Origin of the sequence: Mycolicibacterium neoaurum ATCC 25795, assembly GCF_000691525.1 — a bacterium.
In the GTDB taxonomy this organism is placed as follows: domain Bacteria; phylum Actinomycetota; class Actinomycetes; order Mycobacteriales; family Mycobacteriaceae; genus Mycobacterium; species Mycobacterium neoaurum.
In genome coordinates this window covers 56,267-113,937 of record NZ_JMDW01000017.1, presented here as the reverse complement: position 1 = coordinate 113,937, position 57,671 = coordinate 56,267, and the positions used below count along the sequence as shown (strand labels likewise).

The following is a 57,671-nucleotide window of genomic DNA, read 5'->3' as shown; positions in this document are numbered from 1 at the left end:
GGTCCGGCTAACGGCCGCTCCGAGTCGCCCGAACCCGATGCGCCGACCGGTCACCCATGTCGATGTTTCGACGCGGCAACCGTGGCCGGTGAGAACATCGCACGTCAAAGTCCTTTTTGACGCTGAGAGCGCACTCAGCGTGCGACTGGGTTGGCGCGGCTTTGCGCGAAATCCGCCACGGCTGGTTATGGTCGGCTGTGCCTGAATTCGATCGACGCAGTGCGATGTTGATGCTCGGACTCGGTGCGGCGGCCGCCGCACTCCCCGCCGCGACCGCTCACGGCGAGCCATTACCCGGTGATCTGGGTCCCGGCCCAGGGGCTCCGACGCCCGAAGCGGCGGCGCCGCCCATCCTGTGGCAGGACGAATTCAACGGTCCGGCCGGATCACCGCCGGACCCTGCGTCGTGGTTCATCGTGCCGCAGCGTGAGACCATCCGTAACCCGGTCGAGTGGGACAAGCCGTTCAACATGGGCCGCTATGTCACCGACCAGGAACACGTTTTCCAGGACGGCAACGGCAACCTGGTCATCCGCGCCACAGAGGGACCGGGTGCCAATATCCAGGAGAAGTTCGCCAGCGCCAAGATCATCGGAAACTGGCGCGGCGGAGTGGGGACGACCTGGGAAGCGCGCGTCAAACTGAACTGCCTGACCAACGGCGCGTGGCCGGCCTTCTGGCTGATCAACGACAATCCGGTGCGCGGCGGCGAGGTCGACCTGTTCGAGTGGTACGGCAACCAGGATTGGCCGTCGGGCACCACCGTCCACGCGCGTCTGGACGGCACCCAGTTCCAGACGTTCAAACACCCCATCGACAGCAACTGGCATACCTGGCGGATGACCTGGAAGCCCGAGGGGATGTACTTCTGGCGCGACTACGAACCGGGCATGGAACCGTTCTGGACGGTTCGTGCGGATTCGTTGGGTGAATGGCCGTTCAACGATCCTGGCTTCACGATGGCGCCGGTGTTCAACATCGCCATCGGTGGTTCAGGTGGCCGCGAGCCCGCAGGCGGCAACTATCCCGCCGAGATGCTGGTCGATTGGATCCGGGTGTTCTAGAACCGCGTCACGCGGGCGCGGCGGTCCGCGGGTCGGCGTTGTCTGCCGATTCCGCATTTCGTTCGTTGTTCACCGTCGGATTCGACGCCTCGTCTGGAGTTGCCGCGCGCTCGCTGCTCTCGACATCACTCACCGTCTCCTCGGGTGTTTCCTCCTCGGCCTCCGGGCCGATCCCGAACGAGCTGTCGGAACCGGTTTCGGGCTCGAACGTCTGAGGCGACGCCACATCGGGTTCGTCGGGTTCGACCGTCCCGAGGACGACGTTTTCGGATTCGGAGGTCGGCTCCTCGATGTCGAGCTGTTCAGACCTCGGTGCATCGCTGTGATCGGCGACAGGTTCGACCTGTTCGGCGATGGCGTCGACCGACACCATCCGGGCTTCGCTGCGCAGGGATGCTGCGGGGGTGGAACCAGCCTCGGGTGCCGGCGGCGCCGATTCTTCGATACCCAAACAGCTCTCGACCCGGTCTACGACCCAGGTGACAGCGTTGCCGATGGCCTCGGCAATACCGCGCACAACCCTGGAGGTCAGGTCGACCACTCCGCCGATGACGTCGACCGCCACCCGGGCAACGGTTTTCACCACCCAGACGGTGGCGTCGATGATGGCGTCTGCCACCGCCAGACCGATATCGACCAGGCCGCTGATCACCCGCCCCGTGGTGTCCACGATCCAATTGACCGCGTTCCTGATGGCCTCGATGATCGGGTAGTCGGGGTCCAGACTGTCCAGGAAGTCACGGATGACCTGCACAGCGGGCTTTTCGCTCCAGTCGGTGTACCAGATGCCGAAATTGTCCTGATCGCTGGGACTCCCGCTGTTCAGGTCACGCGTGGAGTAGATGAAGATCGGTCCGGTACCGTTCTCGCGCTGCCAGTTTCGGAGGAAGTCTTCGAGGAACTCCGCCTGCTTGTCGGGTGAGTTGTACAGCCAGGGGGCGGAGGGATTGAGCGGGGTCGTCGGCAGGCCATACTCACTGGCCCAGACCTTCAGTGCGCCGTCTCCGTATTGCTCCATGAGCGCGCGGATATCACGCAGTTGCAGAATGGGTGAATCCGATTGAGTTGCACCCTCGGAAAAGGGGATGTCGTAGTGGTACGGGTGGAATGAGAACGCATCGAAGAAGCCGTGCGCTCCGTTGTCGTACATTCCCTGGAGAAAGTCGATGGGATTCATGGTGAAGTCGTTGCCCAGCGTGCGCCCGGACCCCAAAACCCCTGCAACCACGGTGATGTCGTCATCGGGATCCAGCGGGTCATCATGCGCCTTGATGGCGGTGTAGGCAGCCTTGACCAGTTCGGTGTAACCCGCCGGGTCGACCGGATTCAGGAAGAAGCGGCCATTGGGTTCGTTCCACACCTCCAGCGCCGAGATCTTGCCGGCGTACCTCTCGGCGACCGCCCCGGCGAACGCGGCGAAGGCGCCGGCTCTCGGCATACCTGACAGGGGGAGTGCGTCGGGATCGGCCTTGGCCCAGTTCGGGGTTTCGTGAAGAACCCCGAGCACCCCCATTCCGCGGCGGTGAGCTTCGTTGACGACGTAGTCGGTATCGCCCCAGAAGAAGTTGCCATGCTCGGTCAGTTGGGTGCTGATCCAGGAGATCCCGATACGGACGTTCTGAACCCCGAGGGACTGCATCATGTCGAGTTGTTTGTCGATGAGGGCGTGGTCGCCGAGCCGCACAAGGTTGGAGTCGGCAAGGCCGATGGTGGTGGGCGACTGGTCGATGGCGGCAACGAGATCGACAGACGCACCCGCCACACGCGCCGCCGGGGCCCTGGGGTCAGCGCCGGCGCAGATGGTGGCCAGTACAGCAGCCGAGGCAATGGTGACCGTGGCGCGCTGGTGAAGGGTCCGCAGACCTGCCCTGTTCATGACGACTCCCCGCAAGCCGAAATCTGGTTGGCAGTTGCTCAGCCAGGTCCGACACTAACCCCATACGAGCGCGAGAAAATCGGCTTTGACACGGGAAGGGCAGGAATTTTGGTGGTGCCGGTGAGCCGACCGGGATGGCGAGTGCGCCACCCCGGCCGGCATCGCCGTGCTCACTCGGTCGAACCGGCGTCCGAGCCTGTGGACCCGCTGCCGCTGGATCCGGACGAATCCGCGGTGGAACCCTCTGTTGTCGAGCTTGAGTCGGTATCGGTCGAATCTGTTCCCGAACTCGATGAACGGTTGGCCGAGTCGTTCGTCACTGCATCTTGCCCGCTGGCGGTGTCAGCCGTGTCGGCGGTGTCGGCAGTGTCGGCCGTTTGCGGCTCAGCGGTCGTCGTCCGTGAGGTGGCAGTCCGAGAGATGGTGCTCTCGGGCTCGGCCTGAGTGGCCTCGATGACCGCCGCCCGTGACGAATCGGTGCTTTCCAGCGCGGGATCCGTTGCGCTGGTAGGCGTATTGACCTCGTCATCGATCGGCGCGGTCGCGGTACGCAACGTCGCGGTGGGTTCGGTGGTTTCTACGACGGGTTGCGTAGTGGTGGCTGTGGTGTTCGGTTGCTGGCCCCACGCCGCCGCCCAGTTGGCCGCCGCTTCGGCCAGCGCCGCCTGCCAATTCGCCACCGCCTCGGCCACCGGATCCGCCGGCGTCGGCTCCTCGACCACCGGAACGTCCTCGACCACCGGAAGGTCCTCGACCACCGGAACGTTCGGGTCTGTCGGGATGTCCGGCAACTCGTCCAGCGTCGGCAGTTCCTCCACCGGGATGCCACCTTCCGGTACGGGGCCATTTTCGGCGATCCAGGCCTGGACCACAGTGGCCGCCTGTTTGGGGGTGTAGTCGTCGCGGAACAGGCCCCAGGTGTCCTCGACCTCGGTCGAACCTGAGTCCCGGTCGACCAGGGAGTAGATGAATTGCGGCCCTACGCCGTCGAGGTTGGACCAGGTCGTCATGAAGTCATCGATGAATTCGGCCTGCTGGGCCTCGGAGACATAGGACGTGGGCAGACCGTACTCACTTGTCCACACGGTCTTGTCACCGTCACCGTATTGCGCCATGAGGTCCTGCATGGCCTGTAGCTGTCCGACCGCCGAGATCTCATTGCCGAAGCCGTCGCCGAACTTCCAGTCGTAGTTGTATGGATGATAGGACAGTGCGTCGAAGTATCCGGCTGCGCCGGATTCGTACATAGTCTCGACGAAGTCGACGGGATTGATGTTCACCCCGCCCCAGCTGAGTCCGGCGGTGACCACACCACCGACGACGGTGCCACTGGGGTCGACCTCCTTGACCGCTGTGTACCCGGCCTTCAACAGTTCGGTGTAGGCGGCCGGATCCGGCCGCGGACTCCAGAACACGAAACTCTGTGGCTCGTTCCAGATCTCGTACGCGGAGATGCGCGCGGTCTCCGGGTCACCCGCACCGGCGCCGTACCGTTCGGCCAGCGCGCCCATGAAGTTGCCGAAGTCCTGCGGGTCGCGCGGGGCGCCGTAGGCCGAGTCCTGGACATCCGATGCCCAGGTCGGTGTGCTCGTGACAGCGCCCATTACGGCGATACCGCGCTCGTATGCGGCATCGACAACCTTGTCCACCTCGCTCCAGTTGTAGACCCCGGGCGCGGGCTCCACCGCTCGCCACGGCACGAAGATGCGAATCTGCGTGACGCCAAGGGACTGCATGGTGTCCAGTGCGACCTCCACCTCTGCCGGCGTCATGAAGTACAGCTCGGATTCGGCGATGCCGACGGCGTTGGGCGAGGTGTCGATGGCAGCGGTGAGCGCCACCTGAGCTGACACCTGGCGCACGTCCTTTGTCGGTGGGGGCGGCGTGCCGGTGTGGACCGCCGCCCCCACCAGCGTTACCGCAAACAATGGCGCCGCTACTGAGCAAAGTGGCTTTGCTGCTCGCTGCCAGGGCCCCCACATGATGCCTTCTCCCAACTTCCGATTCTTCGGATTGTTGTGTTGTGACGCGGATCACTTCGCTACGACACTCGAGAAGTACCCGCGCTATTTTTCTCCTAATCCAAGAAAGCCAGAAAACTTTTCAATTGGGCGTTCGGATAGGCAAGTTGGCTCTAAACAGCAGTTCAAGACGGAGAGATATGAGTTTGAGATCTGCTATTGGGCTGACTTTCGCGAATGGCGTTTTGCGTGCGGTCCAGTTAGCCCGCCGGGACAAGTTGCGCAATAAAGTACCTATAGTGAAATTATCAAGATTGAAAATTGCGCTCGGTGAACAATTGTTACGTTTCACCGGACGCGCAGCCGACAATTTGCCAGGATCGCAGCCTTAGGCGGAAGTGCCCAGCTGAGTGGGCACGTGGCAGCCCCCGGTTCTTCGCGAACTGGCGGATTGGGACAGTAGGGGTATCGGGACTGGCTACAGGCCCAGTTGGGCGCGCACCGCGGGGATGCCCACGAGTTCGATGTCGTCGCGCCGTTGCGCAGTCCACTGCGCCCGGTCCATGGAGAAAGACAGCATGGTGTCGGGTTTGTCGCGGCGCAGCGCCAGTTCTGAGCCGGTATAGGTGTAGGGCAGCGAGCGGGTCACGCCGAGTGACGCACGGTTGTCGTGCCACGCTCGGGTCGTGGCGCGTTCGCCGCCGAGGCCGGCAAACAGCAAGTGCAGCGCAGCGTGTCGCATCTCCAGGCCGAGTCCGCGACCTTGGAATTCGGCACCCAGCCACGACCCCGTGGCGGCGGTCCGCAGGGTGGGGAAACGGGTGGCGGACAACGAGCACATCCCCACCAACTGACCCTCACGATCCGATGCGGCCAGCACCATATCCCAGTTGTCGGCACAGGTGTTCGCACGACAGCGCCAGTAGTACTGCATCGCGTTGCGCTGCAACAGATTCGTCGGCGCATCTGTCCACGGTTCGGAGAACGGCATGGTGGTCGGATCGTGAATGCCGCGAGCGGTCAACTCGGCAAGGCGAAATCCGAGATCGTCGGTGACGTAGGCCAGGGTCAGTCGCGGTGTGCGCACGCGAAGGTCGAACAGCGGCCAGATCGCACTCATGAGTCCATGTCATCTCGTGGTGGGGGTGCGGCGCAACCGCATATCCGAGCGGATTGCCACGCGTCGATGTTGATCCTTGCGACGAAATGGGTATCCGCCGGGCGAGGCGCTGAAGAAAGCGGCGTTTGACCTGGGACAGCAGCGGGCATCTCAGCCCGGCAGTGCTGACCCGTTGACCCGCGAGAGGCAAAGATGACTACCGCTTACCCGTTTGACGGCGACTCCCGACTGGTGACCATGGTGACCGACGGCGTATACGCGCCGCAGGAGGATTCACGGTTACTGGTGGAAACCATGGACAAGAGCGGACTAGCCCTGGGAAGCAAGGTGGCCGACCTGTGTACCGGCAGTGGCGTGGCGGCGATCAATGCCGCGGCGCAGGGCGCGTCCAGTGTCTCGGCATTCGATATCTGTCAACGAGCGGTGCGCTGCGCTCGTGCCAACGCCGAGATCGCCGGTGCGTCGGTGGACGTGCATCTGGGCTCCTGGGCGCGCGCAACAGAGTTCGGCCCGTACGACTTGGTGGTCTGCAATCCCCCCTATGTCCCCCACGACCCGTCGCTGGACGCGCTACCCGCATCGGTCGGCCCGGCGCGCGCGTGGGATGCCGGTGGTGATGGTCGGATGGTGCTGGATCCGCTGTGTGCTGCCGTCCCTGACCTCTTGGCTGACGGTGGCAGCGTCCTGATCGTGCAGTCGGAGTTCGCGGATCCGCGAAGGACATTGGAGGCGTTGTCGGCCGCGGGCCTCGACGCCGATGTGGTGGCATGGGAATGGATTCCGTTCGGGCCGGTCCTGACTGCTCGGGCACAGTGGCTGGAAGATACGGGCCGGCTTCAACCGGGGCGGCGCGAAGAGGAGCTGCTGGTGATCAGGGCTGACAAGCCGTGAGCGATCAGGACTTTCGCACCGTGAGGGCGGTGCGTGGTGGGCCGGTTCTGGTACAGGGGCCGGTGTCGGTTGAGCTCGCCGACGGCTCGACAATCGAGTCCGACCGGTTCATGGTCGCGATATGCGCCTGCGGGCGCAGTAAGGACTATCCGCTGTGTGATACCAGCCACCGTCGGCGCTGCCGGACATCGGGAGCGAAGAAGGCGGCGGTAGCGGACTCGTCGGCCGATAGGGCTAATGACTGAATCGGGCTGATCATCATGACGAAGCGGGCCGGATGGCAATCCGGCCCGCTTCGTCATATCGAGTCCCTGCTCAGTCGAGCGGACGCCGTAACGAACTCTGGTTCTGTTCCCAGGACCGCATCATGTGGTCGGCCAGCTTGTCCTCGACGAACGCATGAGCGCGGATTCCGAACACGACATCGCGATCGAGATGCGGTTCTCGGGAGAGCAGATCGCCCACGACATCGGTGCGGACCACCTGCTCGTGCACGGCATCTGCCTCGACATGCTCGGCGTAGAAGGCCACGCATTCCTGCGGTGCGCCCAGCCTCTGAAGTGCATCGACCAGGCGGCGGGAACCCGGAGGGGAGGTGATCTCGGTGGAGGCGAAGTGCCCCACCGCCGCTGCGCGATAGCGACGGTGCAACCCGAACAGTGACATGAGATTCACGGCAGCGAGCGCCTCGGCCGGAACGATGTCGATATAGCCCAGATAGTCGGAATCCAGCTTCGCGGCGTCCATCAGGTCGGCGAACAGGCGCTGATGCAGGCGGGTACCGTTGCCGGCTCCGAACTCGTCGAACTCGACGGCCACAAACGCTGCCTTGGCCTGCCCGATGAGCCGCGGGATCGCCCAGGCGTGCGGGTCACCCTCCTTCAAGTGGTAGAGCGAGCGGTGCACGAAGTACTCGCGCATCTGATCCCAGGTGCCCTTGTCGCGCAGATAGTACGAAAGCCCCTCCCCATCAACGGGTTCGACCGAGAGCGCATCCATTTCTGCCAGCGCCGACTCCTCGGGCCCGATCGGGCCGACCGCGCGCTGCACCTCGGCCAGAAACAAGCTCTCCAATCGACCGCGCAAATGCAGCAGGCCGGCATCCCACTCCCAGCCGGGATCGACGCCGTCGAATCCCCGGTAGTGCAACTCGTAGCACACGTACAGTGCCAGGTGCAGGTCCAGACCGTAGGGGTCGGCGTCTCCCAGCGATGCTTCGACTCGTGACAGGTGGTTGACCGGCGCACGCTCGTTGAGCAGCTCGATGACCGCCAGCGACAGCGGCCCCCGAGGCAGAGGAAGGAGAGGTTCGATGCGGGGAGTTGCGAGGGTCACGCGAGGTGAATACCCCCTGCGACGTCGCACTCAATCGTCCAGTTGGCGAATATCGCCGTCGACCAGGAAACTCTCCAGCACGCCGGCGGCGTCGCCGATGGCACCGTTACACATCACCTCATAACCATGGGTGCTGAGCGTCGGTAGACACAGCAGCGCCGCCCTCGGGCACATCCCGGAGGCCTTGCTGTGCGACGCATCAGACTCGAACGCCCCGAGAGCGGCGGGTTGCGGTGTAAGGCCCGATCGCGCAGCGGGATCCATCAAACGATCCGCGGTCGGTTTGTCGTACACCGTCAGGGCATCGCTGTAGGCGACGATGGGTCCGCCGCGCACCGACGTCCCATATTCCTGCTCGGTGGGACCCACCTCGACCGCGATCGTCACCCCTTCGGGCAGCATGCGAGCCGCGTACATCCCCCCGTTCGCGCCCACCTCTTCACCGGTGGTGAAGACCAGGTAGACATCGGCGGGTAGGCCGGCATCGCGGGCGCGCAGTCGCCGCGCCGTCTCCAACAGAACCGCGATGGCAGCACGATCATCCAAAAAGTAGCTGCCGACGTATCCGCCGAAATGCACGAGTTCGCGCTTGCTGCGGTGCACGCAGACACGGGTGCCGGCAGTGACTCCGGCGCTGGCGAGTTCGTCGGTGCTGCGGCCCGTGAACGCATACACGTGCAACCAGTCGAGCGCTTTGTCACCCTGATCGGGCTTGGTCTCCCAGATACGGTGACTTTCCTTGGTGGTGTGCTCGGAACCGAGCGTCAATACCGCTGTCAGGGTCTCGTGTCGGCCTAGCACGGCGACCGGCCCCAGTCCGAAGTTCCCGGGATACATGGTGCCCAGCGGAGACAGCCGTAGTGTTCCGTCCGGTTCCACCCGTTTGACGATCATCGACAACTCGTCCATGTGCGCCATCAATCGGATCGCCGAAGCATCGTGATCACCACTTCGGAGCAAGGCAATCACATTTCCCGCGCCATCCACCCACACATCATCGGCAAAAGGGGCCACCTCACGCCGGCAGATCTCGCGCACAGCATCTTCCTGGCCCACCGGACCGTAGGCTTCGACGAGTTCCTGTAACAGATCAGTCATGGCCCACACATCGGTGACGCATCGGGGACATCATCAGCCTCCCGGCCACTCGCCGGTCCACCGCTCGAACACCCGGGCACCTTGGCGATCGATGATCGTCTTGACCACGGAGAAGATCGCGCCCTGCAGCGCCGCCGCCGCGATGATCTCGCGAAGTGGGTAACTACGTTCCAGCGGTGCCGGCGGGTCGTCATGTGCGCCAGGCGAGGCGTGCTTCCAGACCTGTTTGAAGATGGCGCCGGCGACCAGGCCGCCGAGGAGTGAACTGGCCATTCCGACCGGGCGGTACATCATGCGCGCGGTCACGGACGGCTTGTTGTCCGGCATGGGAACTCCTTTGCTCAGCGGCGGCGACGCCAGATGACGACGCCCAACAGCACAATGGTCGTAGCGAAGATGGTGGCGGCGATCGGGATGACGGTCTTGACCGAGCCGTCGGGTTCGGTGACTGCATCGGTGACGCGTTCCTTGACATCGAGCTTCGCTCCCAGCGCCGCCACGGTGTCCGCAACCTGCTCTCTGGTCCGCTCGATGTCGTGTTCGATGGCCTCGATATCGGACTCCACACGCGGTTCCGGGCTGTGGTCGGGTCGGCTCATGTCAGCGCCCCCGTACCGCATCGACGTCAGCGCTGACGCTGCTGACCACCTCGTCAGCCGCCGCCGGTGCCTGGGCCAGTTGCTTCTTGCCGATCATCGCGGCGATCGCGGCAGCCACGAACAACACCGCGGCCACGATCATGGCTGCCGCCCATACCGGTAGCACCAGCGCCAACGCCGCGACAGCCCCGGCGATGAGGGCAAGCCAACCGCTGACGGCCAGTAGGCCGGCCGTACTGAACAGGCCAGCGCCGATACCGGCCTTGGTGGCACCGCGGCGGAATTCCCATTGCGCCAATCGAAGCTCGTCGCGCACCAGACGGGACAGCTGCTCGGACAACTGGTTGATCAATTCCGGAACGGATGCCTGTTGGCTCGGCGGGGTGTCGACGTTCGTCATCACAAGTCCGATCTCTGCAGGGAAAAGTGGATGCAGCAGGCATTACCTGGTCGGCGGGACGTTAAACAACGCGTCTGGTTTCACCGGGCGGCGGCCGGGTATCCGCAGCCGCCCTCCTCAAGAAATTCGGGACGGTGGCCGCAGTGGCCTGCCCGGTAACCGATGTGTAAGGAGTGTGATGATCAAAGTCGCGTCCGTGCCCGCGTCGCACGTGTACGTGCGCCATCTTTCTCAGCCAGGGGGCTTGGATACCGTTGCGCGCCTGACTGATCCGATACCCGATGATCGGCGCAAGATTCCAGGTGGGTGGTGGCCGCCGGTGATGCTGCAACCCGGTTGGATCGAAGCCAACCACGACCGGTTCGACCTGTTTCACGTGCACTTCGGCTTCGATACGATCCCCGCTCGCGAACTGGCCGACGTCGTCGAACAGCTGCGTAAACACCGCAAACCGCTGGTGTATACGGTGCACGATCTGCGCAACCCCCATCACAGCGGGCTGTCCCCGCATCGCGAGCAACAGGACGTTCTGGCGACGGCAGCAGATTGGCTGCTCACCCTGACTCCCGGTGCCGCCGACACGGTCGAGCGCAGATGGGGTCGACCCGCGCAGGTTCTCCCTCACCCACATGTGTTGTCCAGCAATCGTATCCAGCGACCGCGATCGCAGCACCCGGAATTCAGGGTCGGTATTCACGTGAAGAGCCTGCGCGCCAACATGGATCCCCTCGCGATTCTGGACACTCTGGTGGAGACGGTCGCCGAGCTACCCGGCGGGGTCGTTCAGATCAACGCGCACGACGAGATCTTCGATCCCGACAGCTACTGGTATGCACCCGAGGCCGGGCGGGCGCTGTTGGAGTACCGCCGATATGGCCACGTGCGGGTGGTGGTGCATCCCTATTACAGCGACGCCGAGTTGTGGGACTATCTGGAATCTCTCGACGTATCGGTGCTGCCTTACCGTTTCGGTACCCACTCGGGTTGGTTGGAAGCGTGTCACGACCTGGGAACACAGGTGGTGGCCCCCAGCTGTGGCTTCTACGGACAACAGCGTGCCTGCCAGGTCTTCGACTTCTCCGATGATCTGTTCGATGCCGACTCACTGCACCAGGCGATGACACGCTCCTATCGGGACTGGGTGAGCTATCCCGGTCGCCGTCGGGTCACGTGGGCCGAGCGCCGCCGTGAACGCGTCGACATCGCGGAGGCGCATGCGCGGGTGTATCAGGAGGTTCTGGCGTGACAGCACCGCGCCGTATCGCATTGATCGCGTCGAATCGCCACCCCATTCGGCAGCCGTTTGCCGGTGGACTGGAGACCCACGTGTGGCATCTGGCGCGTGCTCTGGTGCAGCGCGGCCATCACGTATCGCTTTTCGCAGGCATGGGTTCCGACACCGGCCTGGCCTGTGAATCGCTGCGGGTGCACGAAATAGCCCTCTCCACGGCCGCTCAGGCCGACGTGTCCATGCCGGCGGCGGCGTTCATGGCCGATCACCATGCCTACCTCGCACTCATGCTTGATCTCGCCCACGGCGATTCCGCGCACTACGACATCGTGCACAACCACAGCCTGCATCACCTTCCAGTGGCGATGGCACCGATGCTGTCCATCCCGATGTTGACCACCGTGCACACGCCACCCACCCCGTGGCTGGAATCTGCACTGGCCGCGGGCAGGGGCGACGGAACCCGCATCGCCGCGGTGAGTCGGCACACCGCAACCGCATGGCGACACGTCTCCGAGGACATCCGCGTCGTCCCGAACGGGGTGGACACCACAGCGTGGCGACTGGGATCCGGAGGGCACGAGCTTGTCTGGTTCGGCAGGATCACTCCTGAAAAGGGAACCCATCTCGCGATCGCGGCAGCGCGGAAGGCCGCGCTGCCATTGCTGATCGCCGGCCCGATCTCGGACCCGGCCTACTATGAACGTGTCGTCGAGCCCGAGCTCGACGGCCGGATCCGGTACGTCGGGCATCTGGCCCACGCCGAGCTCGTGGCACTGGTCGGGGCCGCTGCCGCGGTGCTCGTGACGCCGATGTGGGATGAACCCTACGGACTGGTGGTGGCCGAGTCGATGTCCTGTGGCACACCGGTCGTCGCGTTCGACCGCGGCGGTATCGGTGAAATGCTCGAGCCGCGAGCCGGCCGACTGGTGCCGCCCGGGGATGTCACCGCGATGGCATCGGCCATCCCGGAGGCGGTCGAACTGCCGCGTGAACAGGTGCGCTCACATGCCGTGCGGCGCTGCTCGGAAGATGCGATGGTGCGGACCTACCTGTCGCTGTACACATACATGCTCACCACGGCGGGAGATGCGGACGATGATCGGCTACTACGTGCACCATCACGGCTACGGACACCTGGCGCGGGCGATGAGCATCACCGAGCGGATGACGCGACCGGTCACGGTGCTCACCAGCCGAGAGGTGCCGCGGGACAACCCGTTCACGAATGTGATCGCGCTTCCGCGTGACGACGCGGCCGACACGGTGCACGAGCCCACCGCGCATGGTGCGTTGCATTGGTCGCCGCACTTCGACACCGGCTACACCGCCAGGATGAATGCCATCGCCGATTGGGTACGCGATGCCTGTCCGGAAGCCCTGGTGGTCGACGTCTCGGTGGAGGTGGCGACCTTCGCGCGTCTGCTGGGTATCCCGGTGGTGGTGATCGCGTTACCCGGTAACCGCACCGACGCCCCACATGTTCTGGTACACACCCTCGCTGACCGCATCATCGCCGCGTGGCCTCGGGAGCTCCGAATTCCCGACTGGCTTCGGCCCCACGACCACAAGACGGTCTATGTCGGCGGTATCAGCCGATTCGACGGTCGCCGGGCCCCAGGCCACACCGCTACCGGAAACGTCGTGGTGCTTTCGGGCGCCGGCGGCGCCGACTCAGCGCAGACCATGGGAGCCGAATCCGCCGACTGGACGTGGCTGGGCGGGCAGCACGGGGAGTGGATATCCGACCCGTGGCCGCACCTGGCCGGGGCGGATGTCATCATCACCCATGCCGGGCAGAACAGCATCGCCGATACGGCGGCGGCCGGGCGTCCGGCGATCGTGATCCCCCAACGGCGCCCCTTTGATGAACAGCACACGACCGCAACGGTATTGGATAGACACGGACTGGCGACCATAGCGTACGAGTGGCCGGAGCCCGACGGTTGGGTCGAGCTGATCCGGCGCGCGCAGACGACCGGCGGCGAGCAGTGGCACCGCTGGCGCGTGCGGGGGGCAGCCGATCGCGCGGCCGCTGCGATCGAGGAGACGGCGCGGGCATGCCGGGGCGCGGTGTCGCGATGAGAACCGCGGTCATCACCACCGTCCACGGGCGCGGCGCGCACCTGCAACGCCAACGAGCCGGGTTGGTGGCCGGTTCGGTACGGCCCGATCTGCAGGTCGTGGTCGCGATGGATGATCCCGACGTGCACTCCCGGCTCGTGGACGCGGCGCTCCCGACCGCCGTGGTCGAGTGTGCCGTCGGAATGGACGGACTTCCGCTGGCACAGGCCCGAAATGCGGGTGCAACAGTGGCTTTGGCCAATGGTGCACAACTGCTCATCTTCCTCGATGTCGACTGCATACCCGCCACCACGATGGTGCAGCGCTACCGTGACGTCGGCGGAACACCGTCACACCGCGACGCGCTGCTGTGCGGTCCGGTCGCCTATCTTCCACCCCCGGGGCCGGCCGGCTACCCGGCGACCGGTCTGGACCGATTGGCCGACCCGCATCCTGCGCGGCCCGCACCGCAACCGGACACCGTGCTACCAGGCAGCGATCACCGGTTGTTCTGGTCGCTGTCCTTTGCCGTCACCGCACCCACCTGGCACGCCACCGGCGGATTCTGCGAGGAATACTGCGGCTACGGCGGCGAAGACACCGATTTCGCCCAGACCGCTGCCGCGCTCGACGTGCCGTTACGGTGGGTCGGGGGCGCCGAGGCATTCCATCAGCACCATCACGTCAGCGACCCGCCGGTGGAACATGTGCGCGATATCGTCCGCAATGCCCGAATCTTCCGGCGGCGCTGGGGCTGGCTGCCGATGGGCGGTTGGTTGGACCAGTTCGAGGCGCGAGGTCTCATCACCATGGACGCTGCCGGCTACCCGCAGCTCACCGGCGACGAGTCATGTTTGGTGCGGTCGACGATGGGCACCCCGGCGAAATGAAGGCTTCAGAGCTGACGACCGCGCCGTTCCGCGCGGGTGCCGCGTTGCGAGACGCCCGGTTGTTTCATCCCAGCGGTGCGTTGGTCCAGGGACGGATCACCAGGACCGCCGAACCCGGGAAAGGTCTGCCCATCGGCGATGGTGAGGTGATCGGGCGGATGTCCAAAGGTATCGGGACACCGGCCGGATTCCCGGATTTCGCGGGTTTGGCCTTCCGGTCGCAGTCGGACGGGCAGCCATGGGATGTGCTGATGGTGTCATCGGTGGCCAGGGTGGTGCTGACGCCGGCGACATCGTGGTCGACGGCGGCCTTCTCGACGCTGATGCCCTTTGGATATCGGGACAAGATCTATTGGCTGCGTGCCGAACTGGTGTCGCCGACCGATTTTTCCGGCCTGGATGTCGCAGAGATCCGCCGCCGACTGCCTGAGCAACCGCTGGTGGTCAGCATCGAACAGGCCGAGGGCTCGGGGAAATTCGGTCCGCTGGCGGTACTGGAATTCGATCGCGACCTGGACGATGCCTGGCCCGAGGACATCGCTTTTGATCCCACTCTCAATCACGCGAACGGCGTGACACTGCTTCCCGAGTGGCTGACGGCGTTGCGTCGCCGCGCCTATCGTGGCAGTCGTCAGGGGCGCGACGCCGAATAGTGCCCCTGGTTGTCCGCGGATTGCCGGACCGGCTCCAGTCGTACCGCCACACCGTTGAGCACTGACATGCCCGCCAACGCCTCCAGATCCTCGGGACGGTTCGAGGTCAGCTCGTTGACGTTCACACCGGGATGGGCATTCGCCAGCCGCCAGCCGCCGCCCCTATGTCCCCACCCCTGTGGGATGGCGATGGTGCCAGGTCCGACCTCATCGGTGACCGACACGTCCAGTTCGATGGCGCCGGTCGCCGAGACGACGCGTACCCGACCGCCGTCGTCAAGACCGGCTGCCGCCGCATCGGACGGATTGACCCGAGCGCGTTGGGTGCGGTTGCCTTTCATGAGGATCGGGCTGTTGTGCATCCAACTGTTCTGGGAACGCAGTTCGCGGATCCCGATGGCCGACAACGGGAAGTCCACCGTCGTGCCGGGCACCTTCCCCAGTCGAGCCACCTCGGAGATGATCTCGGGAGGTGCCAGATCGACCTTGCCGCCGTGGTGGGTGACCACATCGGCCAGCACGCCGTGCGGCGCGTGCTCGGCCAAGACGACGCCGTGCGGTTGCTCGCGCAGCCGAGCTGGGTTGAGTCCGCCGCGCCGCAGTCCGAACCGGTCACCGTAGGGGCCGATGCGCAGCAGCGCGTGCATCATGCGTTGCGGGGTGATGCGCACACCGCGTCGTCGCATCCACCGCAGGACCGGATTCAGTGGAGCGAGGGCACCGGTGGCGAAGAGCGACAGCCCCATTCGTTCGGCCAGATCCTCGAAGACCTCCCATTCGGGGCGCGCCTGCCCGTAGGCGGGCACTACCGGTTCGGCGGCCTGTAAAAATACCGTCGGACAGCAGGCCGCGTACGCCATCGGCAGGTCGTCGCGCTCCAGAAACGTGGTGGCGGGCAGGATGTAGTCGGCGTGCCGGTTGGTCTCGTTGACATACAGATCTAGGGACACCAGCAGATCCAATTCCCCGAGCGCGGACTCTAAGGCGGCGCTGTTGGGCACCGACAGCACGGGATTGCCTGCGAGCACGAAAAGGGCTCGCAGTTGTCCCTTTCCGCCGGTGGTGATCTCATCGGCCATCAGCGCAGCCGGGAACGAGCCGAAGACATCCGGGAACCCGCCGATGCGCGACGTCTTGGTGTTGTAGCTGAACGCGCCGGACTTCTCCCCGAACTGCTCGACCGGGATCACTTGATGTGACATCAGGGCACCGCCGGGGCGATCCAGATTGCCCGTTGAGGTATTCAGCGCGTCGATCAGAAAACTGACGAGTGTGCCGTGATGGCCAAGGCACGCGCCGGTTCGTCCGTACGCCACCGCGGTGCGGGCGGTGGCGAAGTCGCGGGCCAGTGCGCGGACCGTCCCCGCTGCGATACCGGTGCGGATTTCGGTGGCCTCGGGTGGGAAGTCCGCGCACAGCGCGCGCAGGGCTTCCGCGCCGACGGTACTCCTCGCGAGCGCCGCACTGTCCTGGAGGTTTTCGGCGAACGCCACGTGCAGCAGCGAGAGCATCAACCAGGCATCCGAATCCGGTCGGACCGCGACATGTTCGTAGGCGGCCGCCGTCTCGGTGCGGCGAGGATCGACGACGATGACGCGGCCGCCGCGCTTGACGATGCCGGCGAGGTCGTCCTTGACGCGCGGTGCACGTAATGCGCTGCCGTGGGAGACAAGCGGATTGGCGCCCAGCATGAACAGGAAGTCGGTGCGCGGCAGGTCGGGGAACGGAATCTGGGTGGCGGCACCGTAGAGCAGTTTGCTGGCGACGTAGCGGCTGTTGATGTCCTGTGATCCCGCCGAGTACAGATGGCCTGCCCCGATCCGCTTCATGAACAGTCCCGACCACAGGCTGGCCGCATACCCGAATGCCGAAGGATTTCCCAGGTATTCGCCGACGGCGTCGCCGCCGTGCTCGGCAAGCACCCTGTTCAAGCGAGTGGCGATGTCCTCGAGTGCCTCATCCCATCTGACGGTCGCGAAGCTACCGTCGGGCCGGCGCCGAAGGGGGTGCAGTACCCGGTCGGGATCGTTCTGGACGTCGCTGAACGCTATCCCCTTGGGGCAGGCGCGTCCCTGCGAGAGCGGGTGGTCTTTGTCGGGCCTGAGTGAGAGCAGACGGCCGTCCTCGACGGTGGCGATCAGTCCACACAGCGGTTCGCAGATGCGGCAGTAAGTGATCTTCTTCTCGACGGTCACGCTGTCCTCCTCGGTCGCGGACTTCCGCGAGGTGTGCTGGCCGTCACAGTAGGCAGAGTGTCAGCGGTAGGGCAAGCGGGTCGCTCCTGCTTGTCATCGGCCCGATACAGCGAGAAGCAGCACGCGAACTTCTTGATTCCGCATGCGGTCAAACTGCTTTCAGCCGAGGAATCAGAAGACCTGCTGCACGAGGCGGAACGGGATGTGCGCATGAGGTGTAGCGGCGCTGCAGCTGCCCGGTTCTCGGCAAGAACGATCAGCGGGAACGCAGTGCCACCCGCGTCTGTGTCTGCTCTGCTCCGCACTCCTTCTTGAGCCGACGTAGCAGCAAGTCCAGCGCGCCGGTATCCGGAACGTATGCCCGCAGCAGGTAGTCGTAGGGGCCGGTCATGTGGATGGCGTCGACGACCTGGCGAACCTGCGCGATGCGTGTGTTGAACGTGTCGTTGTCGGTCTCTGCGTCGAGGCGGACATCGATGAATACTTCCAGGCCACCGCGAGGGCCGGGCACGTTCTGGCCGGCGAGGATGGTGTAGCCGAGGATGACTCCCTCGGTTTCCAGCCGTCGGACTCGGGCCGCCGCAGCGTTCGTGCTGAGTCCGATCAGACGGCCGAGCTCACTGAACGAGCAACGCGCATTCTCTCGCAGGATCCCGAGAATTTGCTCGTCTAGACCGTCCACAACTGGGATATTAACCGTCTTGCAGAAATATTGTCAGTGTCGCCACGGGGGTTGCACACACTGGACGGGTGATCAACGACGTCGTGACCCCGGCCGTCGCCGGAGTGGTGGCTGGACTCGGCGTGGCGATGCCGTTGGGCGCGGTCGCGGCGCTTTTGCTGCGTGAGGGACTGGTCAACGGGTTCCGCACCGCGGCCGCCGGGGCCGCGGGTGTGGCGACGGTGGATCTGGTCTACTGCATCATCGCGGCGCTCACCGGCGCGACCTTCGCGCGGGCGGTCGATGATCACCGTGGCGTCTTCCTGCTCACATCGGGGGTACTGATCGTCGCCATCGGCGTGCGGCAGCTGTGGCAGGGCATGAGACAGCCGCCGCGAGCGGCAGCCGAGGTCGAACGATCGTCGGCGTCGGCGGCGTTCGGCCGGTTCGTCGGGCTCACGGCGATCAACCCGATCACTTTGGTGTACTTCATCGCGCTCTCCGGTGCTGTCACCCATTCCGATGGCTTGTGGATCGCGCCGGTGATCTTCGTGGTCGCGGTCGGCGGTGCGTCGCTTGCCTGGCAGCTCCTTCTGGCCTGGGTGGGCTCGGCCTTCGGCGGGGCGTTGAGCCTGAGCGCTACTCGCGCCATCGGCGTCATCGCTTCGTTCCTCATCGTCGCTCTTGGCATGGTCGCGGTGGTCAATGGCGCTGCCGCACTTGGACAGTCGCCGTCCGGCGCGTCAGCCCACGCGGGCGAGCAGCGCCAGGTGATCGGCGCGGGGGACGTCGTGTGCGGTAACCTCCGCGGCGCCGAGGCCGCGCAGCAGGATGTGGTCGATGCCGACCACCGGCGGATAGGTCTTGTCCGTCGGGTACGTGGGTAGCCACCCGGCCCCCGCGAGTTGCCCAGCGTCGCGGTAGCCACCGGTGAGCAGGTTGCGGAAACGCACATGGTCGTAGGTGGCGTTGTAATCACCGAGCGCGACGACGGGCCTCCCCTCGGGCACGCCCTGCAGAACAGCTCTGATGCGGCCCAACTCGGAGTCCCAGGTGCCAACGTCCAACGGTGGCATGGGGTGCAGCGCGAACAGTTGCACGTCGCCCCGGCCGGGGACGGTGGCGACGGCGGTCAGCGCCGTCATGACGAAGCCGGGCACGACGCCGGTGTTCTTGAGCGGGTGGCGGCTGTAGATCGCGGTGCCGTTGGCCGCTGCCGCCGGTCGCACCAATGCGTGCGGCAGGTCGATGGCGATCGTCGACGCGGAAATCCGTTGTGCCGCGTCGTCGGTGACCTCGAGAACCGCGAGGACGTCGACATGGTTGTCGCGCACCAGCTGCGCGAGTGCCTCGGTGTCGCCCGCCCCGACCTGGATGTTCGCTGTCAGCACCGTGAGGGCGGGCCCCGCGGGTGCGGGCTCGCCGTGCCACAGCGGCGCCTGCATCCAGACCCCGGCCATGGCCAGCGCTGCGACGAGCGCCAGGCGCCACAGGGCGCGAACGTATAGAAGGCACACCACCGCGGTCACGGTGCAGGCCAGCCAGAGCATCGGCGAGAGCGCGGCGGCTGCAACGGTCACCCGGTCGGCGCCGGGCCAGAAGTGCAGCACCAGCGCAAGGCACGCACCCAGCAGCGCCGCGGTCCCGACGATGCTTGCCGCCGTCTGTAAGAACCTCATGTCGACATCCTCCGCGCTGCGCCGTCACTGACCGCAGAAGCGCCGGTGAATTCCCGTCACACCGTGTCGGGTAGCTCCGTACCGGTGGCCAACCGGGAGTAGTCGCGCATGAGCCGCAGTGCCACCGGTCGGTCCAATTGGGGATCGCGCGCCACGATCCGGTAACCGAAGTAGTCCTCCATCGCCATCAGCGTCATGCCGATATCGCGAGCAGGGGAGCTCAACACGAACGCCCCGGACTGCGCGCCGGCGGTCAGCAGGTCGGCATAGAGCCCCACCTGCCGGTGGTAGATCGCCTGGACATCGCCGCGTTGGTCCAGCTCGAACCCCGCGGCAAGTACCGCCCGCCAGATGGCGCGCCACTCGGCGTCCTCGGGGCCGGTTGGCAAGCCGGCGGCGATGGTGAGTGCCAGTTGGGTGCGCGGATCGTCGGTGCGGGTTCCGATCTCCAACCGTTGTTCATAGAAACGGACGTCGGAGCGCAGGGCGAGTTCGGACAACAGCTCCGGCATGTCTTTGAAGTAGTAGCGCAGGGCGTTCGTGGTCAGGCCCAGCTCAGCGGCCACATCGGCCAGTCGCAGGGAGGCCAGGTCGTGGCGCTCGATGACGGCGATCGCCGCGTCCAGGATCTCGGTACGCCGCTCCTGCTGGCGGTTGGGTCGTGCCATCGACGCGCTGCTCCCTCGAAAGTAGTTCGGAACCTATTTTGCCGTTCCTGTTGCGCAGCGCACACGACGGGCGCATAGTTCTTTTCCAATATGGAAAATAACTCGTGAACGAGGCGGGAAGAATGCGTGCCAGAGATCTCGGCGTGATCATCGGGGGACACCCCACCGGAGCGCACAACGCGATCACCGACGTCCCGGGGGTGCGGGTCGGCCAGACCACCCTGCAGGACGACGGGATCAACACCGGCGTCACCGTCGTCGTTCCACACGACGACATCTGGACCGAGCCGGTGTTCGCCGGTTCGCACGTCCTCAACGGCAGCGGCGAGCTGACCGGACTGGAGTGGATCCGCGAATCCGGGGAACTGACCACCGCGATCGGACTGACCAACACCCACAGCGTCGGGGTGGTCCGCGACGCACTGGTGGCTGAGCAGGTCCGCGTCCGCGGCGACGGGGCGTACTGGTCGCTTCCGGTTGTCGGGGAGACCTACGACGGATTCCTCAACGACATCAACGGATTTCATGTCCGGCCCGAGCATGTGCGGGCGGCACTGGAATCCGCATCCGATGGGCCGGTCGCCGAGGGCAACACCGGCGGCGGCACGGGCATGATCTGCCACCAGTTCAAGGGTGGCACCGGCACGGCATCACGTGTCCAGGGCTACACCGTCGGGGTGCTGGTGCAGGCCAATCACGGTCGGCGTGAACGTCTTCGGATCAACGGCGTACCGATCACCCAGCCCGATGTGCCGCTGCCGGCCATTCCCCCTGGCTACGCGCCCGGATCGGGATCGATCATCGTCATCGTGGCCACCGACGCACCGTTGTTGCCGCATCAGTGCCAGCGCCTCGCGCAGCGCGCGGCACTCGCGGTCGGCCGACTGGGCGGCACCGGCGAACAGTACAGCGGCGACCTGATGCTCGCGTTCTCGACGGGCAATCGCGGTATCCCGCCCTACGGTGCCGTCGAGGGCGCACCGGAGGTGGCCCGCGAGATTCCTTTGCGGATGGTCGGCCCCCAGCTGATGGACCTGCTATTCGACCTCACCGTCGAGGCCACCGAGGAGGCCATCGTCAACGCCATGGTGGCTGCCGAGACGGTGACCGGATACCGGGGCTACACCGTGCATGCCATCGACCACGATCAGCTCACCTCAGCCCTGCGGGAGAACTCATGACCACTGCCCAGAACACCCAAGCCCAGCGGCTGTCCGGACGTCTCGGGCCCGTCGGCATCGTCTTCATGGTCGTCGCGGCAGCAGCACCATTGACCGTGATCGGCGGCAACATGCCCTTGGCGATGGGACTGGGCAACGGTGCCGGTGCGCCGGTCGGCTTCCTGATCGCCTCCCTGGTGCTGTTGGTCTTCAGCGTCGGCTTCGTGACCATGACCCCACACGTACCCGAAGCCGGTGCGTTCTTCTCCTATGTGACAGTCGGTCTCGGTGAGCGGATGGGCAAGGGCATCGCCGTGGTCGCACTGATCGCCTACACCGCCATCCAGGTGGGCATCTACGGCTACATCGGTTGGGCCATCGGCGATACCGTCGCGTTCTACAACGGACCGACGATCCCTTGGCCGGTGTACTCCTTCGTGATCCTGGCAATTGTGGCCGTGCTGGGCTACCGGCACATCGAGCTGAGCGCCAAAGTGCTCGGCGTGGCACTGGCTTTGGAGATCGGTATCGTCGTAATCCTGGACCTGGCCATCGTCGCCGATCCGGGTCCGGCCGGTATCACCTTCGCCTCGTTCACACCCGAGGTTTTCACCCAGGGCGTCATCGGTATCGCAATCCTGTTCGCGCTCACCGGGTTCATCGGATTCGAGGCCACGGCGGTATTCCGCGATGAGGCACGTGATCCCGAGCGCACCATTCCCCGTGCCACCTACGCCGCGGTGATCCTGATCGGTGCCTTCTACACCCTGACGGTGTGGGCCTTCGTCGTAGCGATCGGGCCGGATCAGGTGGCGGCCACCGCACAGCAGACCCTGGACGGTGAGGCCAACATGCTGCTGGACACCACCGATGGTGCACTCGGCCGCATCGGCCGCGATATCGTCAACATCCTCCTACTGACCAGCCTCTTCGCCTGCGTGCTGTCATTCCATAATGTGATCGCCCGCTATCAGTTCGTCCTGTCGCGCAAGGGCCTGATGCCGGCTCGGCTGGGCACGGTGCACGGCGCCCATGAGTCGCCCGCCTTCTCCTCGGTGGTCCAGACCGTGACCGCGGCAGTGATCGTGGCGGTGCTGGCCGTTCTCGGAATCGACCCGCTGGTCGGGGTTTTCGGGTCCATGGCCGGTGTGGCCACGGTCGGAATGGTGCTGCTGATGCTGACCACCTCGGTGGCGGTGCTGGTGTTCTTCCTGCGGCACCGCGAGCTCGGCGGTGGCAAGCTGTGGCAGACGCGACTCGCGCCGGTGCTGGCCGTACTCGGTCTGCTTGGCAGTCTGTGGCTGGTGTTGTCCAACTTCACGCTCGTCACCGGAGGCAGTGTCACCCTCAGCACGATCCTGGCCGCGGTGCCGTTCGTCGGGCTGATCCTGGGCGCCCTGTTGTGGAGGCCGGTACGCAACGGTGTTTAGCGGGCACCCCTTGGTGGGCAATAGACCAGGGTGCCCCGCCGAGATCTGAGCCCACACGTCTTCGTGGTGTTCGGCGCTACCGGCGACCTGGCCGCCAGAATGCTGTTCCCCGGGTTCTATCAGCTGGCGGCGTCGGGCCGGTTGCCCGACGACTACGCGATCATCGGGTCGGGTCGCCATGCACCCGAGGACTTCCGCGACACGGTCGCGACCGCCTTGCGTGACGCGAGCGACGATATCGACGACAACGTTCTGACGGACCTGCTCGGGCGGTTGAGCTTCGTGGTCTCGGATGCCGACGACGGTGCTGATCTGGCGGCTGCGGTGCGTCACAGCCGGGAAGATGTCGGCCCCGATGCCCGCGTACTGATCTATCTGTCGGTGCCGCCGGAAGCCATGGAACCGATGATCGACATGTTCGGTCGCGAAGGGATGGCCGAGGATGCCCGCGTCGTGGTGGAGAAGCCCTTCGGGACCGACCTGCAGTCTTCGCGCGAACTCGATGCCGCGCTGAAGAGAATCTTCGACGAGACGCAGATCTACCGGGTCGATCACTTCCTGGGCAAGGAGGCGGTGCAGAACATCCTGGCACTGCGCTTCGCCAACGGATTTCTCGAACCAGCCTGGCACGCAGGAAATCTGGAGTCCATACAGATCGATGTACCCGAGACGCTCACCATCGAGGGACGCGGCGGCTTCTACGAGTCGACAGGATGCTTCCGCGATATGGTCACCACGCATCTGTGTCAGCTACTCGGAATGATCGCCATGGAGCCGCCCGCGCGCCTCGACGAGAAGGGCCTGCGCGACGCGAAGGCCGCTGTCTTCGAAGCCATGCGCCCGATGGACCCACAGCGGGTGGTCTTCGGACAGTATGACGGCTACCTCGACGAGGATGGCGTGGCAGACGACTCGGATGTTGAAACATTCGTCGCTGCAGAGGTATTCGTCGACACCGAGCGATGGCGTGACGTCCCGTTCTACCTGCGCACCGGAAAGGCCATGGGCGACAACCGGCGTACCGTCACGCTGACCTTCGCCGCATCGACCGATCTGTTCGGAGCCCAACGCAATCGTGTGGTGCTCGAACTGACCGACGAACCCACCATCGGTCTGCACCTTGCCGCCAAAAGGCCGGGACCCGGGTTGGACGTGATGGCGGTCCACGCAGGCTTCGGTATGGGCGAGTCCGAGGGCGCAGAGGCGCCCATGGAGGCATACGAGCGGTTGCTGTTCGACGTGATGCGTGGCGACCAGATGCTGTTCACCCGCGCCGACGAGGTCGACCGACTCTGGCAGATATGCCAGCCGGTACTGGACAACCCGCCGGAAGTCCGGTCCTATCCCGCCGGCTCGTGGGGACCTGCCGCAGCAACGGCACTGACCGATTGGCACCTGCCGGATGACTGAGTCCCTCGCGATCTCCCAGCACGGATTGATCGGTGACCTGCGGACCTGCGCGCTGGTCGGCGCCGACGGCACCATCGACTGGTTCTGTGCACCGCGTTTCGACTCTGCCAGCGTGTTCGCCGCCATTCTCGATCAGGACAAGGGCGGCAGCTGGCAACTCACCCCGTGTGCCGACGTCACGCGTACCCAGCAGTTCTACTATCCGGACACCGCCGTGCTGATCACACGTTTCCTCACCGAGGACGGTGTGGTCGAAGTCCACGACTTCATGCCGGTGCTCGCTTCCGACGAAGAAGATCATCGCCAACGGCTGGTGCGCCGGATCAGCGGCGTCCGCGGCACCATGCGCCTGCAGATGCGCCTGGACGCCCGCCCGGACTACGCGCGCCAGTCCTGCACGGCCGAATACACCGGAGACGGTGTGTTGATCACCGGCGACGGGGTGCGGCTCGGCCTGATCGCCTCCACCGATCTCGATATCGAGGATGGTCCCGAAAACAGCGTCGTGACAGCCGACTTCGAACTTGCCTCGGGGCAGACCGCACTGTTCGTGCTGGAGATGCTGCAGGACGGCGACGATGTCACCGCCGACACGATGAGCCGGACCGACGCCCTCTTCGACGCCACCATCGCGTTCTGGCGCGACTGGATCTCCACCTCCAGCTACACCGGCCGCTGGCGGGAGATGGTGCACCGCTCGGCCATCACACTGAAGCTGCTGACCCACGAACCCACCGGCGCGATCGTGGCTGCCCCCACCATGAGCCTGCCCGCACCTGTCGGGGGCAGCCGCAATTGGGACTACCGGTACGTATGGATCCGGGACGCCGGGTTCAGTCTGTACGCGTTACTCCGGCTCGGATACGTCAACGAGGCAAGCGATTTCATCCGCTGGCTGTCCGAACGGATGGGTCAGCGCGACGGGGATGACGACCGCCGGCTGGGTCCGCTGCGGGTACTCTACGATATCGACGGCAACCTGCCCGAGGAGCACGAGCTCGACCATTTGAGCGGACACCGTCATTCCAAACCGGTACGGGTCGGCAATGCCGCGGCACGCCAGCTGCAGCTCGACATCTACGGCGAGATCATCGACTCGGTGTATCTGTTCAACAAGCACGGTCCGGGTATCAGCCACGATGCCTGGCATGACGTGATCGCGATCGTCGACTGGGTTGCCGAGAACTGGGATCGCACCGACGCGGGGATGTGGGAGATCCGCGACGAACCGCAGGCCTATACGACCTCACGGCTGATGTGCTGGGTCGCAATCGAGAGAGCGATCCGGATCGCCCGGGCGCGGGGACTTCCCGGTGATCTGGTGGCCTGGTCCAAGGCGCGCGACGATATCTACGACCGTATCATGACGAAATCGTGGAATTCCGATCTGCAGTCGTTCACCCGGGTCGAGGGCGGTGATGATCTGGATGCCGGGTTGTTGCTGATGCCGATGGTCAAGTTCTTGTCGCCCGCGGATCCGCGGTTCCTGTCCACGCTCGCCGCGATCGAGAAGCATCTCGTGACGGACAGTTTGGTCTTTCGCTACGAGCCGGGCACCGATGGGTTGGACGGCGAGGAAGGCACCTTCTCGATCTGCTCGTTCTGGTACGTGGAAGCGCTCACCCGGGCCGGACGGCTGGCAGATGCCCAGTTGGCGCTGGAGAAGATGTTCACCTATGCCAATCATGTCGGGTTGTACGCCGAGCAGGTGAGCGCGACCGGCGACCAGGTCGGCAACTTCCCGCAGGCATTCACCCATCTGGCGCTCATCAGCGCGGCGATCAATCTGGATCGCGCCCTGCCCTGACCGTCCGAGACGCTCCTGGGCCGACCCAGCGGCTTTGCCAAAACGACGTCCAGCGTGCGCTTTGTGGCTACTGTCCCATGACATCGCATGTTGTCAGCGTCGGGCTGGAGCGCAGGGGGGTCGTCGATGGAGGCTGTCGAGCGGATGGGCGCGCCGAGGACGCGCCGGCCGTGGCGGTATGGCGTAGCCGCGGTCACTCTCAGCGCGGGCCTCGTCGTCGCACCGATACACGGTGTGGCCTGGGCGGAGGGATCCGAGTCGACCGGCGGGACCGGATCGAACTCCGCTCCCGCCGACACGACGTCGAACCGGCCTGACACGACAAGCGAGGAGACCAAAAGGCCCGCGGATCACGGGAGTGAGAAGGGGCTCGAACCGGTTCGGTCGGGTCTGCCCGATGACCGGGAACCCGATGACAACGAATCGGCCGAACTCAATGACCATCAACCGGAAACAGTCGAGCCGGACGACGGCAGCACCGCCATACCCTCACCGACTCCCGAGGTTGACGTCCCGACACCGGGCACCGGGGAGGTCATCCCGCCCGGTATCACCCCCGATGATGATGAATCCGGGGAACCGACTCAACCCGAACCCGGCTCGGACCAGCAGCCCGAGGCCACCCGCGATCCGCAACCATCCCTGACCGAATCGACGCCGCAACCCCTGGCATCGTCCGGCTCACCGACCGAGCGCGATCGCGACGGACGGTTCGAAGACCGGCCCGCCCCGACATCGACTCGTGCCGAGGCCATCGGATCCGTCGGCCTACTCAACGCTCCGCTGTCGCAACCCGCACTCGGGACCGTCACGCCGGCGGCGGCTCTGGTCGAGGTCACCACACCTGCCCCGCCACAACCGCTGTCGCCGATCGCGGCGCTGATCGAACTGCCCGGCCGCATCGTCAATGCGATCCTGCAGTTCCTCGATTTCACCGTGGCCGCGACCGGGCCGCGCAGTCCGTTCCACATCGCGCCGATCAACGATCTGTTGTTTGCCGCATTCCGGGAGTTGGAGCGGTGGGCGGGTCTGCATCAGACTCCGTCGGTACAGCCTGCGCTTCCCACCATGGTCTACACCGGCCCCACCGACCGCCCGACGCCGACGGTCGCGCAGTTCCTCAATGCGTCGACGGCCGCGTACGGCCTGGGTACCACACCCGGTGGCCTGGTCCCGTTGACCGTCGACGGTTTTCAACTGCAGTCGACCAACATCTTCTCCGGGATGTCCGGCAAGGCGTGGGTGACACCGCAGGGCCAGGTCATCATCGCCTATCAGGGCACCACCGGTGGCACCAATCTATTGTTCAACCCGCTCATCACGATCGCCCAGATTGTCGCCGATCTACAGGTCGTCCTCACCGATACGACGCCCTGGGCCTTCTACGATGCGTTGGACTTCGCACGCAGGGTCCAAGAGGAAGCTGCCCTGCAGGGATATGCCCCCGACGACGTGTTCGTCACCGGGCACTCACTGGGCGGGTGGGAGGCGCAGTTCGTCGCGCAGCAGACCGGCCTGTCCGGTATCGGTTTCGAGGCCCCCGGAATGAACACGAGGGTCGACGGCAACGGTGCCACGTCGAACTTCGTCAACATCGCTCAGTACGGCAGTCCGGTGGCGTTCATGTCGACCGATCTGCCTGGGCTGCAACCGTTCCTCCCGCCGTTCGTGGCCGGCGGCGGCCTCAAACCGCACTACGGCCCGATCGTGATGATCGGTGACCGGGCGGCGATGAACCCGATCGTGAACTCCGCGGCCATGTGGGGCACCGGCCTGGTCGGCAGCGTCATTTTCGCGATCGACTTCTTCGCCAACTTCTTCCAGTACCACCTGATGGGTGTGCAGGCCTATCACCTTGACGTCGATCCCGATCCCGGCGTGGTCCCATGGTTGGGCACGCGCCAGGGAACCGTGCACATCGGCTACGGCGAGCTGACGATCCAGGAGCTGCTGAAGACCGCCTCCGATGACGGCATCCTGATCGCCCCCTGACCCCGGGCCGATTCAGTCGGCGGTGCCGTCACCCGAATCGCCGGCGTCCTCACCAACTGTCCGGTCGACCGGATCTTCTTTCGGGCCATCCGAAGTGCTGGTGACGACTCCGGTGTTGACCTCTGCGGGCTCACCGGCGATCGACGGCTCCTCCGGAGTCGTGAGCTCCCGACGGATGTCCACCTCGTCGGTCGACTCGACGATCTGTCCGTCCTCACTCTCACCCGCGGTCAGGTCGACATCGACCACGGGACCGGAAGGCTGTGCGGGCGGGGCGGTTTCGGTGGTCTCCGCGATGTCGTCCGGTGTGGCGTGGGTCGTGATCGAGTCGCCGTCAGTGTCGTCATCGCCGTCGCTGCTCACCTGCCGGCCCAGCATGCGCGCCGATTCCGTGTTCGGCGCCACCATGTCGGGGTTCGGCGGTGCGTCGGTGGTGACCGTCGTGCTCGCGGCTGCGGGGCGATTGACGCCCAGGATCGACCCCACGAAGCCGACGACCGCCTGGACGACCTGGGTGATCAGGTTAGGGATGAAGGCAAGTGCCTGACCGACCGCCCGCACGATCTGCTCGATGAAGGCCTGCAGCGGGTTGATCACCGGACCGGTCGGTGGGTTGAACTCGGCGATGAGGTTCTTGAGGACATCGGCTGCCAGCTTGCGGTCCCACGTGTAGGTCCACAGCCCGAGGTTGTCCTCCGGGACGGTGCTGTCGGGTTGGGTGTCACGGGTCTGATAGATGAATACCGGGCCGGCACCCTGGACGTTCTGCCACGTGCGCAGCAGATCTTCGATGAACGCGGCCTGCTGTTGTTCGGTCAGCTGGGAGTTCTGGTAGCTCACGTTCGTCGGCTGGCCGTACTCGGTGATCCACACCTTCAGATTGCCGTCGCCGTTCTGGACCATCAGCGCGCGCATCTCGCCGAGTTGTTCGATGGGGTAGTCGAACTGGTCGATCTGGGTGGCGCCGTTGGAGAACGGCAGCGAGTACAGGTAGGGGTGATAGGAGATGGCGTCGAAGTAGCCATGCGCCCCCGCGTCGTACATGCCCTGCAGGAATTCGACGGGACTCATGGCAGCCCCGTCCGGGTAGGTCGGTCCGGGTACTACCGAACCGGCGACCACGATCGCCGACGGGTCGGCGGCCTTGATGGATTGGTAGCCCGCCTTGAGGAGCTCGGTATAGGCCGCGGGATCGACCGGATCGAAGAAGATCCTCGCGGTCGGCTCGTTCCAGATCTCGTAGGTCGAGATACGTCCCGCGTATTTCTGCGCGAGAACGCCGACGAAGTCGCCGAACTTCTCCGGATCGGGGTGGCCGACCAATGCGGGCGATTCCGGCTCGGCCGAGGCCCACGCCGGTGTGTACAGGACGGTGCCCAGAATGCCCATATCGCGTTCGGTGGCCTTGGCGACCAACATGTCGAGTTTGTCCCAGTCGTAGACGCCCTCTTCGGGTTCGATGGCAGCCCAGAAGACACCGAGTCGGATGCTCTTGACGCCCAGGCTCTCCATCGCGTCCAGCGTCCGATCGATCTGCGCCTCGTCCATGGCGTAGAAGTCGTAACCCTCGGCGATGCCGATGGAACTGGGCAACTCCGCGATGGCAGCGATGGGCTGCACGGCGTAGCTCGCGGCCCGCGCCGTGAACGCGGTCGCCGGACCACCGATCCCACTGACCAGGGACAGGGTCACACCGGTGCTCGCCGCGGCGATGGCCAGGCGTTTCAGTGGGTTACGGGTGGGTCGTCCCATGGCTGGTGTCCTCACAAGCGCTGTTACACAGGAAACTCACAGTAGTGCACAGGAATGAGGTCAGGCCGGGCTTTCGGCGCACTCCACCGGGTTCTCGCAAATATTGACGCCGGTGCCCGAGCGGCGCGATGTTGCCGCAGCAAAAGCATCGCACGCCGGGGCGCCGATCACGTGTCGAAGTCGACCCCCACCGTGGAGCTGGTGGGGCGGGACTGACAGGCGAGGATGCGACCGGCACGTACCTGCTCGGTGTTGAGTGCGAAGTTCTGATCCATGGTGACGGTGCCGGAGGTGAGCGATGCCGCACAGCTCCCGCACGCACCGCCCATGCAGGCATACGGAGCGGGGATCCGATTGCGCAGGGCAGCCTCCAGAAGCGTCTCACCGGCATTGAGCGAGACCGTCCGGGTGCTGCCGCGCAGCCCGATGGTCAGTTCCGCGGCGATCGAATCTGATGGTCTGCTCGGCGCGGCCACAGCACGGAAAAGTTCGAGATGGATCCGATCATCCGGTACTCCGGCGTCTGTCAGGTTGTCGCGCAGGTGTGTCACCAACTCCTGTGGTCCGCAGAGCAACCAGCGGTCCACCGCGTGCACACCGCTGCCGATGACACTGCACACCATCGGATAGTCGATGCGACCCGGCAGCGCCCCGTCCGCCGGGTCGGCGGATCGCACGTGCCGCACGCGAAGCCGGTCGCCGAAGCGGGACTGCAGGTCCATGAGTTCGGCACGGAACATCGTCGATTCCGTGGTCCGGTTCCCATAGATGAGCGTGCAACGACTCTCGGGTTCGACCTCCAAGATGCCCGTCACGGCGGACAGCACCGGGGTGATCCCACTGCCCGCCGCGATGGCCACATACTCGCCTCGGATGTCCGGGTCCGCCGGCGGACAGAAATCCCCTGTGGGAGATCCCATTTCGAGTGTGGCGCCGGCGCGCAGGTGTTCGGTGGCGAACGTCGAGAACATTCCGTCGGCGATCCGCCGGACCGCGATGGCGAGTTCGCCGGAATCGGGGGAGGTGCATATCGAGTACGTGCGCCGAATGTCCTGCCCGTCCAGTCGGTGATGGACGGTGAGATGTTGGCCTGCGCGGAAACGGAATTGTTCGCGTAGGTCGACGGGAACATCGAAGCTGATCCGGACGCTGTCGGGCGTCAGCGGTTCGACGTTGCGTACGACCAGGGTGTGGGTCGCTCCGGACTTGCGTGGGGCATGCACCGGGATCAACCGAGAAAGACTGCCGTTCAATTCTTTCCAGGTCTGGTACTGCTCGGCATCGAGTTGCTGCCCGAAGGCCGTGAGTAGCGCCGGGTTGTGCTCCAGATAGGCCGCCTCGTTGCGTCGCCACGCCGCGACGTAGCGGTGGAACGGGATCGACGGATGTAGATGGTGGACCAGGTGGTAGTTCTGCGACAGCAGCAGGGGTGTCAGAATCCACTCGGCACCGACCCGGTTGCGGGTCGCCCGATAACGGTTCTGCCGGTGGGTGTCGGTCAGATCGTGGTGGGGTAGCCAGTCGAACCACCAGGCCAGCACGAACATCGCGACACGCTCGGGGATGAGATAGATCAGTGCGAGTAGCCATAGATGCCCGGAGAATCCGGCGATCGCGACCGCGGCGACCGACAACGTCATCAGGGCGGCCGTTTCGAGAATCTCCGAGCGTGGCCGGGTGTCCATGTTGCGCAACAGAAATCGCAGATACGGCACGTCCATCAACGGGAAACGCAGCGGGAGTTGCCAGCGTGGGGCCGCGCTGACGAAATGGTCGGGATCGTTGTCGCCGTCGTTGGTGTTGAGGTGGTGTTCGATGTGGATGAAGGCGAACGACTTGAACGAGATCAGTGGCGAGACGAACAGCATCGCCACGCGGCCGAAGGCCACATTGACCCAGCGGTGGCGGCTTATCGAGTAGTGCGATGCGTCGTGCAGCACGGTGAACAGGACGAAGATCGCGGCGGCGCTCAGTGTGACGGTCACGAGTGCGGGTAGCCGAGATGTCAGAGCTGCCCAGGTCGAGATGCCGAATACGCCGATGGCGGCCACAAAGATGGCGACCGTCGGCCAGGACAGCGCGGGGATCTGCTCGCCGGGGTCGGGCACGGGTTCCGGCGTGGTGGCGGGCGCACCGGAGTGCGGGGCGGGCTGTTGGATGGTGATGGACACGGCGTAGGTCCTCTTCCGCGACGAGTGAGTGTCTCGAAAGTAGGTCTGCGGATGCCCGCGGGACAATGACCCCGCCGCACCTGCGCATGTGCTGGCCGCACATCGATGGACCGGCGAAGCGTGGCCAATCGGTTATGTCGGCCGCAGTGCCGATGCGCCGAGCACGTCACAGATGTGCAGGGCGGCATACACCTGGGCGCGTCGCGCAGCCACCGGCCCGCCGATCCGCTCCTCCGCACGGCGCACTCGTTGTAGCACCGTATTGCGATGTACGCCGAGCGTCTCCGCCGCGGCTTTGAGACTGCCCTGGGCGGTCAGGAAAGCCAGCAGCGCGCTGCGCTCTGCCTCGGTCTTGGCGTCGTCATGAGCCAGATCGCCGAGTTCGTCGTGGACGAACTCGCGAGCACCGTCGAGGTCCTGGGTCATCAAATCCACCAGGGCGATATCGCTGAAGTAGGTGACCCGTGCGGTCCACCCACCGAGCTCGGCGACCCGACGTGCGCGCATGGCCTGTCGGTGGGAGGTCCGGAAACCGGCTGGACCTGGATGGACCGCACCCACGGCGATATGGACGTCGAGGTCGACCGATGAGGGCGGTGGCGGCAGGTCCGTCGAGCTATCGAGGGAGGCGGCGACCCAACCCCACAGGCAGCGTGCACCGGCCGGGATGACCAACGGGTGGTCGGTACCGAGGGCTTTCGCGAAGCGTTGGGCCACCGCGGGCAGATCGACGCCGTTGTCCGCGGTCCAGCAGACAAATCCGAGCTGGCCGCCGGTGAGTCGATGCCCCAGTACGGTTTCGGCGTTACGCAGATCGACCCGCTCGTCGGCCAGCAGGGCGCGCACCACGTCGCTGCGCTCGGCCCGGTCCCGGCTCTGTCGCCGGTCGAGTTCGGCGACATACTCCGAGGACACCGAGGTCGAGATGCGATCGATGTACTGGAAACCGAACTTCTCGACCTCGAGGAACAGCCGCAACGATTCGGCGGGATCGGGCACCTGGGCGGTGAGCGCTTCGGCGAACCTACCGGTGAAGTATTGATGACCAAGGCGATAGAAGCGCAGCATCACATCGAGGCTGTGGCCCCGCGATGCCATCGCGCGGGCGTGCTCGAGTGCGGTCACCGGCGCCTCGGCCGCGGTCGCATCGATACCGTGCCGGACCATCGAGAGCACCGCCTCGAGGTTCGACGAGCACGACCCGAGAGTCAGCCCGCGCAGCTCCGGATCGGCCGTGATCTCGGGAATGTGGTGCGCGAGATGTTCGAGCATGTCATCGGCCAACGCGGAGACGTCGCCGAGTAGCGCAGCGGCCACGGCCTGGACCGTCGGCGAACCGTCGGCGGCAGGTCGCGGGTCCACGTAGCGGACTTTAATGGTTGCGCACGCGCACCAAGGTCCGTCCTCGGTTACCGCCGCCACGGATTCGCTCCAATGCCGCCGGCACCTCGTCGAGACCGACCTCGCCGGCCACCAGCTCCTCCAGCAGCGGTGGGCGTAGGTCGCGCCCGAGTCTGGCCCACACGTCACGCCGGCGAGCTATCGGGCATTGCACCGAATCGACTCCCAGGAGCGCGATTCCGCGCAAGATGAAGGGGAAAACGGTGGTGGACAAAGCTACTCCGCCGGTATTGCCCGAGGCGGCCACGGCGGCGCCGTAGCGCAACGAGGCCAGCACGGCGGCCAGCGTCTCGCCGCCGACGCAGTCGACCGCGGCGGTCCATCGCTCCTTCTGCAATGGCCGTGCCGGATCGCCGAGAGCCGCGCGGTCCACCACCTCGGCCGCACCCAGTGTGCGCAGCCAGTCGCCGGCATCGGATTTGCCGGTCACCGCGGTGACCGAGAAGCCGCGCGCGGCAAGGATGGACACCGCGATACTGCCCACACCACCCGTGGCGCCGGTGACCAGCACCGGTCCGTCATCGGTGGTGGTCAAACCGCGCTCCTCCAAGGCGATCACGCTGAGGGCGGCGGTGAATCCCGCGGTGCCCACGATCATGGCCTCCCGCATGCTCAATCCGTCGGGCAGTGGCACCACCCAGTCGGCGGGGACCCGGGCGTACTCACTGAATCCACCGTGATGTGCGACGCCGAGGTCGTAGCCGTGCACGAGCACCTCGGCGCCCGTGTCCAGTCCGGAGCTTCCCGGGTCGACGACGGTGCCGGCCAGGTCGATCCCCGGGATGAGCGGGTCGATGCGGGCGACCTTGCCGTCCTTACTGGCGGCCAACGCATCCTTGAAGTTGACGCTCGACCACGACACCTCGATCAGGACATCGCCCTCGCCCAGATCCGATATCGGGATCGAACGGACCTGCAGCACGGTCTCGTCGCCGGTCGAATCGGCGACGAGCGCCTTCGCCTGTTCGGTCATGGGCTGCTCCTTCTGCACTGGATGCGTTCCGGTGTCGTGATCGCTGCGGGGTGGATTGCCGTTCTTCTCCGTCGTACACGCACATCGCGACGTGCTGGTCACGGGCCCACGTTTCAGGAATGTTTCCTGTCAAATGTGTTCACGGCGAGAATATTTACGCCGTTCACCGTGCGCGATCTCAGATTTGGGTCCAAGATGGCTACCCGGGTCGCTCGAGAAGCGTAAACGTGGACGGATTCACCCGTGCCGCTGAACCTAGGGAGCCAGATGAGCAAGCTGCGCAATGCGCTGCGCAAGATGACGGTGTTGTCCTGCACGTCGGCGGTGGCCGTATTCGGCGTCGCGGCGTGCGGCAGCGAGGGGTCCGAAGGATCGGGTGGAGGCGAGATCAACATCTCGATGACGTCGTTCCCGGACTACATCGACCCGCAACTGTCCTACACGCTGGAGGGGTGGGAGGTGCTCTACAACACCTACACCCCGCTGCTGACCTACAAGCACGCAAAAGGGGAGGACGGCACCGAGATCGTCCCGGGCCTGGCCACCGATATGCCCGAGATCTCCGATGACGGCAAGACCTACAAGCTGAAGCTGCGGTCGGGGATGAAGTACTCCGACGGCACCGATATCAAGGCATCGGACTTCACCTATGCCATCCAGCGGTTGTTCAAGGCCGACAGCGGTGGTTCTGTGTTCTACAGCGGCATCGTCGGCGCCCCGCAGTACGCCGACGGCACAGCCGACACCATCAGCGGCATCGTCACCGACGACGCGACCGGCGACATCACCATCACCCTCGACGCCGCCAACGGCACCTTCGAGAACGTGCTCGGCCTGCCGTTCGCCGCACCGGTGCCACCGAGCACCCCGCTGTCCGATGACGCCACGAACAGCCCGCCGCCCTCCAGTGGTCCGTTCATGATCACCAAGGTCGAGGCGCCCCAGACGCTCACCATGGAGCGCAACCCCAACTTCTCGACCGTCCGCGACGCCGGTGCCACCGGGGTCGCCGATGCCCAGGTCGACAAGATCATCGTGACCCAGAACAAGAGCAACACCGCGCAGGTCACCGGCGTCGAGCAGAACACCATCGACTTCATGGTCGACCCACCCGATGCCGACCGCCTGCAGGAGGTGAAAACCCGCTTCGGCGAACGGTTCCGGCTGGAGGAGTCGATCAACACCTACTACTTCTGGATGAACAACCAGACCGCGCCGTTCAACGATGTGCGCGTGCGCCAGGCGGTCAACTACGCCATCGACCCCGAGGCGCTCAACCGCGTCTTCGGCGGGCGCCTGCACCCGACGCAGCAGATCCTGCCGCCGGGTATGCCGGGTTATGAGGAGTACAAGCTGTATCCCGGGCCAGATATGGACAAGGCCAGAGCGCTTCTGGCCGAGGCGAATCCCACCGATCGCGATATCACGGTGTGGACAAATGACGAGCCCGACCGCAAACGGATCGGCGAGTACTACCACGACGTGCTCAACCAGCTCGGCTTCAACGCGACGCTGAAGGTGATCGCCGGTGATGTCTACTTCACCACGATCGGTAATCAGTCGACGCCCGATCTGGACACCGGTTTCGGCAACTGGTTCCAGGATTTCCCGCACCCGGACGACTTCTTCCGGCCGTTGCTCAACAGTGCGGCGATCCTGCCGACCAATGGCAACAACTTCTCCCGGGCGTCCTATCCCGAACTGGACGCGAAGATGGACGAACTGCTGACCAAGCAACTCACCGAGGGTGACACCGAGGCGCAGTACGCCGCGCTGGACAAGGCCTATATGGAGGAGGCGGCCTGGGCGCCCTACGGTAACGAGCAGTTCACCACGTTCGTCTCCGACCGCATCGACTTCGACAAGGCCTACCACCATCTCCTGTTCAACCAGGACTGGTCGGCCCTGGCGCTGAAGTAGGTATGACCACCCCGTCCGATGCGGTGGAGGCACCGGGGGAACCCGTTCTTCCTCCCGGTGTTCCCGCCGAGCAGATCCGTGGGCGCAGCCCGTGGTATCTGGCCGGGCTCCGGCTGCGGCGCAACAGGATCAGCCTTGCCTTCGGGGCGTTGTTCGTACTGATCGTGCTGTTCTGTCTGGCGGCCCCGCTGTGGGCCGATCACATCGCCCACACCGGGCCGAACGAGAATCACATCACCGATACCGTGCAGATCGACGGTCGCGATGTCGATGTGGTTTCCCCGGACGGCACGCCGATCGGTCCCGGCCTGCACGGCAGGTACCTGCTGGGTGCCGACCAGAACGGTCGCGATGTGATGGTGCGGCTCATGTACGGCGGACGGACCTCGATCTTCATCGGTGTCGCAGCGGCGGCCATCACCACGGTGCTGGCCGTCCTGGTCGGGTTGCTGTGCGGCTACTACCGCGGATGGATCGACGCGACGCTGTCGCGGGTGATGGACGTGGTGTGGGCGTTTCCCGTGCTGCTGTTGGGCATCGCTCTGGGCACCGCACTGGCCTTGGGCGGCTTGAAGATCGGCGCATTCCAGATCGCCGGGGACTCGCTGTGGATCCCGATCATGATCATCGGGCTGGTGTACGTGCCCTATATGGCACGTCCGATCCGCGGTGAGATCCTCGCGCTGCGGGAGAAGGAATTCGTCGAGGCGGCGGTCGCGCAGGGGAAGGGCCCGGTGCGCATCATGGTCAGCGAGCTGCTGCCCAATGTCGTGTCGACCATCATCGTGTTCTTCACCCTCAACATCGCCAACAACATGCTGCTGGAGTCGGCGTTGTCGTTCCTGGGCGCGGGTGTGCGAGCGCCCAACGCCTCCTGGGGCACGATGATCGCCGACGGCTACCAGACGATCTACACCGCCCCGCACCTGACCATCGTGCCCGGTCTGATGATCGTCTTGACGGTGTTGTCGCTCAACGTGTTCGGCGACGGGCTACGCGATGCCCTCGATCCGCGCGCCAAGATCCGGTTGGAGCACTGAGATGCTGCGTTTCGTGGTGCGACGGCTCGTCGGCATGGTCGGTGTGCTGTTCGCGATATCGGTACTGGTGTTCTTGATCTTCAACGTGATTCCCAATTCGGATCCGGCGGCCCGCATCGCCGGGAAGAACGCCGATCCGGAACTGATCGCCAGGGTCAGCGCCGATCTGGGACTCGATCAGCCGCTCTACGTGCAGTACCTGACGATGATGAAGCAGATCTTCACCGGCCAGTTGACCTCGTATGCCAGCTCGCAGAATGTGGTCGAGCAGATATGGAAGGGACTGCCCGCGACACTGTCGCTGTGCATCGGCGCCGCGGTGCTGTGGATGGCGCTGGCGATCTGGTTCGGCTATCTCAGCGCCGTGCACGCCGGCAAGTTCACCGACCGCGCGCTGACCGTGCTGTCGCTGGTCGGGATATCGATGCCGGTGTTCTGGCTGGCCGCGATCCTGTTGTACTACTTGAGCTTCAAGGCCGAACTGTTCCCGACCAGTAGTTACGTCCCACTGACCAAGGACCCACTCGATTGGGCGTATCACCTGATCTTGCCCTGGCTGACGCTGGCCGTGCTCTACGTCGGTTTCTACAGTCGGGTGCTGCGGTCCAACATGCTCGACGTGATGAACGAAGACCATGTGCGCACGGCGCGCGCGAAGGGCATCAGCGAACGGCAGATCCGCATCAAGCATGTGCTGCGCAACTCGATGATCCCCATCGTCACGCTGTTCGGGCTGGACTTCGGTGTCGTCGTAGGGGGCGGGGCCATCCTGACCGAGACGGTGTTCAACCTCAACGGTGTCGGACTGTATGCCGGACAGGCGATCGGCACGCTGGACCTGCCGCCGCTGATCGGGGTCACGATGTTCGGCGCGTTCTTCATCGTGCTGTTCAACACCCTGGTCGACGTGGCCTACGCATTCCTCGATCCACGGATCCGGCTCGGAGAGGCGGCACCGGTATGAGTCCGATACTCGAAGTCGAGGACCTGCGGGTCAGCTTCGCCACCCAGGACGGTGTGGTGGGCGCGGTCGACGGGGTGTCCTTCGCCCTGGAAGCCGGTGAGGTGCTGGCCATCGTCGGGGAGTCCGGCTCCGGTAAGAGTGTCACGGCGCAGACCGTGATCGGACTGACCCGTGCGCCGAACGCCACCATCGGTGGAGCGGTCCGGTTCGGCGGGCGCGACCTGACCCAACTGGACGACCGGGAATTACAGGGCGTGCGAGGCGAACACATCGCCATGGTGTTCCAGGACCCGATGACATCGCTGAATCCGGTGTACCGGGTGGGGGACCAGATCATCGAGATGATCCGGGCGCACCGCACGGTCTCCCGTGCCGAAGCACGCGACCGGGCGATCGAACTGCTGCGCACCGTCGGCATCCCCAATCCCGAACGCCGCGTGAAGGATTACCCGCACGAGTTCTCCGGGGGCATGCGGCAGCGCGTCATGATCGCCATGGCGCTGTCGCTGGAGCCGGAGGTGTTGATCGCCGACGAACCGACGACTGCGCTGGACGTCACGATCCAGGCCCAGATACTGTGCCTGCTCGCCCAATTGAACGCCGAACGTGGGCTGGCGGTGGTGCTGATCACCCATGATCTCGGCGTGGTGGCCGAGGTCGCGGACCGGGTGCTGGTGATGTACGCCGGGCAGGTGGTCGAGGATGCCGGGGTCGACGACATCTTCTACGATCCGCGACATCCCTACACCTGGGGGCTTTTCGGTTCACTCACACCGCTTGATGCGCCGCAGCATTCGCGGTTGCCGCATATCGGCGGCGCCCCGCCGTCTTTGTTGTCACCACCGTCGGGGTGCCGGTTCGCACCGCGCTGCCCGCACGTCTTTGATGCCTGTGCACAGCTGCCCGCACTGACTCTCGATGACAGCGCGGCCGGGCACCGGGACCGGTGTTGGCTGGAACCGGAACAGAAGACCGCCCTGCGGCTTGTCGACGGGCGCATCGGATTAGGTAAGCCGGTGGCACTGTGAGTCGGGGCGAGCCGCTGCTGGAGGTCACCGATCTGGTCAAGCATTTCCCGATCAAGGCCGGCGCGATCATCGAGCGTGAGGTGGCGCGGGTGCGGGCCGTCGACGGGGTGAGCTTGACCCTGCGCGAAGGCGAAACCTTGGGCCTGGTCGGCGAGTCCGGTTGTGGGAAGTCGACGCTGTGCCGGCTGGTCCTGCAGCTGACGGCGCCCACCTCGGGATCGGTGCGCTTCCGAGGGCAGGAACTGGTCGGCCGGTCCCGCCGGGATCTGCGGCCGATCCGCCGGGATATCCAGATGGTGTTCCAGGACCCGTATGCCTCGCTCAACCCGCGTAAGCGGATCGGTCAGATCATCGGGGATCCGATCGAGTTGCACGGGCTGGCCAGCGGCGGCGAGGTGAAGCGCCAGGTGCAGGACCTGCTGGACCGCGTGGGTTTGGCGCCCGAGCATTACAACCGGTTCCCGCATGAGTTCTCCGGCGGTCAGCGGCAACGCATCGGGATCGCCCGCGCGCTGGCCCTGCGGCCCAAGCTGATCATCGCCGATGAGCCGGTTTCCGCGCTCGATGTGTCGGTGCAGGCCCAGATCATCAACCTTTTCGAGGATCTGCAGGACGAGTTCGGTTTGTCGTATCTGTTCGTGGCGCATGATCTCGGCGTCGTGCGGCACGTATCGGACCGGGTGGCGGTGATGTACCTGGGCAAGATCGTCGAAACAGGTCCGGCCAGCGAGCTTTACGACCATCCGTTCCATCCGTACTCGGGGGCGCTGCTGTCTGCGGTCCCGATCCCCGACCCTCGCCGCAACGCCGCGCGCGAGCGCCTGATCCTCGACGGTGATGTGCCCAGCCCGATCGATCCGCCGTCGGGATGCCGCTTCCGCACCCGGTGCAGGTGGGCGACCGATATCTGTGCCGACCAGGAACCGGCGTTGCTCGAGCGGGAGCCGGCGCACGCGGCGGCCTGTCACCATCCGCGCAATATCGAGGCTGCCGTCGGGTCCGCGCCGGCTCAATAGACTGAACGACATGTTCGATCGGCGGATCTTCAGCGACCCTCCGGTGCCACTGAGCGCGGCCCAGGAGCGCACGGCCAAGCATGCGGCGATGCGGGCGGCGCGGGAGGCGCGCCGCTCGTTGCGGACCGCGCGGGGGCAGTACCGGCGCTATCGGGCGGTTGCCGGGGACTGTTATCTGGATTGGCCGCGCTGGCATGCGGAGTACCTGCAGGAGTACCGCGGCGGGCCGATGGTGGACGAGGGCGGGACCAGCGTCAGCACACCGTTGTACGGGGGAGGACTGGGCGCACCCTGACGTACCGGGCACCCACTAAAGCAACAAAAAGTTGCTATAGTGGGTGCCCTGCTGTTCGAAGGGGTTGGCGATGCGCATTTTGGTGAGCGGGGCCGGCGTGGCCGGTCTGAGCGCGGGGATAGATCTGGCGCGGGCCGGCCACGATGTCGAGGTGATCGAGCGGGCCGGTCATCTGCGGGTCAACGGCTCGCCGATCGACGTGCGCGGTGCTGCTCTCGACACTGCGCGCAGCATGGGCATTCTCGATGCCGTGCATGCACATCGCATCACGATGACCGAGCAGACGGCGTTTGTCGACCGGTCCGGTGCGGCCGTCGCCACCCTGGTGCGCGACGAGATCGACGAGTCACCCGAGGACGTCGAGATCCCTCGCGAGGATCTGATGAACATCCTGCGCGCGGCCCTGCCTGCGACGGTGGACCTGCGATTCCGGGAGTCCGTCACGCGCCTGGACGATGATGGCGAACGGGTGTCGGTCGGCTTGGCTTCCGGTCGCCACGGCGTCTACGACTTCGTCGTCGGCGCCGACGGGGTGCACTCGGCGGTGCGCAGGCTGGTATTCGGTCCGGAGCATCAATTCACCGAGCATCTCGGCATGTATGTCGCGATTGCCGAGGCGCCAGAGCAATCGAGGTCGGGCAACCGCACCTCCGAGGTGCTGAACCTGCCGGGGCTGATGGCCGGCGTAGCCCGCTACCGAGATAAGGCATTGGCGCTGTTCGAGTTTCGATCCGAGCCGTTGGACTACGACTATCACGACATCGACGCGCAGAAGCGCATCCTGGCCGACGCCTTCGCCGGTGTCGACGACTGGAAAGTGCCGGAGCTGATCGACGCGGCGCAACGCGATCCCGAGCTCTACTTCGACGCACTCGCCCAGATAAAGATGCAGTGCTGGCACCGCGGCCGGGTCGTCCTCATCGGTGATGCCGCGCATTGCGCGACGCCGATGGCCGGGCGGGGCACCTCGCTGGCGCTGCGCGGGGCGTGGACGCTGACCGAAGAGTTGCGCCGCTGCACTGATCTCGACGAGGTGTTCAGCAGCTACGAGCAGCGGATGCGTCCGGAAGTGGCCGCGGCGCAGGAATTCGCCTGCGTCGGGGCCGATATCGTGCTCCCCGCCACGTGGCAGGCCATCGAGGCGCGCAACACCCGGCTGCGCGCGGCCCAGCCGCTCTAGGGTGTCGAAGGTGGAAGACAATGCCGGACCTGGCCGGCGTCCGGGTGGGCGTTCGGCCCGGGTTCGCCGGCAGATCATCGAGGTTGTCGTCGAACTCATTGCCCGAGACGGCGTCGGGGGCTTGAGCTACGAGCAGATCGCCGAGCGCGCCGGGGTCAACAAGACGACCGTGTACCGGAATTGGCCTGATCGAGCGACGCTGATCACCGACTCGCTGGTCAGCTTCGGCGACGATGTGGCGCCCCTATGCGATTCGGGTGACCTGGCCGCGGACCTCACGGATTTTCTTGAGGCGCTTGCCATTGCCACCGAAAGTCCGCGCGGGCGGGCGATACTGAACATCGTGACCGCAGCGCGGGACAACCCCGAGCTGCGGGCCGTCGTGGACGAGGTATTCGACCGTCGTGTGGAGATGGTGAAGGACCGGTTGCAGGCGTCGGTGGATCGCGGTGAACTACCCGCGGCCGACCTCGCGCTGCTCGCCGCCATGCTCTCAGGGCCCGTGCAACTGTTCGCCAGCCGTGGCGCCCGCCCATTCACCAGGAACGACGCCCGCCGGGTGACCGCGATCGTCCTTGCCGGAGTGCGTGCGACAGCCGGAACGCTATGAGCGAGAGGGGCACAGCCGCCGAGATCGTCGGCGCACTCATCGACATCGTCGGGCGCGCGCACGTCCTCACCGATCCCGAGACGATCGCCGGTTATCGGACCGATTGGACGGGGAGATTCCAGGGGCACACCGATGTCGTGGTACGGCCGGCCGACACCGCGGAAGTGGCCGCCGTCCTTGCCGTCTGCCAGGCGCGCGACGTGCCGGTGGTACCCCAGGGCGGTAACACCGGTCTGGTCGGTGGGTCGGTGCCGATGTGCGGCGAACTCGTGTTGAGCACGCGACGTCTCGACGAGATCGAGCATGTCGATCCTGTCGGCCGCACGCTGGCTGCGGGTGCCGGGGTGACCGTGGCGCGGGCCCAGCAGGCGGCCCGTGAGCTCGGCCTCGATCTCGGTGTGGACCTCGCCTCGCGCGATTCGGCCACCCTCGGCGGCATCGTGGGCACCAATGCCGGCGGGGTGCGCGTTATCAAGAACGGCGCCACCCGCGCTCAGCTGCTCGGTATCGAGGCGGTCCGCCCCGACGGGTGCGTCGTGACCCGATGGAAGGAGCTGACCAAGGACAACGTCGGCTATGACCTGCCCGGTCTGCTGGCCGGATCGGAGGGCACGCTCGCCGTCATCACCCGGGTGCTGATGCGGCTGGTGGTGCCCGCACCGCACACGGTGGTGGCGCTGGTGGCTGTGCCATCGGTGGACGCGGCGCTGGTGTTGTTGGACCGGGTGCAGCGCCGGGGCCTGCGGCTGGAGGCCGCGGAGTTCATGACCGCGGCGGGAGTCGATCTGGTGTGCAGGCACACCGGACTGCGCGCGCCGTTCGGTGACGACGCGCCGATCTATCTGCTGCTGGAGGTTCCGGGTGCGGGCGAGGCGGAGAACGCGTTATCGGCGCTGTTCACCGACACTGTTTTGGACGCCACGTTGGAGGCGGGCCCCGCGCGCAAGTTGTGGCAATACCGCGAGCGGCATACCGAGTCCATCTCGGCGGAATCACGCACGCCGGCAGTCAAATTGGATGTATCCGTGCCGCTGCGAGTCCTCGCGGACTTCTTCACCACGCTGGATTCCCGGCTGCGGGCCGAGCACCCCGACGTCCGCGCGATCTGTTTCGGGCATATCGCCGACGGCAATGTTCACGTCAACGTGCTGGACGTGCCGGCCGAAAAGCAGGACGCCATCACCGATTTCGTGTTGCGGCTGGTGGCTGACCACCAGGGCAGTATCAGCGCCGAACACGGTATCGGGCATGCGAAGGCGGCGTGGATAGAGCTGGGGCGCAGCGCGAACGATATCGACACGATGAAGCGGATCCGAGCCGCCTTCGATCCGGCGGGGATATTGAATCCGCATGTGTTGCCGCGGTGACCGGCCGCCGGGGAATGCGCGCCGCTTAAGCATGGTATATCAAGCATAATGGTGTTCTAGTGGTGGATTGCCACTAATCCGTAGCCCAATGCTTGAAATTGCATGCGTAAGGGTTGACAGCGGTGCGGGCGATAACCGACGATGGGCTTACGCGTGAAATTGGAAGCATAAGGAGTGCGATGGTGGGTCCCAGGCGGCGAAAGTCGCAACGCGATGACGCTATGCCTGAAATCGCACGCATGGGCGCCGCCTTCGCCGATCGGCGGATCGCACTGCGACTCACGCAACAAACGTTGGCCGATTTGGCCGGGGTGTCCCGCTCGACTGTTCAGTCACTTGAGCGCGGGAGCGGATCGGTCAGCTTCGGGTCTGTTGTCGACATTGCCGATGCGCTGGGGCTCCACGTCGATGTGAACGCGACGACGGAATGACCGACCCGCTGCCTCTCGACTTGCGCGAGATCGACTCGGCGGATGTCTATATCGGCGACAGCCTTGCCGCCCAATTGGTGCGACAAGGCGGGGACGGCATCAGCTTCGCTTACCTCGATGAGGGAGCCCTCGACGGTCGGGTCCGTGACCGGTCGGTTTCCTGGTCGCTGCTACGTTCCGGCGAGTACCCGGTGATCACCACCGGTGGGTCTGTTCCCGCGTTCTTCGCGGGGCTACTCCCCGAGGGCGTCCGGCTGGGTGTGGTGACCTCGTCGACCAAAACCTCTGCCGATGATCACCTCACCTTGCTGCTTGCCATCGGAGCCGACACGATCGGCAACGTCCAGGTGTTCCCCGCCGGGGCGGATCCGATCCGGCCCTTGCCCCTGTTCGACCCCCAGCGTGACACCGACTTCCGTGCCGTTTTCGCAAAGATGTCCGGTTCTGTGGAGGCTGACCCGGTGGGTCTGGCGGGTGTTCAACCCAAGGTCAGCGCCGGTATGTTGTCGACGCCCACGCAGACGGCGTCGGGGCCGGCGATCCTGAAGCTCAGTCCGGCGCAGTATCCGCTGATTGTCGAGAACGAGCACTTCTTCATGACGATGGCCGCGGAGTGCGGCCTGCGAGTCGCCAAGACCTCGGTGCTGCACGACGCCCAGGGGCAAAGCGCCTTGCTGATAACCCGATTCGATCGCGAAGGCTCCGTCCGGCTTGCCCAGGAGGATGCGTGCCAGGTCGCGAATGTCTACCCCGCCTCGAAGTACCGCATCAAAACCGAGGCCGCCATCACCGAACTCGCCGAGGCGTGTGCGCGCGGCGGCGGTTCCAGAGTGGCGGCAGTCGCCGAGTTGCTCAAAACCGTTGTCTTTTCCTGGCTTATCGGCAATGGCGATCTGCATGGCAAGAACCTCTCGATCTACAATCCGAACGGAATATGGCAACCGACTCCTGCCTACGACCTGCTGTGCACCCAGCCGTACGCGGGCTGGAAAGACCCGATGGCGCTCAATCTGTACGGCCGTGCCAATAAGCTGAACCGCGCCCATTTCATCGACGCGGGGGAGCGTCTCGGGCTGCGGCAACGCGCGGTCTCCAGGATGATCGACGCAGTCGTCGACGCCGCAGACCCGTGGCCGGAGCGATGCGAGCAGATCGGTTTCGGCGACCGGGAGACCGAGCGTCTCGCCGAGATGCTGCGGACGAGAATCGACAGCCTGAAGTAGTTTCTCGCTCCGGCGTTACTGCTCACCGTGTGTGGAGCCGATGACGGGAATCGAACCCGCGTATTCAGCTTGGGAAGCTGATGTTCTGCCATTGAACTACATCGGCCTGTTTGATCAGGAAGGCTAGCACCCAGGCCATACCGATTCACGAGCTGGGGGATCCATGAAACGCCTTGCCGCCGCTTCGGCCGCCGCGCTGAGCCTGAGCATCGCCGTCGCACCGGTCGCCGCGGCCACTCCGCCCGACGGTGATATCGAGCGGACCGAGCTGGCCACCGGGACCGGCGACCAGCCGGTGCAGATCCAGACGACGGGCCCGACCACCCTCTACGTCCAGGAACTCCTGTTGCACCCGCCGGCCAGCAGCGGTTGGCACACCCACCCCGGCGTCGAGCACACCGTCATCACCGGCGGGACCGTCACACTGCAGACCGCCGACCAGTGCGCCCCGACCCCGTACCTGGCCGGCCAGGCCATCGTCATCCCGGCCGGCGTCCCGCATGTCGTGCGCAACGACAGCCCGCACGATGCCAATGCCGTGGTCACCTACACGCTGCCCGCCGACCAACCCGTCCGCGCGGACGCGCCAGCCGCCTGCCCCTGACCCGCGGCGGTTAGGCTCACCGCGTGCTGCTCTCCGATCGCGATATCCGCGCCGAGATCGCCGCGGGCCGGCTGGCGCTGGACCCGCATGACGACGATCTGATCCAGCCCTCCAGCATCGACGTCCGCCTGGACAGTCTGTTCCGGGTGTTCAACAACACCCGCTACACCCACATCGACCCGGCGCTGCGCCAGGACGACCTGACCACGCTGGTGGAACCCAAGGAGGGCGAACCCTTCGTCCTGCACCCGGGCGAGTTCGTGCTCGGGGCGACCCTGGAGCGCTGCACCCTGCCCGATGACCTGGCCGGACGCCTGGAGGGTAAGTCCTCGCTGGGTCGCCTGGGTCTGCTGACCCACTCCACCGCCGGGTTCATCGACCCGGGCTTCACCGGGCACATCACCCTGGAGCTTTCCAACGTCGCGAACCTGCCCATCACGCTGTGGCCGGGCATGAAGATCGGCCAGCTGTGCCTGCTGCGGCTGACCAGCCCCGCCGAGCATCCGTACGGCAGCAGCAAGGCCGGTTCCAAGTACCAGGGACAGCGCGGACCGACGCCGTCGCGCTCGTATCTGAACTTCCCTCAGCGCTGAACCCGCGTAGGGTTTGTTTCATGCGCTAGCTAACGCCGCCGGATGTAACGACGGTGCTGCTCGTGGCGATGAACAACTAGTTGCCGGTTTGTGTCGACGTTTCGGTTGCGGCAAAACGCGCGATGTAGCAAACACTTTGGAGGGGTAAGTGGACATCGTACTCGGTGTGTCCCTGACACCTACGACAGTGCGGATGGTGCTGGTCGAAGGGGAGAAGGGCGACGGCGCGACCGTCGATCACGACGTATTCGACGTCAGCGCCGCGGCGGGCGCAGCAACGCCCAGCGCGGCCGAGCAGGTGGTCGAGGCCGTGCTCGGCACGCAGGAGAGCGCCGAAGCCGGCGGACATCATCTTAAATCGATCGGCGTCACCTGGACCGACCACACCGAGGCCGCCGTCCTGCGTGACGCATTGGCTGCGCGCGGACTCACCGACGTGATGCTGGTGTCCGAATTGCACGCCGCCGGCGCGCTGGCCCAGGCCGCCGGCCGCGCGGTCGGCTACGCCTCCACTGCGTTGCTGTTCCTCGACCGCGACACCGCCACGCTGTCGGTTGTCCGCGGTGACGACGGCTCGGTGGTCAAGGTGCTCAGCCGCAGCCTGCACAGCACCGACGCGATGGCCGTCCTCGGCGATATGGCCGCCGCGGTGGCGAGCCAGGACACCGCGCCCGAGGGCATGTTCGTGGTGGGCTCGGGCATCGACGTCGCCGCGGTCAAGGAACATCTGGCCGATCTGGTCGACATCCCGGTCAGCGCACCCGAGGAATCCGGACTCGCCCTGGCCCGCGGTGCCGCCCTGGCCTCGGCCGCCGCACCGATGTACGAGGCCTCGACGGTCGGGCTGGCGTACTCACTGGACCCCGACGGCCCGACCGCGGGTTCGGCGCTGCACACCGCCGACACCCAGCTGGCGGTCAGCGCGGTCCCCAATTACGCCGAGATCCCCGATGACCTGTCCGGACTGGATGCCGAGCTGCCCGCCGACGAGGAACGCAAACCGTTCCTGCTGATCGGCAGCGCCATGGCATCGATCTTCGTCGTCGGCGTGGTGGCCCTGGCCATCTCGCTGGCCGTGAGCATCCGCCCGACTGCCGACGAACGTCCCGCACCCGCACGGGCCGCGGTGGCGCCCAGCATGCAGGCCCCGGCGCCGGCACCAGAAGCGCTGCCGGTCCAGCCCGCCCCGCCGCCGGCGCCCGAGGTCGCCCAGACGATCAAGGCCCCGATCCCCGTGGTGCAGCAGGCGCCCGCGCCGCGCCAGGTCTACGTAGAGGCGCCCGCCCCGCAGGCTCCGGCCCCGGCACCCGCGCCTGCCGCCCCGCCGCCGGCCCCCGCGCCTGCCGCCCCGGCCCCGGCGCCCGCACCCGCGTTCATCCCGCCGGTGGTGCTGCCGCCGCCGGTGATCGTGCTGCCGCGCCCGCAGTGGCCGGTATGGACGCCGCCGTGGGAACAGCAGCCGCAGCGTCCCGACTACTACGACGATGACGACTCCGGCTGGCCGGATTGGACACCGCCGCAGCAGACCCAGCCGCAACCCCAACCGACGCGTCCCCAGCCGCAACCCCAGCAGCCGCAGCCACCACAGTGGCCGCAGCTCCCGCAGTGGCCCGGCGGCGGAAACGGTGGCTCGCCCAGTGCCGGCCCGAGTGGGGCTGGCCCCGGCTCGGGCGGACCGCGTGGTGAATCCGGTTACGGCCGAGGTGATTCGGGCCGCGGCGATTCTGGTCGCGGTAGTTCAGGTCCGGGCAGCCAGTCCGGCCCGGGTGGGCCCGGCGGCCCGGCCGCACCGGGGAGCAACTGCTTCCTGATCTTCTGCAGCTGAGCCCGGTCAGTCGGTCACGGGTTGGACTTGGATCGGCGGAATGGCGTCCAGGCAGTCCAGTGGTCCGGTCGACCCGGAGCGCACGAAGCGGTCGATGATGTCGGCGACGCACCCGCTGGGCTCGCTGTCGGGGGTGTGTCCGACATTGGGCACCGTCACGAACGTCGAATGCGGGAACTGACGGGCGGTCAGCAGGCCGTTGGCATCGGGCGTAACGGCGTCCAGGTCGCCGGACAGCACCAGCACCGGCACGTCCGGCAGTGGAGTGTGGACCTGGTCGGGACGCTTCTGATGTGCCGCCGCCGGCCATTTGATGCAGATGTCCCCGCCGTCATGCTGCGCCTCGGCGAAGCCCTGAGCGCTGAACGAGCCGAGATCACCGGCCCCCTGCACGGCGCTCTCGAACTGGTTCTCCCGTTCCGCCGCATCGGATTTCGTGGACCACAGCGGTAGATAGTCGTTGCACGAGATGGCGATGTACAGGTCGTCACCCACCGGGGTATAGCCGGGCACGCCGAGCTCGGCGATCAGATCGCGCAGAGCTTGATCGTCACCATTGACGTAACGGTGCAGTGCCGCAGGTAATTCGCCCAGCACCGTCGTCTCGTCGGGATCGGCGCCCACCCCGCTGGTGGCTCCCTCGAAGACGAGGTTGGCGAACTCGCCCTCGGTCACCAAGGCGTCGTCGACGGTGATCGGGGACTCGCGCAGTGCGGCGGTCACCATCCGTAGATCGGCCACCGCGACGTTGCCGTCGCAGGCGCCGCTGCGATCGCAGATCCGGTGCAACGCCAGGTCGACCGCCTCGGCGTTGGGCCGCTGCAGCGGGTCGAAGTGCAGCGGATAGGCACCCGCCAGGACGATGGATTGCACGTGATCGGGATGGCGCTGGGCGTACACCGTCATCAGATAGGTGCCATAGGAGGCGCCGTAGGCGATCACCTTGTCGATGCCGAGATGATCGCGCACGGCATCGAAATCATCGGCGGTGGCCGCGGACGTGTAGGCGCCGGCGCGAGGGCCGAGATGGTCGGCGCACTGGGCGACGGCGTCGCGCTGGTCGGACCGGGTGCCGATCGCGAAGGCGAAACCGTCGACCGCGCAGTCCATCGGCGAGGATTCACCGATCCCGCGCGGATCGATCAACAGCACGTCGTAATCCTCGAGGACACCCGGGGTCAGCGCGGCGACATCGGGACCCCACGCGATCACCGGGACGCCGGGGCCGCCCGGGTTGGGCATGATCGTGCCCGCCGGTTCGGGATTGTCACCGCTGTGGCGTACGAGGGCATAGCCGACGTCGATGGTGCCCAGTTCGGGTGCGCCGTCGAGCAGGGGGCGCTGGATGACCCCGCACTCGGTGACATGGTGCAGGATGCTCGGGCACCAGTCCGGAGTGCTCGACACCGCGGCGGTCGAGACCGGCGGGGCGGCTACCGGGATGGCCTGTCCACACCCCGCCACCATGACCGCAGCCCCCAGCGCGGCGATCCAGTGAATGGCGCGCCGCGACCGTCGTGGTGTCCTGGGCCGGGGTCCGTGGGATATGAGCGTTCCGCCTCCTGCGCGAGTGGTCGAACCGCCACGATAGTCGTCAGAGCTGTTGTTGGCCGGTGACGCCGTTGCGCAACATCCCGTCGAAGCCCTGCCAGAGCAACATGAACACCAACTCGACGACGCGCTCGCGCGGTACGTCGCGGTTCTCATACCACCAGGTGGCGACCCCATCGCAGGCAGATTGGGTGGCCCGAGCCAGGATCCACGCCGAATCGTCGACTGTGATGCCGCGCACGGATGTGGTCTCCCCGGCGCCGAGACGGATCAGATCGGCGATGGCGGCGGTCCCGCGGCCGATGATCTCCTCGACCACCTTGGCGGTCTCGGAGTCGGCGGGCGGGTCGCGGTGCAGGAATCGCCACATGAACGGATCGGCCTCGACGAACTCGAAGTAGTTGGAGATGCTGGCGCGCACCATCTCTTCCGGGGTGGCGCCCTCGACGCGGCGCAGTGAATGCTCCCGCAGCTGGGTGGCGTGCTCCTCGATGACGGCGAGATGTAGTTCGCGCTTGGACCCGAAGTGGTCGTAGAGAACGGAAGGAACCACCCCGGCCAGGCTGGCGATGTCCTGCATCTTGGCCTCGGCGAAGCCATGCTCGGCGAAGGTCTCGACGGCCGCGTCGAGGATGCGCGCACGTCGCTGTGCTGCTGGTATCCGGATCCTTGCCACACCGAATTGTAATTCGGTAGGCTGCGAATACAGTACCGAACCGCGATTCGGTTAGGGGTGATGATGGCGACAATGCGTGAACGTATCCACTGGATGGCCATGCACGGATTCGTCCGTGGGATCTCGACCCTGTTCGCCCGCCGGGGCGATCCGCAGGGCCGGTTGATCGCCGATCCCGCAATCCGTGCCGACCCGGTCCCGTTCACCGAGGAACTGCGTGCGCAGGGACCGCTGGTCAAGGGTCGGGTGGTGTACCTGTCGGTCGACCACAAGGTCTGCAGCGATGTCCTGCGCTCGGAGGACTTCCGCGTCCTGGCGCTCGGGTCGAATCTGCCCGGGCCACTGCAATGGGTCATCGACCGCACCAAACCCGATGTGCTGCACCCACTCCAGCCGCCGTCGATGCTCTCGGTCGAGGCGCCGCAGCACACCCGCTACCGCAAGCTGGTGTCCTCGGTGTTCACCACCCGGGCTGTGGCGGCGCTGCGAGATCGGGTGCAGGACACCGCCAACCGGCTGCTGGATGACCTCACGGCCGAGACCGGCACAGTCGACATCGTGGCGCGGTATTGCGGGCAGTTGCCGGTGACCGTCATCGGTGACATCCTCGGCGTCCCCGAGCACGACCGGGCCCGCGTCCTGGAATTCGGTGAGCACGGCGCAGCCAGCCTGGACATCGGCCTGACCTGGCCGCAGTACCAAGAGGTCAGCGCGGCGGTCCAGGGTTTCAACGATTGGCTGGTCGGGCATCTGCGGCAGTTGCGCCGCAACCCCGGTGACGATCTGATGAGCCAGATCATCACCGCCTCCGAGGCATCCGAGGACGGTCCGCTGACCGAACAGGAACTGGTGGCCACCGCCGGTCTGGTGCTCGCCGCCGGGTTCGAGACCACCGTCAATCTGCTGGGCAACGGCATCAGACTGCTGCTGCAACACCCCGAACACCTGCACACACTCGCCGAACGGCCCGAGCTGTGGCCGATCGCCGTCGAGGAGATCCTGCGCCTGGAATCCCCGGTGCAGCTCTCGGCGCGCATCGCCACCAAGGACCTGGACCTGGCAGGTACCCGCGTGCGCGCCGGGGAAGGGGTGCTGGTCTACATCGCCGGCGCCAACCGTGACCCGAACGTCTTCGACGACCCGCACCGCTTCGACATCGAGCGGTCGAATGCCGGGAAGCATCTGTCGTTCTCCGGCGGCAGGCACTTCTGCCTGGGTGCCGCGCTGGCCAGGGCGGAGGGTGAGGTCGGGCTGCGGACATTCTTCGAGCGCTTCCCCCACGCCGCGCTCGCCGGGGCCGGAACGCGTCGCGAAACCCGGGTGCTGCGCGGCTGGGCCACCCTGCCAATCGCCCTCGGCGACACCCGCGCCGCGCTACCGTCGTAAGCATGGACTTCCGAGCCGCCCTGCTCGAACAAACCAGAGACTTCGGCGAACTGATCCGCGATGCGGACCCGGCGACGCCGGTACCGACCTGCGGTGAGTGGACGCTCAAACAGCTGTTCCGTCATGTCGGTCGCGGAAACCGTTGGTGCACACAGATCATCACCGATCGGCGCACCGAGGCGCTGGACCCACGCGAGGTCCGCAACGGCAAACCGCCCGAGGACTTGGACGCGGCCATCGACTGGCTCAACGAGGGTGCTCAGGGGTTGGTCGACGCCGTCGAGCAGGCCGGGTCGAACATCAAAGTGTGGACCTTCGGCGGCCCGCACATTCCCGGCTGGTGGATCCGCCGCCGCGTGCACGAGCAGACCGTGCACCGTGCCGACGCGTTGCTGGCGCTCGGACGCGAGTTCGACCTACCCCCGGATCTGGCAGCCGACGGCGTCAGCGAATGGCTGGACCTGTCTGTCGCCCAGTACAAGCCGATCGCGCGGGGTCAGTCGTTGCACCTGCACGCCACCGATGACGGCCTCGGGCCGACCGGGGAGTGGAGCGTCGTGCACGACGAGGAGGGGCTGTCCTGGACGTATGCGCACGGCAAGAGCGACGTCGCCGTGCGTGGGCGGGCGGTCGATCTGCTGCTGGCCATCACCCGCAGGCGCACCGCGGCCGAGGCCGGTGTCGAGGTCCTGGGGGACGCGGAGGTATGGGACGCGTGGTTGGCGGGCACGCCGTTCTAAGGTTGAGCCCATGAGCACCTCGGAGATCGCGACCGTCCTGGCATGGCATGACGCCCTCAACGCCCGTGACTACGACACGCTGGTGAAGCTGTCCAGCGACGATATCGAGATCGCGACCGCCGACCGCGCCGCCCAAGGACACCAGGCCTTGCTGGACTGGGCGCAGGAGGACGTCACGGCCGAGGTGGGCAGGCTCTATGTGCACGACGGGGTCGTCGTCGCCGAACAGACCGTCAACGGGGCCCCCGCCGCCTCGGCGTTCCGGGTGGTGCACGACCAGGTCACCTCGTTGTTCCTGCACGAGAGTCTCGACGCGGCGCTGGCGGCCACCGGCCTCACCGAAAAAGACCTCGACGCCTAGATGCGCGGCATCATCCTGGCCGGGGGGACCGGGACACGTCTACACCCCATCACCCGGGGCACCAGCAAGCAGCTGCTGCCCGTGTACGACAAGCCGATGATCTACTACCCGCTGAGCACCTTGATGATGGCGGGTATCCGGGACATCCTGATCATCACCACCGGCCACGACGCACCGGGCTTTCACCGGCTGCTCGGCGACGGCTCGCAGTGGGGCATCAATCTGACCTACGCGGTACAGGACACACCGGAAGGCCTCGCGCAGGCCTTCGTGATCGGTGCCGACCATATCGGCAGTGATTCGGTGGCATTGGTATTGGGCGACAACATCTTCTACGGACCCGGGCTGGGAACGGGATTGCGCCGATTCCAGAATGTCAGCGGCGGAGCCATTTTCGCGTACTGGGTGGCCAACCCGTCGGCCTACGGGGTGGTCGAGTTCGATGCCGACGGCCGGGCGATATCCCTGGAGGAGAAACCCGACAAGCCGAAATCGCATCACGCGGTTCCCGGGTTGTACTTCTACGACAACGATGTCGTCGAGATCGCCCGTGGGCTGCGCAAATCCGCGCGCGGCGAGTACGAGATCACCGATATCAACCAGACCTACCTGCGCCAGGGCCGACTCTCGGTCGAGGTACTGGCCCGCGGCACCGCGTGGCTGGATACCGGGACCTTCGATTCCCTGCTGGACGCAAGCGATTTCGTGCGGACCATCGAACAACGCCAGGGGCTGAAGATCAGTGCTCCCGAAGAGGTGGCCTGGCGGGTGGGCTTCATCGACGACGAGCAACTTGCCGCCCACGCCCAGACCCTGCTCAAGTCGGGTTACGGGAACTATCTTTTGGAGCTGCTGCAGCGTTAGGCGTCGCCAGTACCGCTGCGATGGCCGTCGTCAACGGAACCGAAAGGGCAAGGGCGATACCGCCGACGGCCGAGCGGGCGATCTCGATGGCCACGCTCTCCCCGGTCAGGACATCGCCGAGCGAGCGATTGGCCACGCTGAACAACAGCAGCAGCGGTAACGCGCTGCCCGCGTAGGCGAGCACCAGCGTGTAGACCGTACTGGCGATGTGGTCGCGGCCGACCCGCATGGCGCCGAAGAACACCGCCCGCCGCGAATGACTGTGCTGTGCCAGCTCGAAGGCCGTCGAGGCCTGGGTGACGGTGACATCGTTGAGGACGCCGAGGGAACCGATGATGAAACCGGCCAGCAGCAGGCCGGTGATCGACACCCCGCCGAGGAACGTCGCGACCGCGTTGTTCTCCTCCTCCGAAAGCCCGGTGAGGTGGGTGAGTTCGATGGCACCCCAGGACAGCGCCGTGGCCAACAGCAACGATGTCAACGTGCCCAGCAGTGCCGCGCTGGTACGCAGGCTCACCCCGTGCGCGAGGTAGAGCACGGCATAGAGGATCAGTGACGACGCCACCAGCGCCACCGGAATGGCATTCGCCCCGTCGCGCAGCGCGGGCAGCATGAACAGCACCAGCACCGCGAAGGCGACGGCGATACCGATCAGGGCGCGCAGGCCACGCCAGCCGGCGACGGCCACGACGACGATGGCGAAGGCCGCCGCCAGTGCGGTGAGCGTCCAGCTGCGCTCGTAGTCGTAGAACGAGTAGATGGTGGTGCCGCTCGGGTCGACCGCGCGGGTGATGCGGATATCGTCACCGATGACGAGCTGCGGTTGTCCCGGCCCGCCGCTGAACTCCAGCAGTGTGTAGGCGCCCTCGTTGGGGCCGGAACCGATCCGGATGAACGACTGGGTGCAATACGTGTCACCCGTGCTGGGCGGCGGTGCGGAGGTGATGACCGCACCGACCGTCGGCCCACCGCAGGCTGCCTCCGAGACCGACACCACCCGGCCCGCCTCGGTGCTGACACCGCCGCCCGCGGAGTTCTGGAACGGCAGTGGGATGTCCAGCTTCTCCTGACTGGGCCACAGCCAGCCCACCCCGATCAGGGTGGCGATGGCGATCGCGACCAGCAGACCGACGACGATCCGTGCGGCCAGCGGGCCCAACGGCGAGGGGCCGCTCAGCGAATGCGAGTGTGAATGGGAGTGGGCCACCCGCAACAGCGTAGGCGGTGTGCCTGCTACTGCCGGTAGCTGACCAGGAAGTTGCCGAGCCGCTCGATGGCGTTGGCCAGATCCCGCGCCCACGGCAGCGTCACGATACGCAGATGATCCGGTGTGGGCCAGTTGAATCCGGTGCCCTGGGTGACCAGGATCTTCTCCTGCAACAGCAGGTCGAGCACCAGTTGCTCGTCATCGTGGATGTCGTAGACCTCGGGGTCCAGCCGCGGGAATGCGTACAGCGCACCCTGGGGTTTCACACAGGACACTCCGGGAATCGAATTCAGCTTCTCGACCGCGACATCGCGCTGCTCGAGCAGTCGGCCGCCGGGCAGCACCAGATCGTCGATGCTCTGATGGCCGCCAAGGGCAACCTGAATGGCGTGCTGGGCAGGCACATTGGGGCACAGCCGCATATTGGCCAGCAGGTTGATGCCCTCGATGAAGCTGCTCGCGTGCTCTTTGGGGCCGGTGATCACCAGCCAGCCCGACCGGTAGCCGGCCACTCGGTAGGCCTTGGAGAGCCCGTTGAAGGTGAGGCACAACAGATCCGGCGCCAGGGTGGCCAGGCTGATGTGCTTGGCGTCGTCGTAGAGGATCTTGTCGTAGATCTCGTCGGCCAGCAGCAGCAGCTGATGCTTGCGGGCGAGTTCGACCATCTGCTCCAGGATTTCGCGGCTGTACACCGCACCGGTCGGGTTGTTCGGGTTGATCACCACCAGCGCCTTGGTCCGCTCGGTGATCTTGGATTCCAGGTCGGCGATATCGGGGTTCCAGCCCTGGGTCTCGTCACACAGGTAGTGCACCGGGGTGCCGCCGGCCAACGCGGTCGAGGCGGTCCACAGCGGGTAGTCCGGCGCCGGGATGAGCACCTGGTCACCATTATCGAGCAACGCCTGCAACGTCATCGTGATGAGCTCGGAGACACCGTTGCCGAGGAAGACATCGTCGACGTCGAACTTGGGAAAGCCGTCGACCAGTTCGTAGCGGGTGAAGACCGCGCGGCGGGCCGGGATGATGCCCTTGGAATCCGAATAGCCCTGCGCGGTGGGCAGGGCGGCGATGATGTCGCGCATGATCACATCGGGGGCCTCGAACCCGAACGGGGCGGGGTTGCCGATGTTGAGCTTGAGGATGCGGTGGCCCTCGGACTCCAGCCGGGAGGCCTGCTCGTGTACCGGCCCGCGGATCTCGTACAGGACGTCCTGCAGCTTGGTCGACTGGGCGAACGTCCGCGGACGCGGCTGCGGGCTCTGATGCCACGTTCGGTCGGGAAGCTGATGGGTACTCACGAGAAATAGTGTCCCACGCGTTGACAACCCGATTTTCGTGCCGCATAACGGTTTGACTGTCACGACGGTAAATTCGCGGCCGCGCGACGCCGTTTTCCGCCGTTACGGTGCTATTTTCCGATCCATTATGACGTCGATGACACGTTCGCTGACTGCGGCAGTGGGAATTGCTGCGGCAGCAGCCCTGGCCCTGGCTGCGCCCGCCCAGGCCGCACCGCCATTGCTCAATGGCTCCTATTCAGGCGCCGAGGGCGACCCGGACAACGTCTGGGTGGTGGCCAGCACCTGCGATCCTTCCGGGTGCACCGGCACGGTATCGAGCAACCAGGGCTGGTCGACACCCATGACATTGGTCGGCGGCATCTGGAATTTCTCGGTCACCAAACCCGACGGATTCATCTGCCCGGACGGAAGTTATGCCCCGGCAATAGTCCATATGACCGTCGATCCGGTGACGCTCGGTGGCGTGCTGTCAGCCGATTCGAACGGCGAATGTCCCGGCGGCATCATCAGCGCCACGCCATTCCAATTGAAAGCGCTCTGAAACGACTGTGGAGCGGCACCCGTAATGGTTACGGTCGCCGCTCCACAAATCGCGGAACTGTTTAGCGCTTACCCGGTCGACGCGCTCCCTTGGCGATACCCAGACCCTTCACCGGGGGCTCGTCACCCACGACGCGGGCGTCATCGCCGGATCCGTTGGAGCTCGGCGCCGCCGGGGCGGCCTCGGCCTCGGCCGGTTCAGGGGCCGCTGCGGTTTCAGGGACATCAGCAGCTTCCGGAGCCTCGGCCGGTTCGGGTGCGGCGGCAGGCTTGGGCGCGGCGGCCTTCTTCGCCCCGGGACGACGGGCGCCGGCGGCGATACCCAATCCGACGACGGGCGGCTCGGGCTTGGACTCCTTCAGCCCCATATCCGAATCGGCGGTGTCCTGCTTGGCACCTGCCTCGGCCTTGTCCGGATCGACATTGGGCGGCTGGGTCACCGTCGGCTCACCCTCATTGGGTGCGGCC

The 57,671-nt window shown here is 65.8% G+C and carries 53 protein-coding genes, 1 tRNA gene and 1 pseudogene (1 of these 55 cut by a window edge); 33 read left to right on the top strand and 22 right to left on the bottom strand.

Annotation, left to right across the window (positions count from 1 at the left end):
- Positions 1 to 224: 224 nt before the first annotated feature.
- The gene (locus IC40_RS0123035; protein WP_030137025.1) at positions 225 to 1,064 is read left to right on the top strand and encodes a glycoside hydrolase family 16 protein; all 840 of its coding nucleotides are present in this window, start codon (positions 225 to 227) and stop codon (positions 1,062 to 1,064) included.
- A gap of 7 nt (positions 1,065 to 1,071) precedes the next feature.
- On the opposite strand, the gene IC40_RS26980 is transcribed toward IC40_RS0123035, so the two are convergent.
- From IC40_RS26980 to IC40_RS0123010, 3 genes are all read right to left on the bottom strand, one after another.
- Positions 1,072 to 2,940, bottom strand: a complete 1,869-nt coding sequence (locus IC40_RS26980) for a cellulase family glycosylhydrolase (protein WP_051644422.1) — start codon at positions 2,938 to 2,940, stop codon at positions 1,072 to 1,074.
- Between the two features lie 170 nt (positions 2,941 to 3,110).
- Positions 3,111 to 4,793, bottom strand: a complete 1,683-nt coding sequence (locus IC40_RS28490) for a cellulase family glycosylhydrolase (protein WP_158631996.1) — start codon at positions 4,791 to 4,793, stop codon at positions 3,111 to 3,113.
- A gap of 586 nt (positions 4,794 to 5,379) precedes the next feature.
- Complete coding sequence (locus IC40_RS0123010) at positions 5,380 to 6,021, bottom strand: GNAT family N-acetyltransferase (RefSeq protein ID WP_030137023.1); 642 nt, start codon at positions 6,019 to 6,021, stop codon at positions 5,380 to 5,382.
- 192 nt (positions 6,022 to 6,213) lie between these two features.
- Between IC40_RS0123010 and IC40_RS0123005 the strand changes: the two genes are divergently transcribed.
- Together IC40_RS0123005 and IC40_RS27405 are read left to right on the top strand one after the other, a co-directional pair.
- Positions 6,214 to 6,912, top strand: coding sequence for a HemK2/MTQ2 family protein methyltransferase (locus IC40_RS0123005; RefSeq protein WP_030137022.1), 699 nt, complete (start codon positions 6,214 to 6,216; stop codon positions 6,910 to 6,912).
- Positions 6,909 to 7,157 carry a CDGSH iron-sulfur domain-containing protein gene (locus IC40_RS27405; protein ID WP_081843527.1) on the top strand — a complete coding sequence of 83 codons (249 nt, stop codon included), beginning with the start codon at positions 6,909 to 6,911 and terminating at the stop codon, positions 7,155 to 7,157. The genes IC40_RS0123005 and IC40_RS27405 overlap by 4 nt, the downstream gene beginning before the upstream one ends.
- Before the next feature lie 70 nt (positions 7,158 to 7,227).
- Here IC40_RS27405 and IC40_RS0123000 read toward each other — a convergent pair whose 3' ends face one another.
- The 5 genes from IC40_RS0123000 to IC40_RS0122980 are packed head-to-tail and all read right to left on the bottom strand — an operon-like array spanning position 7,228 to position 10,344.
- Positions 7,228 to 8,247 (bottom strand): iron-containing redox enzyme family protein, encoded by a 1,020-nt coding sequence (locus IC40_RS0123000; RefSeq protein WP_030137021.1) that lies wholly within the window; start codon positions 8,245 to 8,247, stop codon positions 7,228 to 7,230.
- Positions 8,248 to 8,277: 30 nt separating this feature from the next.
- Positions 8,278 to 9,345 (bottom strand): M42 family metallopeptidase, encoded by a 1,068-nt coding sequence (locus IC40_RS0122995; RefSeq protein ID WP_030137020.1) that lies wholly within the window; start codon positions 9,343 to 9,345, stop codon positions 8,278 to 8,280.
- A gap of 33 nt (positions 9,346 to 9,378) precedes the next feature.
- Entirely contained in the window at positions 9,379 to 9,672 is a 294-nt protein-coding gene (locus IC40_RS0122990; RefSeq protein ID WP_030137019.1) for a DUF4235 domain-containing protein, read from the bottom strand.
- A gap of 14 nt (positions 9,673 to 9,686) precedes the next feature.
- A complete protein-coding gene (locus IC40_RS0122985; RefSeq protein WP_030137018.1) occupies positions 9,687 to 9,944 on the bottom strand; it encodes a DUF3618 domain-containing protein in 258 nt (85 codons plus the stop codon).
- A gap of 1 nt (position 9,945) precedes the next feature.
- Entirely contained in the window at positions 9,946 to 10,344 is a 399-nt protein-coding gene (locus tag IC40_RS0122980; RefSeq protein ID WP_030137017.1) for a phage holin family protein, read from the bottom strand.
- 178 nt (positions 10,345 to 10,522) lie between these two features.
- Here IC40_RS0122980 and IC40_RS0122975 point away from each other — a divergent pair, with 178 nt between their 5' ends.
- The 5 genes from IC40_RS0122975 to IC40_RS0122955 are packed head-to-tail and all read left to right on the top strand — an operon-like array spanning position 10,523 to position 15,182.
- Positions 10,523 to 11,590 (top strand): glycosyltransferase family protein, encoded by a 1,068-nt coding sequence (locus IC40_RS0122975; RefSeq protein WP_030137016.1) that lies wholly within the window; start codon positions 10,523 to 10,525, stop codon positions 11,588 to 11,590.
- Complete coding sequence (locus IC40_RS0122970; protein ID WP_030137015.1) at positions 11,587 to 12,825, top strand: glycosyltransferase; 1,239 nt, start codon at positions 11,587 to 11,589, stop codon at positions 12,823 to 12,825. The genes IC40_RS0122975 and IC40_RS0122970 overlap by 4 nt, the downstream gene beginning before the upstream one ends.
- Positions 12,725 to 13,660 (top strand): glycosyltransferase, encoded by a 936-nt coding sequence (locus tag IC40_RS0122965; RefSeq protein ID WP_234411540.1) that lies wholly within the window; start codon positions 12,725 to 12,727, stop codon positions 13,658 to 13,660. Before IC40_RS0122970 ends, IC40_RS0122965 begins: the two co-directional genes overlap by 101 nt.
- Positions 13,657 to 14,529, top strand: coding sequence for a glycosyltransferase family 2 protein (locus tag IC40_RS0122960; protein ID WP_042509664.1), 873 nt, complete (start codon positions 13,657 to 13,659; stop codon positions 14,527 to 14,529). The genes IC40_RS0122965 and IC40_RS0122960 overlap by 4 nt, the downstream gene beginning before the upstream one ends.
- Positions 14,526 to 15,182, top strand: a complete 657-nt coding sequence (locus IC40_RS0122955; protein WP_030137012.1) for a hypothetical protein — start codon at positions 14,526 to 14,528, stop codon at positions 15,180 to 15,182. The genes IC40_RS0122960 and IC40_RS0122955 overlap by 4 nt, the downstream gene beginning before the upstream one ends.
- Here the strand turns inward: IC40_RS0122955 and IC40_RS0122950 are convergent.
- Positions 15,161 to 17,377, bottom strand: a complete 2,217-nt coding sequence (locus IC40_RS0122950; protein WP_036470656.1) for a molybdopterin-dependent oxidoreductase — start codon at positions 17,375 to 17,377, stop codon at positions 15,161 to 15,163. The two genes, IC40_RS0122955 and IC40_RS0122950, sit on opposite strands and share 22 nt — an antisense overlap.
- A gap of 256 nt (positions 17,378 to 17,633) precedes the next feature.
- The gene (locus IC40_RS0122945; protein WP_030137010.1) at positions 17,634 to 18,059 is read right to left on the bottom strand and encodes an Lrp/AsnC family transcriptional regulator; all 426 of its coding nucleotides are present in this window, start codon (positions 18,057 to 18,059) and stop codon (positions 17,634 to 17,636) included.
- Between the two features lie 128 nt (positions 18,060 to 18,187).
- Between IC40_RS0122945 and IC40_RS28370 the strand changes: the two are divergent.
- Positions 18,188 to 18,733, top strand: a pseudogene (locus IC40_RS28370) (LysE family transporter); the annotation flags it as partial.
- 48 nt (positions 18,734 to 18,781) lie between these two features.
- Here the strand turns inward: IC40_RS28370 and IC40_RS0122935 are convergent.
- Together IC40_RS0122935 and IC40_RS0122930 are read right to left on the bottom strand one after the other, a co-directional pair.
- A complete protein-coding gene (locus IC40_RS0122935; protein WP_030137008.1) occupies positions 18,782 to 19,717 on the bottom strand; it encodes an endonuclease/exonuclease/phosphatase family protein in 936 nt (311 codons plus the stop codon).
- Positions 19,718 to 19,773: 56 nt separating this feature from the next.
- Positions 19,774 to 20,385: a TetR/AcrR family transcriptional regulator gene (locus IC40_RS0122930; RefSeq protein ID WP_030137007.1), complete on the bottom strand. Its 612-nt coding sequence runs from the start codon at positions 20,383 to 20,385 to the stop codon at positions 19,774 to 19,776.
- Between the two features lie 122 nt (positions 20,386 to 20,507).
- Here IC40_RS0122930 and IC40_RS0122925 point away from each other — a divergent pair, with 122 nt between their 5' ends.
- From IC40_RS0122925 to IC40_RS0122905, 5 genes are all read left to right on the top strand, one after another.
- Entirely contained in the window at positions 20,508 to 21,566 is a 1,059-nt protein-coding gene (locus tag IC40_RS0122925) for a DmpA family aminopeptidase (RefSeq protein WP_030137006.1), read from the top strand.
- Positions 21,563 to 22,975, top strand: coding sequence for an APC family permease (locus IC40_RS0122920; protein WP_030137005.1), 1,413 nt, complete (start codon positions 21,563 to 21,565; stop codon positions 22,973 to 22,975). The genes IC40_RS0122925 and IC40_RS0122920 overlap by 4 nt, the downstream gene beginning before the upstream one ends.
- Before the next feature lie 30 nt (positions 22,976 to 23,005).
- A complete protein-coding gene (gene zwf / locus IC40_RS0122915) occupies positions 23,006 to 24,385 on the top strand; it encodes a glucose-6-phosphate dehydrogenase (RefSeq protein ID WP_030137004.1) in 1,380 nt (459 codons plus the stop codon).
- Positions 24,378 to 26,192, top strand: a complete 1,815-nt coding sequence (locus IC40_RS0122910; RefSeq protein WP_030137003.1) for a glycoside hydrolase family 15 protein — start codon at positions 24,378 to 24,380, stop codon at positions 26,190 to 26,192. The genes zwf and IC40_RS0122910 overlap by 8 nt, the downstream gene beginning before the upstream one ends.
- 126 nt (positions 26,193 to 26,318) lie before the next feature.
- The gene (locus IC40_RS0122905) at positions 26,319 to 28,184 is read left to right on the top strand and encodes a hypothetical protein (protein ID WP_036470652.1); all 1,866 of its coding nucleotides are present in this window, start codon (positions 26,319 to 26,321) and stop codon (positions 28,182 to 28,184) included.
- A gap of 12 nt (positions 28,185 to 28,196) precedes the next feature.
- Here the strand turns inward: IC40_RS0122905 and IC40_RS26970 are convergent, their stop codons facing one another.
- The 4 genes from IC40_RS26970 to IC40_RS0122885 all read right to left on the bottom strand — a co-directional run bounded on the left by IC40_RS26970 (position 28,197) and on the right by IC40_RS0122885 (position 34,481).
- Entirely contained in the window at positions 28,197 to 29,936 is a 1,740-nt protein-coding gene (locus IC40_RS26970) for a beta-galactosidase (RefSeq protein ID WP_051644420.1), read from the bottom strand.
- A 167-nt stretch (positions 29,937 to 30,103) separates the two neighbouring features.
- Entirely contained in the window at positions 30,104 to 32,107 is a 2,004-nt protein-coding gene (locus IC40_RS0122895; RefSeq protein WP_030137000.1) for a fatty acid desaturase, read from the bottom strand.
- A gap of 132 nt (positions 32,108 to 32,239) precedes the next feature.
- Entirely contained in the window at positions 32,240 to 33,469 is a 1,230-nt protein-coding gene (locus IC40_RS0122890) for a PucR family transcriptional regulator (protein ID WP_030136999.1), read from the bottom strand.
- Between the two features lie 10 nt (positions 33,470 to 33,479).
- A complete protein-coding gene (locus IC40_RS0122885) occupies positions 33,480 to 34,481 on the bottom strand; it encodes an acrylyl-CoA reductase family protein (protein ID WP_030136998.1) in 1,002 nt (333 codons plus the stop codon).
- Between the two features lie 267 nt (positions 34,482 to 34,748).
- On the opposite strand from IC40_RS0122885, the gene IC40_RS0122880 reads away from it, so the two are divergent.
- The 11 genes from IC40_RS0122880 (at position 34,749) to IC40_RS0122830 (ending at position 45,555) form a co-directional block, all read left to right on the top strand.
- Positions 34,749 to 36,401, top strand: a complete 1,653-nt coding sequence (locus IC40_RS0122880; RefSeq protein ID WP_030136997.1) for an ABC transporter substrate-binding protein — start codon at positions 34,749 to 34,751, stop codon at positions 36,399 to 36,401.
- A 2-nt stretch (positions 36,402 to 36,403) separates the two neighbouring features.
- Positions 36,404 to 37,441, top strand: a complete 1,038-nt coding sequence (locus IC40_RS0122875) for an ABC transporter permease (protein WP_042509580.1) — start codon at positions 36,404 to 36,406, stop codon at positions 37,439 to 37,441.
- A 1-nt stretch (position 37,442) separates the two neighbouring features.
- Entirely contained in the window at positions 37,443 to 38,405 is a 963-nt protein-coding gene (locus IC40_RS0122870) for an ABC transporter permease (protein WP_019513413.1), read from the top strand.
- Positions 38,402 to 39,433 (top strand): ABC transporter ATP-binding protein, encoded by a 1,032-nt coding sequence (locus tag IC40_RS0122865; RefSeq protein ID WP_030136995.1) that lies wholly within the window; start codon positions 38,402 to 38,404, stop codon positions 39,431 to 39,433. Before IC40_RS0122870 ends, IC40_RS0122865 begins: the two co-directional genes overlap by 4 nt.
- Positions 39,430 to 40,449: an ABC transporter ATP-binding protein gene (locus IC40_RS0122860; protein ID WP_030136994.1), complete on the top strand. Its 1,020-nt coding sequence runs from the start codon at positions 39,430 to 39,432 to the stop codon at positions 40,447 to 40,449. The genes IC40_RS0122865 and IC40_RS0122860 overlap by 4 nt, the downstream gene beginning before the upstream one ends.
- A gap of 10 nt (positions 40,450 to 40,459) precedes the next feature.
- Complete coding sequence (locus tag IC40_RS0122855) at positions 40,460 to 40,744, top strand: hypothetical protein (RefSeq protein ID WP_030136993.1); 285 nt, start codon at positions 40,460 to 40,462, stop codon at positions 40,742 to 40,744.
- Positions 40,745 to 40,814: 70 nt separating this feature from the next.
- Positions 40,815 to 41,924 carry an FAD-dependent monooxygenase gene (locus IC40_RS0122850; protein WP_030136992.1) on the top strand — a complete coding sequence of 370 codons (1,110 nt, stop codon included), beginning with the start codon at positions 40,815 to 40,817 and terminating at the stop codon, positions 41,922 to 41,924.
- Positions 41,925 to 41,934: 10 nt separating this feature from the next.
- Complete coding sequence (locus tag IC40_RS0122845) at positions 41,935 to 42,534, top strand: TetR/AcrR family transcriptional regulator (protein WP_030136991.1); 600 nt, start codon at positions 41,935 to 41,937, stop codon at positions 42,532 to 42,534.
- Entirely contained in the window at positions 42,531 to 43,901 is a 1,371-nt protein-coding gene (locus tag IC40_RS0122840; RefSeq protein WP_030136990.1) for an FAD-binding oxidoreductase, read from the top strand. Before IC40_RS0122845 ends, IC40_RS0122840 begins: the two co-directional genes overlap by 4 nt.
- 221 nt (positions 43,902 to 44,122) lie before the next feature.
- The gene (locus IC40_RS0122835; RefSeq protein WP_030136989.1) at positions 44,123 to 44,332 is read left to right on the top strand and encodes a type II toxin-antitoxin system RelB family anti-toxin; all 210 of its coding nucleotides are present in this window, start codon (positions 44,123 to 44,125) and stop codon (positions 44,330 to 44,332) included.
- Positions 44,329 to 45,555: a type II toxin-antitoxin system HipA family toxin gene (locus IC40_RS0122830; protein ID WP_030136988.1), complete on the top strand. Its 1,227-nt coding sequence runs from the start codon at positions 44,329 to 44,331 to the stop codon at positions 45,553 to 45,555. The genes IC40_RS0122835 and IC40_RS0122830 overlap by 4 nt, the downstream gene beginning before the upstream one ends.
- Positions 45,556 to 45,587: 32 nt before the next feature.
- Here IC40_RS0122830 and IC40_RS0122825 read toward each other — a convergent pair.
- Positions 45,588 to 45,661: transfer RNA gene (locus IC40_RS0122825), tRNA-Gly, on the bottom strand.
- Between the two features lie 57 nt (positions 45,662 to 45,718).
- Here IC40_RS0122825 and IC40_RS0122820 point away from each other — a divergent pair.
- From IC40_RS0122820 to IC40_RS27920, 3 genes are all read left to right on the top strand, one after another.
- Positions 45,719 to 46,159, top strand: a complete 441-nt coding sequence (locus IC40_RS0122820; protein ID WP_030136987.1) for a cupin domain-containing protein — start codon at positions 45,719 to 45,721, stop codon at positions 46,157 to 46,159.
- Positions 46,160 to 46,182: 23 nt separating this feature from the next.
- A complete protein-coding gene (dcd, locus tag IC40_RS0122815) occupies positions 46,183 to 46,752 on the top strand; it encodes a dCTP deaminase (RefSeq protein ID WP_030136986.1) in 570 nt (189 codons plus the stop codon).
- A gap of 148 nt (positions 46,753 to 46,900) precedes the next feature.
- Positions 46,901 to 48,577 carry a DUF7159 family protein gene (locus IC40_RS27920; protein ID WP_030136985.1) on the top strand — a complete coding sequence of 559 codons (1,677 nt, stop codon included), beginning with the start codon at positions 46,901 to 46,903 and terminating at the stop codon, positions 48,575 to 48,577.
- A 6-nt stretch (positions 48,578 to 48,583) separates the two neighbouring features.
- Here the strand turns inward: IC40_RS27920 and IC40_RS0122805 are convergent, their stop codons facing one another.
- On the bottom strand, positions 48,584 to 50,044 hold the full coding sequence (locus tag IC40_RS0122805; protein ID WP_030136984.1) for an alpha/beta fold hydrolase: 1,461 nt from the start codon (positions 50,042 to 50,044) through the stop codon (positions 48,584 to 48,586).
- 127 nt (positions 50,045 to 50,171) lie between these two features.
- A complete protein-coding gene (locus tag IC40_RS0122800; RefSeq protein ID WP_030136983.1) occupies positions 50,172 to 50,804 on the bottom strand; it encodes a TetR/AcrR family transcriptional regulator in 633 nt (210 codons plus the stop codon).
- A gap of 72 nt (positions 50,805 to 50,876) precedes the next feature.
- On the opposite strand from IC40_RS0122800, the gene IC40_RS0122795 reads away from it, so the two are divergent.
- The 4 genes from IC40_RS0122795 to rfbA are packed head-to-tail and all read left to right on the top strand — an operon-like array spanning position 50,877 to position 54,155.
- On the top strand, positions 50,877 to 52,190 hold the full coding sequence (locus tag IC40_RS0122795) for a cytochrome P450 (protein ID WP_030136982.1): 1,314 nt from the start codon (positions 50,877 to 50,879) through the stop codon (positions 52,188 to 52,190).
- Positions 52,191 to 52,192: 2 nt separating this feature from the next.
- Positions 52,193 to 52,930, top strand: coding sequence for a maleylpyruvate isomerase family mycothiol-dependent enzyme (locus IC40_RS0122790; protein WP_030136981.1), 738 nt, complete (start codon positions 52,193 to 52,195; stop codon positions 52,928 to 52,930).
- Positions 52,931 to 52,940: 10 nt separating this feature from the next.
- Positions 52,941 to 53,291, top strand: coding sequence for a nuclear transport factor 2 family protein (locus IC40_RS0122785; RefSeq protein ID WP_019512863.1), 351 nt, complete (start codon positions 52,941 to 52,943; stop codon positions 53,289 to 53,291).
- Positions 53,292 to 54,155, top strand: coding sequence for a glucose-1-phosphate thymidylyltransferase RfbA (gene rfbA / locus IC40_RS0122780; protein WP_030136980.1), 864 nt, complete (start codon positions 53,292 to 53,294; stop codon positions 54,153 to 54,155).
- On the opposite strand, the gene IC40_RS0122775 is transcribed toward rfbA, so the two are convergent.
- Positions 54,109 to 55,362 (bottom strand): YibE/F family protein, encoded by a 1,254-nt coding sequence (locus tag IC40_RS0122775; RefSeq protein WP_030136979.1) that lies wholly within the window; start codon positions 55,360 to 55,362, stop codon positions 54,109 to 54,111. The genes rfbA and IC40_RS0122775 overlap by 47 nt on opposite strands.
- 26 nt (positions 55,363 to 55,388) lie before the next feature.
- Positions 55,389 to 56,660: a pyridoxal phosphate-dependent aminotransferase gene (locus IC40_RS0122770; RefSeq protein ID WP_372493983.1), complete on the bottom strand. Its 1,272-nt coding sequence runs from the start codon at positions 56,658 to 56,660 to the stop codon at positions 55,389 to 55,391.
- Positions 56,661 to 56,796: 136 nt separating this feature from the next.
- On the opposite strand from IC40_RS0122770, the gene IC40_RS0122765 reads away from it, so the two are divergent.
- Complete coding sequence (locus tag IC40_RS0122765) at positions 56,797 to 57,204, top strand: hypothetical protein (RefSeq protein WP_234882662.1); 408 nt, start codon at positions 56,797 to 56,799, stop codon at positions 57,202 to 57,204.
- A gap of 61 nt (positions 57,205 to 57,265) precedes the next feature.
- Here the strand turns inward: IC40_RS0122765 and IC40_RS0122760 are convergent, their stop codons facing one another.
- Positions 57,266 to 57,671, bottom strand: the final stretch of a protein-coding gene (locus tag IC40_RS0122760; protein ID WP_051644423.1) for a (Fe-S)-binding protein. It continues 2,642 nt past the right edge of the window; only the last 406 of its 3,048 coding nucleotides appear in the window; its start codon lies off the right edge, out of view; the stop codon is at positions 57,266 to 57,268.

Coding starts and splice junctions, on each gene's coding strand:
- IC40_RS0123035 (WP_030137025.1), top strand. CDS start 225: ATGTTGATGCTCGGACTCGGTGCGGCGGCCGCCGCACTCCCCGCCGCG.
- IC40_RS0122765 (WP_234882662.1), top strand. CDS start 56,797: ATGACACGTTCGCTGACTGCGGCAGTGGGAATTGCTGCGGCAGCAGCC.
- IC40_RS0122840 (WP_030136990.1), top strand. CDS start 42,531: ATGAGCGAGAGGGGCACAGCCGCCGAGATCGTCGGCGCACTCATCGAC.
- IC40_RS0122820 (WP_030136987.1), top strand. CDS start 45,719: ATGAAACGCCTTGCCGCCGCTTCGGCCGCCGCGCTGAGCCTGAGCATC.
- IC40_RS26970 (WP_051644420.1), bottom strand. CDS start 29,936: ATGGGACGACCCACCCGTAACCCACTGAAACGCCTGGCCATCGCCGCG.
- IC40_RS0122790 (WP_030136981.1), top strand. CDS start 52,193: ATGGACTTCCGAGCCGCCCTGCTCGAACAAACCAGAGACTTCGGCGAA.
- IC40_RS0122835 (WP_030136989.1), top strand. CDS start 44,123: ATGCCTGAAATCGCACGCATGGGCGCCGCCTTCGCCGATCGGCGGATC.
- IC40_RS0122875 (WP_042509580.1), top strand. CDS start 36,404: ATGACCACCCCGTCCGATGCGGTGGAGGCACCGGGGGAACCCGTTCTT.
- IC40_RS0122925 (WP_030137006.1), top strand. CDS start 20,508: ATGCGTGCCAGAGATCTCGGCGTGATCATCGGGGGACACCCCACCGGA.
- IC40_RS0122855 (WP_030136993.1), top strand. CDS start 40,460: ATGTTCGATCGGCGGATCTTCAGCGACCCTCCGGTGCCACTGAGCGCG.
- IC40_RS0122830 (WP_030136988.1), top strand. CDS start 44,329: ATGACCGACCCGCTGCCTCTCGACTTGCGCGAGATCGACTCGGCGGAT.
- IC40_RS0122965 (WP_234411540.1), top strand. CDS start 12,725: ATGAGCATCACCGAGCGGATGACGCGACCGGTCACGGTGCTCACCAGC.
- rfbA (WP_030136980.1), top strand. CDS start 53,292: ATGCGCGGCATCATCCTGGCCGGGGGGACCGGGACACGTCTACACCCC.
- IC40_RS0122990 (WP_030137019.1), bottom strand. CDS start 9,672: ATGCCGGACAACAAGCCGTCCGTGACCGCGCGCATGATGTACCGCCCG.
- IC40_RS0122880 (WP_030136997.1), top strand. CDS start 34,749: ATGAGCAAGCTGCGCAATGCGCTGCGCAAGATGACGGTGTTGTCCTGC.
- IC40_RS0122795 (WP_030136982.1), top strand. CDS start 50,877: ATGCGTGAACGTATCCACTGGATGGCCATGCACGGATTCGTCCGTGGG.
- IC40_RS0122985 (WP_030137018.1), bottom strand. CDS start 9,944: ATGAGCCGACCCGACCACAGCCCGGAACCGCGTGTGGAGTCCGATATC.
- IC40_RS0122850 (WP_030136992.1), top strand. CDS start 40,815: ATGCGCATTTTGGTGAGCGGGGCCGGCGTGGCCGGTCTGAGCGCGGGG.
- IC40_RS0122885 (WP_030136998.1), bottom strand. CDS start 34,481: ATGACCGAACAGGCGAAGGCGCTCGTCGCCGATTCGACCGGCGACGAG.
- IC40_RS0122905 (WP_036470652.1), top strand. CDS start 26,319: ATGGAGGCTGTCGAGCGGATGGGCGCGCCGAGGACGCGCCGGCCGTGG.
- IC40_RS0122960 (WP_042509664.1), top strand. CDS start 13,657: ATGAGAACCGCGGTCATCACCACCGTCCACGGGCGCGGCGCGCACCTG.
- IC40_RS0122995 (WP_030137020.1), bottom strand. CDS start 9,345: ATGACTGATCTGTTACAGGAACTCGTCGAAGCCTACGGTCCGGTGGGC.
- IC40_RS0122865 (WP_030136995.1), top strand. CDS start 38,402: ATGAGTCCGATACTCGAAGTCGAGGACCTGCGGGTCAGCTTCGCCACC.
- IC40_RS26980 (WP_051644422.1), bottom strand. CDS start 2,940: ATGAACAGGGCAGGTCTGCGGACCCTTCACCAGCGCGCCACGGTCACC.
- IC40_RS0122920 (WP_030137005.1), top strand. CDS start 21,563: ATGACCACTGCCCAGAACACCCAAGCCCAGCGGCTGTCCGGACGTCTC.
- IC40_RS0123005 (WP_030137022.1), top strand. CDS start 6,214: ATGACTACCGCTTACCCGTTTGACGGCGACTCCCGACTGGTGACCATG.
- IC40_RS0122930 (WP_030137007.1), bottom strand. CDS start 20,385: ATGGCACGACCCAACCGCCAGCAGGAGCGGCGTACCGAGATCCTGGAC.
- IC40_RS0122935 (WP_030137008.1), bottom strand. CDS start 19,717: ATGAGGTTCTTACAGACGGCGGCAAGCATCGTCGGGACCGCGGCGCTG.
- IC40_RS0122805 (WP_030136984.1), bottom strand. CDS start 50,044: ATGGTGGCGGGGTGTGGACAGGCCATCCCGGTAGCCGCCCCGCCGGTC.
- IC40_RS0122975 (WP_030137016.1), top strand. CDS start 10,523: ATGATCAAAGTCGCGTCCGTGCCCGCGTCGCACGTGTACGTGCGCCAT.
- IC40_RS0122955 (WP_030137012.1), top strand. CDS start 14,526: ATGAAGGCTTCAGAGCTGACGACCGCGCCGTTCCGCGCGGGTGCCGCG.
- IC40_RS0122980 (WP_030137017.1), bottom strand. CDS start 10,344: ATGACGAACGTCGACACCCCGCCGAGCCAACAGGCATCCGTTCCGGAA.
- IC40_RS0122870 (WP_019513413.1), top strand. CDS start 37,443: ATGCTGCGTTTCGTGGTGCGACGGCTCGTCGGCATGGTCGGTGTGCTG.
- IC40_RS0122785 (WP_019512863.1), top strand. CDS start 52,941: ATGAGCACCTCGGAGATCGCGACCGTCCTGGCATGGCATGACGCCCTC.
- IC40_RS0123010 (WP_030137023.1), bottom strand. CDS start 6,021: ATGAGTGCGATCTGGCCGCTGTTCGACCTTCGCGTGCGCACACCGCGA.
- IC40_RS0122910 (WP_030137003.1), top strand. CDS start 24,378: ATGACTGAGTCCCTCGCGATCTCCCAGCACGGATTGATCGGTGACCTG.